This window comes from Rhizobiaceae bacterium, from assembly GCA_023953845.1.
Classification (GTDB): Bacteria; Pseudomonadota; Alphaproteobacteria; order Rhizobiales; family Rhizobiaceae; genus Arvimicrobium.
On record JAMLJC010000001.1, the window covers coordinates 3737281 to 3793317 of the forward strand.

At 63.2% G+C, this 56037-nt stretch carries 55 protein-coding genes (2 of these 55 cut by a window edge); 22 read left to right on the top strand and 33 right to left on the bottom strand.

Features of this window, described 5'->3' with window-relative positions; genetic code table 11:
- The 9 genes from M9955_18430 to M9955_18470 form a co-directional block, all read right to left on the bottom strand.
- A protein-coding gene (locus M9955_18430; GenBank protein ID MCO5083621.1) for a replicative DNA helicase crosses the window boundary here: on the bottom strand, positions 1-557 show its start. It extends 934 nt beyond the left edge of the window; the window shows 557 of its 1491 coding nt (coding positions 1-557); its start codon is at positions 555-557; its stop codon lies beyond the left edge, outside the window.
- A gap of 210 nt (positions 558-767) precedes the next feature.
- Positions 768-1739, bottom strand: coding sequence for a methyltransferase type 11 (locus M9955_18435; GenBank protein MCO5083622.1), 972 nt, complete (start codon positions 1737-1739; stop codon positions 768-770).
- 1 nt (position 1740) lies between these two features.
- Positions 1741-2064, bottom strand: coding sequence for a YnfA family protein (locus tag M9955_18440; GenBank protein MCO5083623.1), 324 nt, complete (start codon positions 2062-2064; stop codon positions 1741-1743).
- Positions 2065-2122: 58 nt separating this feature from the next.
- The gene (locus M9955_18445; protein ID MCO5083624.1) at positions 2123-3439 is read right to left on the bottom strand and encodes a cyclopropane-fatty-acyl-phospholipid synthase family protein; all 1317 of its coding nucleotides are present in this window, start codon (positions 3437-3439) and stop codon (positions 2123-2125) included.
- A 140-nt stretch (positions 3440-3579) separates the two neighbouring features.
- A complete protein-coding gene (rplI, locus tag M9955_18450) occupies positions 3580-4158 on the bottom strand; it encodes a 50S ribosomal protein L9 (protein ID MCO5083625.1) in 579 nt (192 codons plus the stop codon).
- A gap of 194 nt (positions 4159-4352) precedes the next feature.
- On the bottom strand, positions 4353-4601 hold the full coding sequence (rpsR, locus tag M9955_18455; GenBank protein MCO5083626.1) for a 30S ribosomal protein S18: 249 nt from the start codon (positions 4599-4601) through the stop codon (positions 4353-4355).
- Positions 4601-5062: a 30S ribosomal protein S6 gene (gene rpsF / locus M9955_18460; protein ID MCO5083627.1), complete on the bottom strand. Its 462-nt coding sequence runs from the start codon at positions 5060-5062 to the stop codon at positions 4601-4603. The genes rpsR and rpsF overlap by 1 nt, the downstream gene beginning before the upstream one ends.
- Positions 5063-5373: 311 nt before the next feature.
- Positions 5374-5679, bottom strand: coding sequence for a hypothetical protein (locus M9955_18465; GenBank protein MCO5083628.1), 306 nt, complete (start codon positions 5677-5679; stop codon positions 5374-5376).
- 87 nt (positions 5680-5766) lie between these two features.
- Positions 5767-7167, bottom strand: a complete 1401-nt coding sequence (locus M9955_18470; protein MCO5083629.1) for a DUF2778 domain-containing protein — start codon at positions 7165-7167, stop codon at positions 5767-5769.
- 1191 nt (positions 7168-8358) lie between these two features.
- Between M9955_18470 and M9955_18475 the strand changes: the two genes are divergently transcribed.
- From M9955_18475 to M9955_18485, 3 genes are all read left to right on the top strand, one after another.
- Positions 8359-9321, top strand: coding sequence for a GAF domain-containing protein (locus tag M9955_18475; protein ID MCO5083630.1), 963 nt, complete (start codon positions 8359-8361; stop codon positions 9319-9321).
- A 145-nt stretch (positions 9322-9466) separates the two neighbouring features.
- Complete coding sequence (locus tag M9955_18480) at positions 9467-10984, top strand: aldehyde dehydrogenase family protein (GenBank protein ID MCO5083631.1); 1518 nt, start codon at positions 9467-9469, stop codon at positions 10982-10984.
- 68 nt (positions 10985-11052) lie between these two features.
- Complete coding sequence (locus tag M9955_18485) at positions 11053-11406, top strand: DUF779 domain-containing protein (protein ID MCO5083632.1); 354 nt, start codon at positions 11053-11055, stop codon at positions 11404-11406.
- A gap of 113 nt (positions 11407-11519) precedes the next feature.
- On the opposite strand, the gene ilvD is transcribed toward M9955_18485, so the two are convergent.
- Complete coding sequence (gene ilvD, locus M9955_18490; GenBank protein ID MCO5083633.1) at positions 11520-13355, bottom strand: dihydroxy-acid dehydratase; 1836 nt, start codon at positions 13353-13355, stop codon at positions 11520-11522.
- A 181-nt stretch (positions 13356-13536) separates the two neighbouring features.
- On the opposite strand from ilvD, the gene fabD reads away from it, so the two are divergent.
- The 7 genes from fabD (at position 13537) to gmk (ending at position 19882) form a co-directional block, all read left to right on the top strand.
- Positions 13537-14466 carry an ACP S-malonyltransferase gene (gene fabD, locus M9955_18495; protein MCO5083634.1) on the top strand — a complete coding sequence of 310 codons (930 nt, stop codon included), beginning with the start codon at positions 13537-13539 and terminating at the stop codon, positions 14464-14466.
- Between the two features lie 52 nt (positions 14467-14518).
- Positions 14519-15256, top strand: a complete 738-nt coding sequence (gene fabG / locus M9955_18500; protein MCO5083635.1) for a 3-oxoacyl-[acyl-carrier-protein] reductase — start codon at positions 14519-14521, stop codon at positions 15254-15256.
- 221 nt (positions 15257-15477) lie between these two features.
- Entirely contained in the window at positions 15478-15714 is a 237-nt protein-coding gene (locus M9955_18505) for an acyl carrier protein (protein MCO5083636.1), read from the top strand.
- 37 nt (positions 15715-15751) lie between these two features.
- Positions 15752-17014, top strand: coding sequence for a beta-ketoacyl-ACP synthase II (gene fabF / locus M9955_18510; protein ID MCO5083637.1), 1263 nt, complete (start codon positions 15752-15754; stop codon positions 17012-17014).
- 92 nt (positions 17015-17106) lie between these two features.
- A complete protein-coding gene (gene mltG / locus M9955_18515; GenBank protein MCO5083638.1) occupies positions 17107-18285 on the top strand; it encodes an endolytic transglycosylase MltG in 1179 nt (392 codons plus the stop codon).
- A gap of 52 nt (positions 18286-18337) precedes the next feature.
- The gene (locus M9955_18520; GenBank protein ID MCO5083639.1) at positions 18338-19225 is read left to right on the top strand and encodes a YicC family protein; all 888 of its coding nucleotides are present in this window, start codon (positions 18338-18340) and stop codon (positions 19223-19225) included.
- A gap of 3 nt (positions 19226-19228) precedes the next feature.
- On the top strand, positions 19229-19882 hold the full coding sequence (gmk, locus tag M9955_18525) for a guanylate kinase (GenBank protein MCO5083640.1): 654 nt from the start codon (positions 19229-19231) through the stop codon (positions 19880-19882).
- Positions 19883-19884: 2 nt separating this feature from the next.
- Here gmk and M9955_18530 read toward each other — a convergent pair whose 3' ends face one another.
- The 8 genes from M9955_18530 to M9955_18565 all read right to left on the bottom strand — a co-directional run bounded on the left by M9955_18530 (position 19885) and on the right by M9955_18565 (position 29171).
- Positions 19885-20226 carry a hypothetical protein gene (locus M9955_18530; protein MCO5083641.1) on the bottom strand — a complete coding sequence of 114 codons (342 nt, stop codon included), beginning with the start codon at positions 20224-20226 and terminating at the stop codon, positions 19885-19887.
- 2 nt (positions 20227-20228) lie between these two features.
- A complete protein-coding gene (gene rsmA, locus M9955_18535; protein ID MCO5083642.1) occupies positions 20229-21053 on the bottom strand; it encodes a 16S rRNA (adenine(1518)-N(6)/adenine(1519)-N(6))-dimethyltransferase RsmA in 825 nt (274 codons plus the stop codon).
- Positions 21050-22072 carry a 4-hydroxythreonine-4-phosphate dehydrogenase PdxA gene (gene pdxA / locus M9955_18540; protein MCO5083643.1) on the bottom strand — a complete coding sequence of 341 codons (1023 nt, stop codon included), beginning with the start codon at positions 22070-22072 and terminating at the stop codon, positions 21050-21052. The genes rsmA and pdxA overlap by 4 nt, the downstream gene beginning before the upstream one ends.
- Positions 22073-22361: 289 nt before the next feature.
- Positions 22362-23297, bottom strand: coding sequence for a peptidylprolyl isomerase (locus tag M9955_18545; protein MCO5083644.1), 936 nt, complete (start codon positions 23295-23297; stop codon positions 22362-22364).
- A gap of 157 nt (positions 23298-23454) precedes the next feature.
- Positions 23455-25734 (bottom strand): LPS-assembly protein LptD, encoded by a 2280-nt coding sequence (locus tag M9955_18550; protein MCO5083645.1) that lies wholly within the window; start codon positions 25732-25734, stop codon positions 23455-23457.
- 65 nt (positions 25735-25799) lie between these two features.
- Positions 25800-26882 carry an LPS export ABC transporter permease LptG gene (gene lptG, locus M9955_18555; protein MCO5083646.1) on the bottom strand — a complete coding sequence of 361 codons (1083 nt, stop codon included), beginning with the start codon at positions 26880-26882 and terminating at the stop codon, positions 25800-25802.
- Entirely contained in the window at positions 26879-28081 is a 1203-nt protein-coding gene (gene lptF / locus M9955_18560; GenBank protein MCO5083647.1) for an LPS export ABC transporter permease LptF, read from the bottom strand. The genes lptG and lptF overlap by 4 nt, the downstream gene beginning before the upstream one ends.
- A 319-nt stretch (positions 28082-28400) precedes the next feature.
- A complete protein-coding gene (locus tag M9955_18565) occupies positions 28401-29171 on the bottom strand; it encodes a phosphatase PAP2 family protein (GenBank protein MCO5083648.1) in 771 nt (256 codons plus the stop codon).
- A 229-nt stretch (positions 29172-29400) separates the two neighbouring features.
- Between M9955_18565 and M9955_18570 the strand changes: the two genes are divergently transcribed.
- From M9955_18570 to M9955_18585, 4 genes are all read left to right on the top strand, one after another.
- A complete protein-coding gene (locus M9955_18570) occupies positions 29401-30888 on the top strand; it encodes a leucyl aminopeptidase (GenBank protein ID MCO5083649.1) in 1488 nt (495 codons plus the stop codon).
- Positions 30889-30913: 25 nt separating this feature from the next.
- On the top strand, positions 30914-31363 hold the full coding sequence (locus M9955_18575; protein MCO5083650.1) for a DNA polymerase III subunit chi: 450 nt from the start codon (positions 30914-30916) through the stop codon (positions 31361-31363).
- On the top strand, positions 31363-31983 hold the full coding sequence (locus tag M9955_18580; protein ID MCO5083651.1) for a hypothetical protein: 621 nt from the start codon (positions 31363-31365) through the stop codon (positions 31981-31983). The genes M9955_18575 and M9955_18580 overlap by 1 nt, the downstream gene beginning before the upstream one ends.
- Before the next feature lie 102 nt (positions 31984-32085).
- Complete coding sequence (locus M9955_18585; protein MCO5083652.1) at positions 32086-33594, top strand: peptidase S10; 1509 nt, start codon at positions 32086-32088, stop codon at positions 33592-33594.
- 8 nt (positions 33595-33602) lie between these two features.
- Here the strand turns inward: M9955_18585 and M9955_18590 are convergent, their stop codons facing one another.
- The gene (locus M9955_18590; GenBank protein MCO5083653.1) at positions 33603-35480 is read right to left on the bottom strand and encodes an ABC-F family ATP-binding cassette domain-containing protein; all 1878 of its coding nucleotides are present in this window, start codon (positions 35478-35480) and stop codon (positions 33603-33605) included.
- A 104-nt stretch (positions 35481-35584) separates the two neighbouring features.
- Between M9955_18590 and M9955_18595 the strand changes: the two genes are divergently transcribed.
- Positions 35585-36340 carry a hypothetical protein gene (locus M9955_18595; GenBank protein MCO5083654.1) on the top strand — a complete coding sequence of 252 codons (756 nt, stop codon included), beginning with the start codon at positions 35585-35587 and terminating at the stop codon, positions 36338-36340.
- A gap of 343 nt (positions 36341-36683) precedes the next feature.
- Here the strand turns inward: M9955_18595 and M9955_18600 are convergent, their stop codons facing one another.
- Positions 36684-37196: a DinB family protein gene (locus M9955_18600; GenBank protein ID MCO5083655.1), complete on the bottom strand. Its 513-nt coding sequence runs from the start codon at positions 37194-37196 to the stop codon at positions 36684-36686.
- Between the two features lie 65 nt (positions 37197-37261).
- On the opposite strand from M9955_18600, the gene M9955_18605 reads away from it, so the two are divergent.
- Both M9955_18605 and ndk read left to right on the top strand, forming a co-directional pair.
- Positions 37262-37957, top strand: coding sequence for a glutathione S-transferase family protein (locus M9955_18605; protein MCO5083656.1), 696 nt, complete (start codon positions 37262-37264; stop codon positions 37955-37957).
- Positions 37958-38046: 89 nt separating this feature from the next.
- On the top strand, positions 38047-38469 hold the full coding sequence (gene ndk / locus M9955_18610) for a nucleoside-diphosphate kinase (GenBank protein ID MCO5083657.1): 423 nt from the start codon (positions 38047-38049) through the stop codon (positions 38467-38469).
- A gap of 79 nt (positions 38470-38548) precedes the next feature.
- Here ndk and M9955_18615 read toward each other — a convergent pair whose 3' ends face one another.
- From M9955_18615 to M9955_18645, 7 genes are all read right to left on the bottom strand, one after another.
- Complete coding sequence (locus M9955_18615; GenBank protein MCO5083658.1) at positions 38549-40777, bottom strand: EAL domain-containing protein; 2229 nt, start codon at positions 40775-40777, stop codon at positions 38549-38551.
- Positions 40778-40912: 135 nt separating this feature from the next.
- Complete coding sequence (locus M9955_18620; protein MCO5083659.1) at positions 40913-41335, bottom strand: YbaY family lipoprotein; 423 nt, start codon at positions 41333-41335, stop codon at positions 40913-40915.
- An 85-nt stretch (positions 41336-41420) separates the two neighbouring features.
- Positions 41421-41894 (bottom strand): molybdenum cofactor biosynthesis protein MoaE, encoded by a 474-nt coding sequence (locus M9955_18625; GenBank protein MCO5083660.1) that lies wholly within the window; start codon positions 41892-41894, stop codon positions 41421-41423.
- A gap of 1 nt (position 41895) precedes the next feature.
- Positions 41896-42147, bottom strand: coding sequence for a molybdopterin converting factor subunit 1 (moaD, locus tag M9955_18630; protein MCO5083661.1), 252 nt, complete (start codon positions 42145-42147; stop codon positions 41896-41898).
- Between the two features lie 16 nt (positions 42148-42163).
- Complete coding sequence (gene pgsA, locus M9955_18635) at positions 42164-42754, bottom strand: CDP-diacylglycerol--glycerol-3-phosphate 3-phosphatidyltransferase (protein MCO5083662.1); 591 nt, start codon at positions 42752-42754, stop codon at positions 42164-42166.
- A 97-nt stretch (positions 42755-42851) separates the two neighbouring features.
- On the bottom strand, positions 42852-44927 hold the full coding sequence (uvrC, locus tag M9955_18640) for an excinuclease ABC subunit UvrC (protein ID MCO5083663.1): 2076 nt from the start codon (positions 44925-44927) through the stop codon (positions 42852-42854).
- The gene (locus tag M9955_18645; GenBank protein ID MCO5083664.1) at positions 44924-45682 is read right to left on the bottom strand and encodes an SDR family oxidoreductase; all 759 of its coding nucleotides are present in this window, start codon (positions 45680-45682) and stop codon (positions 44924-44926) included. The genes uvrC and M9955_18645 overlap by 4 nt, the downstream gene beginning before the upstream one ends.
- A gap of 386 nt (positions 45683-46068) precedes the next feature.
- Between M9955_18645 and M9955_18650 the strand changes: the two genes are divergently transcribed.
- Positions 46069-46728: a porin family protein gene (locus M9955_18650; protein MCO5083665.1), complete on the top strand. Its 660-nt coding sequence runs from the start codon at positions 46069-46071 to the stop codon at positions 46726-46728.
- A 49-nt stretch (positions 46729-46777) separates the two neighbouring features.
- Here the strand turns inward: M9955_18650 and M9955_18655 are convergent, their stop codons facing one another.
- From M9955_18655 to rlmJ, 4 genes are all read right to left on the bottom strand, one after another.
- Positions 46778-47377 carry a glutathione S-transferase N-terminal domain-containing protein gene (locus M9955_18655; protein ID MCO5083666.1) on the bottom strand — a complete coding sequence of 200 codons (600 nt, stop codon included), beginning with the start codon at positions 47375-47377 and terminating at the stop codon, positions 46778-46780.
- A gap of 67 nt (positions 47378-47444) precedes the next feature.
- Positions 47445-48086, bottom strand: coding sequence for a ribonuclease T2 (locus M9955_18660; protein MCO5083667.1), 642 nt, complete (start codon positions 48084-48086; stop codon positions 47445-47447).
- Between the two features lie 101 nt (positions 48087-48187).
- A complete protein-coding gene (locus tag M9955_18665; GenBank protein ID MCO5083668.1) occupies positions 48188-48604 on the bottom strand; it encodes a hypothetical protein in 417 nt (138 codons plus the stop codon).
- Between the two features lie 77 nt (positions 48605-48681).
- Entirely contained in the window at positions 48682-49542 is an 861-nt protein-coding gene (rlmJ, locus tag M9955_18670) for a 23S rRNA (adenine(2030)-N(6))-methyltransferase RlmJ (GenBank protein ID MCO5083669.1), read from the bottom strand.
- A gap of 63 nt (positions 49543-49605) precedes the next feature.
- On the opposite strand from rlmJ, the gene M9955_18675 reads away from it, so the two are divergent.
- Both M9955_18675 and M9955_18680 read left to right on the top strand, forming a co-directional pair.
- Positions 49606-51735: a molybdopterin oxidoreductase family protein gene (locus tag M9955_18675; protein MCO5083670.1), complete on the top strand. Its 2130-nt coding sequence runs from the start codon at positions 49606-49608 to the stop codon at positions 51733-51735.
- Positions 51736-52044: 309 nt separating this feature from the next.
- Complete coding sequence (locus M9955_18680) at positions 52045-52620, top strand: hypothetical protein (GenBank protein ID MCO5083671.1); 576 nt, start codon at positions 52045-52047, stop codon at positions 52618-52620.
- On the opposite strand, the gene purN is transcribed toward M9955_18680, so the two are convergent.
- Positions 52610-53320: a phosphoribosylglycinamide formyltransferase gene (purN, locus tag M9955_18685; protein ID MCO5083672.1), complete on the bottom strand. Its 711-nt coding sequence runs from the start codon at positions 53318-53320 to the stop codon at positions 52610-52612. The two genes, M9955_18680 and purN, sit on opposite strands and share 11 nt — an antisense overlap.
- 2 nt (positions 53321-53322) lie before the next feature.
- The gene (gene purM, locus M9955_18690; protein MCO5083673.1) at positions 53323-54387 is read right to left on the bottom strand and encodes a phosphoribosylformylglycinamidine cyclo-ligase; all 1065 of its coding nucleotides are present in this window, start codon (positions 54385-54387) and stop codon (positions 53323-53325) included.
- A 148-nt stretch (positions 54388-54535) separates the two neighbouring features.
- Between purM and M9955_18695 the strand changes: the two genes are divergently transcribed.
- A complete protein-coding gene (locus M9955_18695) occupies positions 54536-55093 on the top strand; it encodes a CDP-alcohol phosphatidyltransferase family protein (protein ID MCO5083674.1) in 558 nt (185 codons plus the stop codon).
- Positions 55065-56037: the 5' portion of an AI-2E family transporter gene (locus tag M9955_18700; GenBank protein MCO5083675.1), read on the top strand. It continues 218 nt past the right edge of the window; 973 of the gene's 1191 nt are visible here — the first part of the coding sequence; it begins with the start codon at positions 55065-55067; the stop codon falls past the right edge of the window. Before M9955_18695 ends, M9955_18700 begins: the two co-directional genes overlap by 29 nt.

Consider the following 56037-nt stretch of genomic DNA (forward strand, 5'->3'; position numbering starts at 1 on the left):
TTGGCCATGTCGACCGCGGTCTTCACCGCGTCGTTGAAGCTCTCGAAGCCACCATCGTAGCGGCCGGTCTCGGCGAGTTCGAAGAGCCGCCGCTCGGCGTCTTCGATCTGGTCGCGCGGCGACATGTCCACCGGCGCGTCATAGGCGATGTTGACCATGTCCTCGCCGACCGTGATCAGCGCCCGGCGCGTCGCCAGATCGTAGATGGCGCGGCCGTAATCCATCGCGTTGATGACGGTGACCGCCTCCGCCGCGAGCCGCACGAGATAATGCGCGACCGTGATGTCGCCCAGCTTCTCGTCGGCTGGCAGGAAGGTTTTCAGCGTGATCGGCGTGGCGATCTTGCCCATACGGATAAGTTCCGCCGCCACTTCGAAAATGCGGCGGTGCAGCGGCTCGTAGAAATGCGAAGGCTTGAGGAAGTCCGAGACGCGGTAGAATGCGTCGTTGTTGACGAGAATGGCGCCGAGAAGCGCCTGTTCCGCCTCGATGTTGTTCGGCGCCTCCCTGTGAAGCGGCGCCTCCGCGACATTGAATTTCCGCGCTGCGTCAGCCATCGTCTACCCGTTCATCCCGCCTTCCGGGCTAACAGACCAACCTGTGCGCCGGTTAATTTTCGGCCCGCATTGCCCGTGATTCACAGGCTGGGGGTTTCGTCCACAGCCTGCATCTCCCGTTGCGCGATTCCGTTTGACGGCGGCCTAAAACTCTAAGCGCGCATTGCGAACATAGCAAGAACAAACTGTCGATTCGGCGGCTGTGTTCCACTAGGGCGCGGCCGTAAGCGCGTCGCCCCAGTCGGCCCGGCGGGCATCCCTGAATAATTGTCCGTCACGTCTGGTGAAGAGACGGTCGCAGACGCTTCCGTCCGGCTGGCAGAGCTTGAGCCGTACCTGGCCGGAGCCGGCGCGCGGCGGCGCGATGACACGCGCCGGACGTCTCGCGGCTGGCGATCGGCTCGCCACCACATAGGTGAATTTCTCGTCCTCCCACGGCACGTCGGCTCGCTTCACCATTCGATGAAGCCGCGAGCGCGCGACCTTGCGCGAGAAATGACACCAGTCCGGCGCGGTCAGCGGGCAGGGCGCCTCGTGAGGGCATGGGGCGGCAAGATGTGCGCCCGCGGCGACCAACGTATCGCGAGCTGCCAGAATCCGCCTCCAGCCGGCCGGCGTGCCCGGTTCGATGACGACGAGGCATTCTCCGGCAAGTGCCCAGAGGCGCCGGATCAACGGCGACATGGCGTTTTCGGGAAGCTCGTCCAGTACATAAGCCATGGTGACCAGATCGGCCGCAACTGCCTGCGTAAGCGGCCCGGTCGCGTCGCCGTCGAACCATTGCGTTTCAACGCCAAGGCCGTCTGCCAGCTGTTGTCCGACGGAACGTGCGTTGGAGCTCGCCTCGACCATTGTCGCCCGCACGAGCGACGGCCAGCAATCCAGCGTTGCCCAGAGTGCGGTTCCCGGACCGGCGCCGATGTCGAGCAGGGTTCGCGGCGCGAAATCCGGCAAGGCCGTGCTGGCCATTTCGAAGCTCGTTCGTACGGCGGCGTAGGTCGCCGGCAAGCGCGTGGCGAGATACGCCTTGACCGCGAGATCGACGCCGAGATGCAGAGTGCCGTCGCGCGTTTCGGCGCGATACCGCGTCGACAGCCTGTCCGCCGCTGACTGGAGCGAGGCCAGCGGAATTCCGACCAGCATATCGTCTAGGCGGCCGCGCAGGAGTGAAGGCAGTTCCATTTCAGGAGCCGCGCGGTGCGGCGAAGATCACGCTCGCGCCGACAAGGCAGATCGCAGCGCCGACGAGGTCCCATCGGTCCGGCCGCAACCCTTCGACGCTCCAGAGCCATGCCAGCGATGCGACGATATAGATGCCGCCGTATGCCGCGTAGGCGCGTCCGGCCGCGTCAACCTGGACCTGCGTCAGCAACCAGGCGAACAGCATCAGCGAAAGCACGCCGGGAACGAGCCAGAGCATCGACTTGCCAAGCCGCCACCACGCCCAGAAGGCGAAACAGCCCGCGATTTCGGCCACGGCGGCCGCAATGAAAATGGCATATGTCATGGAAGCCCCGGCCTCTGGCGGAATTTCAGGCACCATCGCGCCGGATGCAAGTCCGCGATCAGTCCTTGCCGGAGACTTTTCTCCGGCGCGTCGGCTTCAGGGACTTGGCCGGCGGCGTTTCTTCGGCCTCCGGAATCGGCTTGCCATGCGCGATCTCATGCATGGCCAGCGACTTCTCCGTCTTTTCGATATAGCCGCGCGTGACCGGGAGAACGTCGTTTCTCTTGGTCAGCTGGATCTGGAAGACCATCATGTCCTGCCAGCGGAACGCCGCCTCCGAGCCGGACAGGTAGAATTCCCACATGCGACAGAAACGCTCGTCGTAGATCTGCTTGGCGCGGTCGCGGTTGGCGAGGAAGCGCTCGCGCCAGTGCTTCAGCGTATCGGCATAGTGCAGGCGCAGGATCTCGACGTCGGTCGTCATCAGACCGGCCTTCTCGATCGCCGGGAAGACTTCCGACAGCGCGGGGATATAGCCGCCCGGGAAGATGTATTTACGGATGAAGGCGGCGGTGGCGCAGGGCACCCCGAAGCGCCCGATGGAATGGAGCACCATCACGCCTTCCGGCTTCAGCAGCGTGGCGCACTTTTCGAAGAAGGTGCGGTAGTGATTCACGCCGACATGCTCGAACATGCCGACCGAAACGATCCGGTCGAACCGTTCGTTGAGATCGCGATAGTCGCGAATCTCGAAATGCACGCGGTCTTCCAGCCCTTCCGCCTGCACGCGCTGCGTCGAAACCGCATGCTGTTCCGTCGAAAGGGTGACGCCGAGGACGTCCGCGGCGAATGATCTGGCGATATAGAGCCCGAGCCCGCCCCAGCCCGAGCCGATATCGAGCACGGTTTGGCCGGGCTTTAGCTTCAGCTTCGACGCGATGTGGCGCTTCTTCGCCAGTTGCGCCTCTTCCAGCGTCATGTCCGGACGCTCGAAATAGGCGCAGGAGTACTGCATGTCCTCGTCGAGGAAGAGCTTGTAGATCTCGCCCGAGAGATCGTAGTGGCGCTGCACGTTGCGCTTCGACCGCGCATGGGTGTTGACCTGCTGCAGCCGGCGGAAAGCGATGCGAATCCCTTCGACCGCGCGCGTCCACACCGCATCGTAACCGGCCGGTCCCATGTTCTCGTAGACGAGACGGAGGAGCGCCAGCACGTCGCCTTCGAGAAAATCGAGTTCCTCGTCCATGAAGGCTTCCGGCAGGCCGAGATTGGGGTCGAGTGTGATCGCCCGCTCCGCATGTCTGGTTTTGATGTGGAGGTGAACCGGAGCGCCCGAACCGTCGCCGAAGGTCAGTGGCTTGCCGGTCGGACCGGTGATCTTGAGAGTTCCGGTCTTGACCAGACGGCGTACGACTCGTTCGAGGAACAGGTTCATGGCAGCGGCTGAACTCAAACTATGAAGGCGAAAACACGATATCCTGTGTCATAATAGCGCAAGAGAAAATATTCCAGAACAACAAAAAACCCGGACGCGAGGCCCGGGTTTTTGGTCCAGCAACGATGTATGCGTTTTGCTTACGCCGTTTCGTCGGCTTCTTCCGCGTTCGGGTCGAAAAAGTTCTCCGGACGGGCGTTCTCGTTGATGTCCTCGCCGTAGATGGCCTCGGCGGTCGTCAGCGTCTCACCCTTGGCCTGGCGCTCGGCTTCGTCGGCGGTGCGCGCCACGTTCAGCGTGATGGTCACCTCGACTTCCGGATGCAGGGCGATCGCCACATTGGTGAGGCCGATGGTCTTGATCGGATGGTTGAGCTCGACCTGGTTGCGTGCGACGGTGAAGCCTTCTGCGGTCAGCAGTTCCGCGATGTCGCGGGTCGACACCGAGCCGTAGAGCTGACCGGTCTCGCCGGCGGTGCGCACGACGATGAAGCTCTTGCCGTCGAGCTGTTCGGCGATCTTCGCGGCTTCCGACTTGCGTTCGAGGTTGCGGGCCTCGAGCTGCGCGCGCTGACCTTCGAAGCGCTTCTTGTTGGCTTCGTTGGCGCGCAACGCCTTCCCCTGCGGCAGCAGGAAGTTGCGGGCGAAGCCGTCGCGGACCTTCACGGTCTCGCCCATCTGGCCAAGCCTGGAGATGCGTTCGAGAAGAATGACTTCCATTGTTCTGTCCTTTCTGCGGCGCGAGCGCCGGATGATGATGGACAGGGAGGAAGCGTCGCGGCGGAGCCGCCTGTTTCGCTGTCCTGCCTGTCGCGGCAGTTAGGAGCCTCGGCTCCAGCTCGGATTTTAATGTCCGTTCCCCGGCGCCGACCGCCGGGGAAGGTCGCGGGCGGCAGCGGCCGCCCGCAAGGAACTTACTTCACCACGTAGGGCAGGAGGCCGAGGAAACGGGCGCGCTTGATCGCCTGGGCGAGCTCGCGCTGCTTCTTCTGGCTCACGGCCGTGATGCGGGACGGAACGATCTTGCCGCGCTCGGAAATGTAGCGCTGGAGCAGGCGGACGTCCTTGTAGTCGATCTTCGGAGCGTTGGCGCCGGAGAACGGGCAGGTCTTGCGGCGGCGATGGAACGGCCGGCGCGTCGGGATCTGATTGATGTCGACCATTATTCGGCAGCTCCTGCTTCACTACGCTCGCGGCGCGGGCCGCGATCCTCGCGCGGGCCACGGTCACGGTCGCCGAAGCCGCGGCTCGGACGGTCGCCCCGGTCGCCGAAGCCGCGATCGCCGCGGTCCGAGCGCTCCTCGCGCTTCTGCATCATGGCCGACGGGCCTTCCTCGTGCTTCTCGACCTTGATGGTCAGGAAACGGAGGACGTCTTCCGAGAGGCCCTGCTGGCGCTCCATTTCCTTCACGGCCGCTGCCGGCGCGTTGATGTCCATGAGCGTGTAGTAAGCCTTGCGGTTCTTCTTGACGCGATAGGTGAGGGACTTCAGTCCCCAGTTCTCGACCCGGCCGACCGAGCCGCCGCCTGCGGTGATGATGCCCTTGTAGGTCTCCACAAGCGCATCGACCTGCTGCTGCGACAGATCCTGGCGGGCAAGGAACACATGTTCGTAGAGAGCCATGCTCTTCTTTGCCTTTCTTCGTTTCGTTCCCTACCGGACCGACGGCTAAGCCTCTGCAACTTCTCTTTATCCCACAGCCCTTTGCGGCTACTGCGGGAGAAGAAAGGCGGCATGTCGAGACGGTCGAGAGCGGAGACACGGGAGGCAGGCGGGATTTTTCCCGCCGTCGCGTCGATCTGCCGGAACATGTCCAGCCAAACCTACGGCCCTCCGTTCAGCCCCCAGTCGGACCGGCAGATTGCGGCGGTCCATACAGCAGCAGGCTGTCGATGGCAACCCCGGAGGCGGAAGACTGGGACGCGGGCGAAATCTCAGATGCCGGAGCCGAAAAGCTCTTCGTCGTCGCCCTGCCAGGGCTCCGGTATGTCAGAAGCCTGGCCGGAGCCGGCGGCGGGCAGCGGCATCCAGCATTTCAGTTCGGTATCGGCGTAGGCGACGATCTGCCCGGGATGGGAATCGGCGGCCCGCCAGCCTTCCATGCCGAACTGGTCGGCGCGCCCCCAGTAGGCGACGTCCACCTCGGCCGGTCCCTGCTCGGAGGAGCGTACGGTGACGAGGACACGGCTGCCATCCTTCGGCGCGCTCTTCATGTGGCACCAGGGGTTGCTTTCGTCCATTGGCGATCTCCTCCGGATTCGGAGCCAGCATAGTGGCCCGACGGACGAGGGGCAACGCGGAGCGCTAACCCTTGGTCGAGAGGAGAATTATGCGTCGCGGCCCTTCTGGACGTTGCGGGCGATCGCCCTGCCTCCGCCGGGAACCACGACCAGTTGCCTGACCTTGCCCTGTTTGAAGGCGTTCAGGAACTTGTTGTAGTCCTTGAAGGCGACGCAGCCATGCGACTCGGCCCGGCCGCCACGCAGCAGGTAGCTGTGCGTGAGGAAGCCGTCGCGGCCATGCTTGTTCCTGCCGTCGACGGGCAGCATGCGGATCGCCTCCACGCCGTGGAAGCGCTTCTCGCGCATCCTGAGATTATAGGTATGGGGCGGCGTCGGCCCCTTCATCTTCACATGCACGTATTTCGGATTGTCGGCCATCTCGCCGATGCCCGAATGCGCTTCCAGCACCGAGCCGTCCGGCATGTAGACCTTCGCGGCGCTGATGTCGTAGACGGCGACGCCGTTGCCGACCTTCGGACGGTTGAAGAGATTCTTGAGGCTGTTGCCGATGCCGCGATCTTCAGCCGGATTGTCGGGTTTCGCAAAGGCAAGCTGCTGCAGCTTTTCGCGCTTCGGTTTCGCTGTCTGGCGCGGCGCTTCGTCCTCATCGGCCTTGGCCGGTTTTTCCGCCCTTTCGAAACGGGGCCGGATCAGCGGCAGCGGCGTCTCCTCCGGCGTATCTTCATAGTCGGGGAAAAGCGCGGTGCCGTCGGCGTCGTTCGCCTCGTCCTCCGGTGAGAGCACGCCCTCATCCTGCGGCGATACGGCCGAAAGCGCCGCGAGTGCGCCGCTTGGACCTGCGGGGGAGGGATCGGCGTAGGCGAGCACGAGATTGTCGGACGCCTGCGGAATGGTGGCGATGCCGAACCGCTCCGTCGACGGGACCGTGTCTTTGGCGATGGGCGCGGCCTTCGCCAGAACAGGTTCGTCGACGCCGAAGAGGCTCGCGAGCTTTGCCCGGTTCAGCGGATTGTGCGACGTCATCTGTGCGAACCGCGCCGCCCGGGCCGGGTCCGTCGCAAACGCCACGTCCTGCTTGCCGGCAAAGATATCGGACCAATGGCGCTTCATGTTCGCTATGTTCGCCGCGGGAGCCTTTGCGGCCGGTGCGGCGACGGCTATTACAGTTCCGGATGCCGCCGCGCGGCCGGACTTGCCGGTCGTGGCGGCGAGGGCGCGGTCCGTCTTCTGCGACGAACGCGCCTCCGCCGGCAGGGCGGCCTTCAGCAGTGCCGGGACGGCAACGCTCGCGGCACTGGCCGATACCGTGGGAATGGAATTTGCCGCGGCCGGCTTTTCGGTTGCGGCAAGACCGGTCATCACCGCCGCACCCCAGAGCGCGAAGCCGACACCCAGCGCCGGAACCCCGAAACGTCCGATGGTCCTTATGACCGAATGAAGTGAAGACGCTCCGCGCGAAGCGGATTTGAGGGATTTGTTACGCATCAACGCCACACCAACCAATTCGCTCGACGTCAGACAACCGAAAGGGCTTCCGGAGACGTCCGGCAGTGAAGTTCCGGCGAATTGCCGGTCGGTTAGAATGATCGCGAACTATGGTTAACAACCCCTTTTCATCGGCAATGTTCTGGTTTCCCTCTCCGAACGGAGCCGACTTCAAGTGAATTTGAAGCTGTATAATATTGGCGAGATTGTGTTTTTGCCAAGGCCACTATGTCGCACGGATGTGTCGCGGTTAACGGCCGGGCCGCCGTCTGTCGTCTAACGGCTCATCTTGGCGACCGGACGGAACGAAATTCTCTCGTCCTGCGCTGGTGGCTAGGTCCGTTCGGGAGCGCCGATTTTAATTTGAACGTACCTGCCGTGCGGGATAATCGATTCGGGTGAGATGCCGCGTCGCATCCGGTCGAATTGTCGATATGACCCGAAATACGCTCTCCGCCGTCCTGCTGCTTCTGCTTGCCCTGTTTGCGGGGCAGGTGGAACGCGTCGCGGCTTTCGGCACTGCGACAACTTCTCCTGCGCACAACGTCGCATCGTCGGCGGATTCCCGGGAAACCGCCCTCTATGCATGCGGCGCGAGCGGCGAAGCGGCATTTCTCGCAGAAGTCGGCGATCCGGAAGATGGACTGGCCCCGGCTGCGGTCTTTGAAGCATCGGCATGCCTGCGCGAGAACCCGCTCGCTATTGGCGCTACCTGTGCCGGCTTACCGCCGCCCCTCGGCTACTGGCCCACGGCCCCGCCGCGAGAGACATAGGCCCGCCTTTTCTAAGAGGCGCTGAAACCTTCCCTTTCGCCGTTTTGTTTTGGAGCCAGCCATGGGCTATCTCTTGGCCATGGGCCTGCTTGTCGGGTTCTTTCCGATCGTTTTCTGGATTCTGATCATGGTCTTCGACACTCTTACAGGCGGGTGATCGAGGACTCGCCCATCTCCTGCGTCACATGGTCAGGTGCTAGCCGTCGAGGTGACCGGTCGCTGCCGCTTCACTATCCAAAAGTGGAATTTGGCGTTCCGGGTTTGTCGCGCTATATTCGGCTTTGCCGAACGACGCGCTGCTCCTTCCGGCTTTTGCGGATAGGGGCAGGGCATTGTTTGGGCTGGAGGACGTCCCGAAAATGCCGGAAGGAGCAGGCCCTCAGTGGTGGGACCGCCGTCGGGACGCGCGAGGAGGAGCATGACCGACAACGTGCCTCATGCCGACCGCATTCATTCGGCGCTGAGTTCGAACAGGGCCGCGCATTCCGCGCTCGTTGCGTCCTGGCAGCGAAGCTCGTCTCTCCATCGTTTGGACCCCAGCGACCACGCCCCGCCTCGCAGGCTGACGGAGACGGAGCTTCGCGGAGCGCGAGAGCGAATGGAGCCGCTGGTCCGCGCCGCGCAGGCAAGTCTCGACCGCCTCTACCTGGCCGTTGGCGGCGTCGGCTGCTGCGTGCTGCTCGCGGACAGGGATGGCGTTCCTGTCGAGCGGCGCGGCTCGCCCGCCGACGACCGCACGTTTCGTGACTGGGGCCTTTGGACGGGAACCGTCTGGAGCGAGGATGCCGAGGGCACGAACGGGATTGGCACCTGCCTGATCGAACATCGGCCGGTCACCATCGACCGCGAGCAGCATTTCCTGTCGCGCAATACATTGCTCTCCTGCACCACCGCGCCGATCTACGATCACGAGGGACATCTTGCGGCGGCTCTCGACGTCTCGTCCTGCCGCGCCGACCTGACGCAAGGCTTCCTCAATCTGATCTCCATCGCGGTTGTCGACGCCGCCAGGCGCATCGAGGCTGACCATTTCCGGCTTGCGTTTCCCGATGCTCGTATCGCCCTGGCGCCAACGCCGGAGAATTCCGTCGGCGCGCTTGTCGCCTTGGACGGCAATGATGTGGTGATCGGAGCCACGCGCGCTGCGCGTCTGGCGCTTGGACTGACGCGGGAATCGCTGAACGGAAATCTCGCCGCAGCGGACATTCTCGGGCGCGAGGGAGAAGAAAAGCTCGACCTGCCGAGCGCCGAGCGCGCAATGCTCCAGCGGGTCCTCACGCGCCATCGCGGCAACGTATCGGCGGCGGCGCAGCAACTCGGCATTTCGCGTGCGACGCTGCATCGCAAGCTGAACCGCTTCGGCCTGCGCCGGCCGAACTGATTGACATCAATATCGCATCGCACAGTGTCGCAACCTTGCGACACTGTGCAGATCGCGCGCTCGCGGACGGGGTGACAGCCTCCGTGATTCACCGAAACTCCCGCTCCTAACCCCGCATTGTGCGGCTTCAACTCGGGAGGATGAGATGAACAAGGTAGAATTCCACCGCTCCGCGAAGGTCCCATTCGCCAAGCGTTACGGCAATTTCATCGGCGGAAAATGGGTTGAACCCAAGGCCGGCAAGTATTTCGAGAATACGTCGCCCGTAAACGGCCGGGTGCTTTGCGAAATCGCCCGCTCCGACGCGAGCGACGTGGAGGCGGCTCTCGACGCCGCCCACAAGGCGAAGGATGCCTGGGGGAAGACAAGCGCCGCTGAAAGGGCTCTGCTGCTCAATCGTATCGCCGACAAGATGGAGCAGGACCTCGGCACGCTGGCGCTCGCCGAGACCTGGGACAACGGCAAGCCGATCCGCGAGTCGACCGCGGCCGACGTTCCGCTCGCAATCGACCATTTCCGCTATTTCGCCAGCGCCATCCGCGCGCAGGAAGGCTCGATCTCCGAGGTGGATCACGACACGGTCGCCTATCATTTCCATGAGCCGCTGGGCGTCGTCGGTCAGATCATTCCGTGGAATTTCCCGATCCTCATGGCCGTATGGAAGCTTGCGCCCGCGCTCGCCGCCGGCAACTGCGTGGTGCTGAAGCCGGCCGAGCAGACCCCGGCCTCCATCCACGTGCTTCTGGAACTGATCGCCGACATTCTGCCGCCCGGCGTTCTCAACGTCGTCAACGGCTTCGGCCTCGAGGCCGGCAAGCCGCTAGCCTCCAACCCCCGCATCGCCAAGATCGCATTCACCGGCGAGACGACGACGGGGCGGCTCATCATGCAATATGCTTCCCAGAACCTGATTCCGGTGACGCTGGAACTCGGCGGCAAGAGCCCCAACATCTTCTTCTCCGACGTCGCGGCCGAAGACGACGACTTCTTCGACAAGGCGATCGAGGGCTTCGTCATGTTCGCGCTCAATCAGGGCGAGGTCTGCACCTGCCCGAGCCGCGCGCTCATCCACGAGAAGATCTACGACCGCTTCATGGAGAAGGCGCTGAAGCGCGTCGAGGCGATCGTGCAGGGCGATCCGCTCGATCCCGCGACCATGATCGGCGCGCAGGCTTCTTCCGAGCAGATGGAAAAAATCCTGTCCTATCTGGACATCGGCAAGAAGGAAGGCGCCGAGGTGCTGATCGGCGGCGAGCAGAACAGGCTGCCAGGAGACCTCGCCGGCGGCTACTATGTGAAGCCCACCGTGTTCAAGGGCAACAACAAGATGCGCATCTTCCAGGAGGAGATCTTCGGGCCAGTCGTGTCCGTCGCCACCTTCAAGGACGATGACGAGGCGCTGTCGATCGCCAATGATACGCTCTACGGTCTCGGCGCTGGCATCTGGACCCGCGACGGCACCCGCGCCTATCGCTTCGGCCGTGCGATCCAGGCCGGGCGCGTCTGGACCAACTGCTACCACGCCTATCCGGCGCACGCCGCCTTCGGCGGCTACAAGCAGTCCGGCATCGGACGCGAGACCCACAAGATGATGCTCGATCACTACCAGCAGACCAAGAACCTGCTGGTCAGCTACAGCCCGAAGAAGCTCGGCTTCTTCTGATCGTCTTGTTGACAGGGCAGGGTGGCCGGTTTGGCCGCCCTGTCCTATCTTTGATCGAGGAGGATCTCATGCCGGACAAGGTTTCCCTCGACAAGGTCACGGCCACGCCAGAAGCCGTGAAACTGCTTGACGAGATCATCGCCGATCACGGCCCCGTCCTGTTCCACCAGTCGGGCGGCTGCTGCGATGGCTCATCGCCGATGTGCTATCCGCGCGGCGATTTCATCGTCGGTGACCGTGACGTGCTTCTGGGCACGATCGGCGATACGCCAGTCTATATCAGCGAATCCCAATACGAGGTCTGGAAGCACACCGACCTGATACTGGACGTGGTGCCGGGCCGCGGCGGCATGTTCTCGCTCGACAATGGTCGCGAGAAGCGTTTCCTCACCCGCTCGACGGTTTGCGCCGTTCCCGGCTAGAGTATTTCCAGCAAAAGCGTGGAGCGTTTTGCGTCCGGAAATGCGGATAAAACAAAGAGCGGTTCCGCCGATTCAGTAAAACGGGAACCGCTCGAGGTTCGACGCATCACGCCTTATTCTGGGACGTAGCGCACCGCGCCCTTGTCCGCGGACAGCGCGAATGCCGCATAGGCGCGTAGCGCGGTGGTGACATTGCGCTTGCGCTTCTCCGCCGGTTTCCAGCCCTTCGCGTCCTGCTCCTTCCGCCGTGCCTCAAGCTCCTCGTTGGAGATCATGAGGTTGATCGTGCGGTTCGGGATGTCGATCTCGATGATGTCGCCCTGCCGCACCAGCCCGATGGCGCCGCCGGTCGCGGCTTCCGGGGAGGCGTGGCCGATGGAGAGGCCCGACGTTCCGCCCGAGAACCGGCCGTCCGTCAGCAGCGCGCAGCTTTTGCCCAGTCCCTTCGATTTCAGGTAGCTGGTCGGATAGAGCATTTCCTGCATGCCGGGGCCGCCCTTCGGGCCTTCGTAACGGATCACGACGACGTCGCCGGCCTTCACCTCGTTCGCCAGAATGCCCTTCACGGCGGCGTCCTGGCTTTCGTACACGACCGCCGGGCCGGTGAATTTCAGGATCGACTCGTCGACGCCGGCCGTCTTCACCACGCAGCCGTCGAGCGCGATGTTACCCTTGAGCACCGCGAGGCCGCCATCCTTGGAGAAGGGGTGGTCCGGCGAGCGGATGACGCCGTTGCGGCGGTCGAGATCAAGTTCCGTCCAGCGGTTCGACTGCGAGAAGGCCTGTGTCGTGCGCACGCCGCCCGGCGCGGCCATGAAGAAGTTCCGCACGGTTTCGGAATTCGTGCGCGTCACGTCCCACTGGTCGATGGCGTCGCCCATGGTGACGGCATGGACCGTCGGCTCCTTGCGGTTGATGAGCCCGGCGCGGTCGAGCTGCCCGAGGATGCCCATGATGCCGCCGGCGCGGTGCACGTCCTCGACATGCACGTCGCTCTTGGCAGGCGCGACCTTGCAGAGCACCGGCACGCGACGCGACAGGGCGTCGATGTCGTCCATGGTGAAATCCACGCCGCCCTCATAGGCGGCCGCCAGGATGTGCAGCACGGTGTTGGTCGAGCCGCCCATGGCGATGTCGAGCGCCATGGCGTTCTCGAACGCCTTCTTGGTGGCGATGCTGCGCGGCAGCGCCGACTCGTCGTCCTGTTCGTAATAGCGGCGTGCGAGATCGACAATCAGGTGGCCGGCCTCGACAAAGAGCCGCTTGCGATCGGAATGCGTGGCGAGCGTCGAGCCGTTGCCCGGCAGCGACAGGCCGAGAGCCTCCGTCAGGCAGTTCATCGAATTGGCCGTGAACATGCCCGAGCAGGAGCCGCAGGTCGGGCAGGCGTTCTGCTCGATCGTCTCGACCTCCTGATCCGTATAGGCGTCGTCGGCGGCCATCACCATGGCGTCGACAAGGTCAAGCGCCTGCAGCTTGCCCCTCACGATCGCCTTGCCGGCCTCCATCGGCCCGCCGGAAACAAAAACAGCCGGTATGTTGAGGCGCATGGCGGCATTCAGCATGCCGGGCGTGATCTTGTCGCAGTTGGAAATGCAGACCATGGCGTCGGCACAATGGCCGTTCACCATGTATTCGACCGCGTCAGCGATCACCTCGCGTGATGGTAGCGAGTAGAGCATGCCGTCGTGGCCCATGGCGATGCCGTCATCGACCGCGATCGTGTTGAATTCCTTGGCGACGCCGCCGGCGCTCTCGATCTCCCGCGCCACCAGCTGGCCCAGATCCTTCAGGTGAACGTGGCCCGGCACGAATTGCGTGAACGAGTTCACCACCGCGATGATCGGCTTGCCAAAATCGCCGTCCTTCATGCCTGTGGCGCGCCAGAGACCACGAGCGCCGGCCATGTTGCGGCCGTGGGTGGTTGTGCGAGAGCGATATGGGGGCATGGATTTTCCTCAGAATGCGGCGACTGGCGATATGGCTACGACCGATACCCCGTCCTTAATACCAAAGCACACTTTGGGCAATACATAACCGTACCGTACGTTACGGTACAGCATCGCGGAGCTTGACTCGCATGGCGGCTCGCGCAACACGCGAACGATACAGGCTGGAGAAAGCAAACCGATGGCGATCGCATTCACCTTTCCGGGGCAGGGAAGCCAGTCCGTTGGCATGGGCAAGGCGCTTGCGGATGCGTTTCCCGAGGCCCGCCGGGTGTTCGAGGAGGTGGACGAGGCGCTCGGCGAAAAACTGTCGCAGGTCATCTGGGAGGGGCCGGAGGATCGCTTGACCCTGACGGCCAATACCCAGCCGGCGTTGATGGCTGTGTCTCTCGCTGCGGTACGCGCGCTGGAGTCGCGCGGATTCTCCATCAAGGACAAGGTGACCTACGTCGCCGGCCATTCGCTTGGCGAATATTCTGCCCTGTGTGCAGCCGGCATGTTTTCGGTCGCCGATACGGCGCGGCTTCTGAGACTGCGCGGCAACGCCATGCAGGCGGCGGTGCCGGTGGGCGAGGGCGCCATGGCCGCCATCCTCGGCCTCGACCAGCAGGCGGTGGAAGATGCCTGCCGCGAGGCGGATTGCCAGATCGCCAACGACAATGGCACGGGACAACTCGTGATCTCCGGCGCCAAGGCCGCGGTGGAAGAAGCGGCGCGGCTCTGCACTGAAAAGGGCGCCAAGCGCGCGCTCATGTTGCAGGTGTCTGCCCCCTTTCACTCGGCGCTGATGGCTCCCGCCGCCGACACCATGCGCGACGCCCTGGCGAAGGTGGCGAAGAATGCGCCGGTCGTGCCGGTGGTGTCTAATGTGGTGGTCGCGCCGCTTTCCGATCCGGACGAAATCGCTCAAAGACTGGTCGAACAGGTGACGGGCCGCGTGCGCTGGCGCGAGACTGTCGAGTGGTTTGCCGCCAACGGCGTGACGACGCTCTACGAGATCGGCGCAGGGAAGGTGCTATCGGGTCTGGCGAAGCGCATCGCCAGGGACGTGGCGACGGTGAACGTCTCGGCCCCTGCCGATGTGGATGCCGCACTGCCGGCGCTTGGCTGAGCATAAATAATAATAGGCTCTGTGCATCGGAGCCTGGACAAAGGGACGCAACATGCTTGATCTGACCGGACGCAAGGCTCTCGTGACGGGCGCCACCGGAGGCATAGGCGAGGCCATTGCGCGGTTGCTGCATGCGCAGGGCGCCATTGTTGGCATTCATGGCACGCGCGTGGAAAGGCTGGAGGCGCTGGCCGCTGAGCTCGGCGACCGCGTAAAGCTTTTTCCGGCCAATCTTTCGGATCGCGACGAGGTCAAGGCGCTCGGCCAGAAGGCCGAGACGGAACTCGAAGGCGTCGATATTCTCGTGAACAACGCAGGCATCACCAAGGACGGCCTGTTCGTCCGCATGTCCGATGCCGATTGGGACGCGGTGCTGGAAGTGAACCTGACGGCCGTCTTCCGGCTCACCCGGGAACTGACGCACCCGATGATGCGCCGCCGTTTCGGCCGCATTGTCAACATCACCTCCGTGGTGGCCGTCACCGGCAATCCCGGGCAGGCGAACTACATCGCCTCGAAGGCCGGCATGATCGGCTTCACCAAATCTCTGGCGCAGGAGATCGCAAGTCGCAACGTGACGGTGAACTGCGTCGCGCCGGGCTTCATCGAATCGGCGATGACCGACAAGCTCAATGACAAGCAGAAGGAAGCGATCATGGGAGCGATTCCCATGAAGCGCATGGGAACCGGCACAGAAGTGGCCGCCGCCGTTGCCTTCCTCGCTTCCAACGAAGCCGCCTATGTCACGGGCCAGACGATCCATGTGAATGGCGGCATGGCGATGATCTGACGCTCCTGCGCACGATCCGTGCCGGGTGGCGCTCCAGGGCGGTCGGGTGTCGGGTTTTCGCCTTGGACAGCCGCCGAAATTCGTGTAATGCGCCTGCCAAGCGGTCGATTTGCCCGCTCCGAAGTCGGTCGACGGTCTGGTGGAATGAAGAATCTAGACCTTGATCGGCGACGGTCGGGCCGCTAACGAAGTGAACCAGTTCTTTTGACGAGGATGCCCATATGAGCGACACCGCAGAGCGCGTGAAGAAGATCGTTGTCGAACACCTCGGTGTCGACGCAGATAAGGTCACCGAGGCGGCGAGCTTCATCGACGATCTCGGCGCGGACAGCCTCGACACGGTCGAGCTCGTGATGGCGTTCGAGGAAGAGTTCGGCGTGGAAATTCCGGACGATGCCGCCGAGACGATCCTGACCGTCGGGGACGCGGTCAAGTACATCGACAAGGCTTCGGCCTGATCGCTTACCCGCAACCGTCACGTCGGGGAGGGCGGTCGTGAGGCGCGTCGTCGTTACTGGCATAGGGCTTCTCTCGCCCTTTGGTGTCGGTGCCGAGCATGGTTGGCGTGAACTGCTGACCGGCCGCAGCGCCTGTCGCCGCATCACCGAGTTCGAGGTCGAAGACCTCGCCTGCAAGATCGCGCACATCATCCCGCGTGGCGACGGATCGAACGGCACGTTCAATCCGGAAGCGTTCCTTGAGCCCAAGGAACTGCGCAAGATCGGCGATTTCATTCTCTACGGAATCGCCGCGGCGGACGAGGCTCTGGCCGATTCGGGCTGGAAGCCGGAGACCGAAGCCGACAGGAACGCCACCGGCGTGATGATCGGCTCGGGCATCGGCGGCATTTCCGGCATCGCCGAGAATGCGATCCTGCTGAAGGAACGCGGGCCGCGCCGGATCAGCCCTTTCTTCATTCCGGGCAACATCATCAATCTGGTTTCCGGCCAGGTTTCGATCCGTCATGGACTCAAGGGACCGAACCACGCGGTCGTCACCGCATGTTCGACTGGCGCGCATGCCATTGGCGACGCGTCGCGCCTGATCATGTTCGGCGATGCCGACGTCATGCTGGCTGGCGGCGCGGAATCGCCGATCGACCGGCTCTCGATGGCGGGCTTCGCGGCCTGCCGCGCCCTTTCAACCGAGTGCAACGACACGCCGGAGAAGGCGTCGCGTCCCTATGACCGTGACCGCGACGGTTTCGTCATGGGCGAGGGCGCGGGCGTCGTCGTGCTGGAAGAGCTTGAGCATGCAAAGGCGCGCGGTGCGAAGATCTATGCCGAGGTGACCGGCTACGGCTTGACCGGCGATGCCTATCACATCACGGCTCCGGCAGAGGATGGGGATGGCGCCTATCGTTGCATGAGCGCGGCCCTGAAGCGTGCGAAACTGACGCCGGCCGACATCGACTACATCAATGCCCATGGCACCTCGACCATGGCCGACACGATCGAACTCGGCGCGGTCGAACGCCTGGTCGGCAATGCCGCGTCGAAAATCTCGATGTCCTCGACCAAGTCGTCAATCGGGCACCTGCTTGGCGCGGCCGGCGCCGCCGAGGCGATCTTTTCGGTTCTGGCCATCCGCGACAACATCGCGCCGCCGACGATCAATCTCGACAATCCCTCCGTCGAGACGGCGATCGATCTGGTGCCGCACAAGCCTCGCGAGAGACAGATCGACGTTGCCCTGTCGAACTCCTTCGGATTCGGCGGCACCAACGCGTCGCTCGTGTTCCAGCGTTATAATGACTGAGTGGGCCGATCAGGCCTGCTTGCCGCGATTTTTGCCATATTCGACTTTAGTTTGTCGACCTCACCTGAGTCAGCTGAAAGTGCCGTCGACCGATGACAATCGAATCTGAGAATTCAGGGAGTGCCGGGCGACGGCCGGACGGGCCGCAGACGATCGTGCCGCGTTCTGCGAACGACGTGCTCCGTCCGGAGATCGGTACGCCGCCGCCGAAGCGTTCGCGCGGTTCGCGCAACCAGTTCGTGGTTTTCCTGAATTTCCTTGTCACCACCATCTTCTTCGTTGCCATCGCCGCGGTCGTCGCCGCTTACTTCGGCAAGCGCTCCTTCGAGGCGCCCGGGCCGGCCGCCACGGCATCGGTCGTCCAGATCAAGGAGGGAACCGGCACGCAGGAAATCGCCAACCAACTCGAGCGTCGCGGTCTGATTTCCGACGCGCGTGTCTTCCTGATCGGTACCCGGGCCTTTGGCGGCAAGGAATCGCTCAAGGCCGGCGAGTACGAGATCAAGGCGCATGCCTCGATGCGCGACATCATGAACGTCCTGCAAAGTGGCAGGTCGATCCTCTACTCGCTGACCATTCCGGAAGGGCTGACCGTCGAGCAGGCGCTGGAACGCATCCGGGACCATGAGGCGCTTTCCGGGGAGATGCCTGCTGAGATGCCCATGGAGGGCAGCCTCGCCGCCGACACCCAGCGCTTCACCCGCGGTACCTCGCGCGAGCAGATCGTCAAGAAATTGCTCGCCGACCAGAAAGCCCTGGTCGAGGAGATATGGGCACGGCGCACGAATGATCTGCCGCTTGCAAGCATCGACGAATTCGTGACGCTCGCCTCCATCGTGGAGAAGGAGACGGGTATCGCGGACGAACGCTCGCGCGTCGCCGCCGTCTTCATCAACCGGCTGAACAAGGGAATGCGGCTGCAATCCGACCCGACGATCCTCTACGGTCTCTATGGCGGCAAGGGAAAACCCGCAGACAAGCCGATCACGCAGTCGGACCTCAAGAAGCAGACGCCCTACAATACCTACCTCATCAACGGCTTGCCGCCCACGCCGATCGCCAATCCGGGTCGCGCGGCGCTGGAGGCGGTGGCCAATCCGTCGAAGACCGACGATCTCTACTTCGTTGCCGACGGCACCGGCGGGCACGTCTTCGCGAAAACGCTGGACGAGCACAACGAGAACGTCGCCCGCTGGCGCGAGATCGAAAAAAAGAAAGCCGAACAAGCCGGCGCGGACGGGGCGGAAGGCGCCGAGACCACCAGCCAGTAGGTTGCTCGTACACTGACGGCAGGGCTCGACGGCGGGCAAAGGGGGGCGGATAATGGTCTTGCAAAGCATGACAGGCTTCGCGCGCGCGTCGTCCGACGTCGCTGGCGCGCTGGTCGCCTGGGAAGTCAAGTCGGTCAACGGCAAGAGCGCCGAAGTCCGTTTCCGGCTTCCTCCCGGCTTCGAACGCCTGGAACCTGTCCTGCGGCAGATTCTGCAGAAGACCTTCGCGCGCGGCAGTTTTCAGGCGGCGCTTACGGTTTCCCGCCCGGCCTTGCCGGTCCAGCCCGTGGTCAATGAGCCGTTCCTGCGGGAACTCGCAGCTCTCGCGAAGCGGCTGGAGGAGCAGTTCGGGACAGCACCGGCAACGGCGGACGGCCTGCTGGCGGTTCGCGGCGTGCTCGACGTACCGGAGGCCGTGGAAAGTGAAGAAAGCCGCGCCATGCTCGACGAGGCGATCGCCGCCGTCTTCGGCAAGGTGCTTGGCGAGCTTGAGGTTGCAAGGCGCAATGAAGGGGCTGCGCTCGGCACGCTGCTGAGGTCGCATCTTGACCAGATGGAGGCGTTGACCCTGCGCGCGGAAGCAGATCCGTCGCGCGATCCGCGCATGATCAGGGAGCGGCTGGCGGAACAGGTGCGCCTTCTGATGGACACGGCGGCGGGTCTCGATGAGGCACGCCTCCACGCCGAGGCGGCGTTTCTGGCGACCAAGGCCGACATTCGCGAGGAGATCGACCGGCTCAGGACGCACGTCGCCTCCGGCCGCGTCCTGCTCGAGGAAGGCGGCCCGATTGGCAGGAAGCTCGACTTCCTTGCGCAGGAATTTAACCGCGAATCGAATACTTTGTGCTCAAAGTCGAACGCGGCCTCGGTGACGGCGATCGGGCTGGAGCTGAAATCGGTCGTCGACCAGTTTCGCGAGCAGGTTCAGAATCTGGAGTAGAGTATGACGCGAGGGACGTCAGGCGAGCGCATCGGCCGCAGGGGCCTGATGCTGGTGCTTTCCTCGCCGTCGGGCGCGGGAAAGTCGACGATCGCCCGCAACCTGCTGGAAAGCGACCATGGTTTTGAGCTTTCGGTAAGCGTCACGACGCGGCCGCGTCGCGGCAGCGAGATCGAGGGCGTGCACTACTATTTCCGCGACCTGCGCGAATTCGAGTTCATGCGGGACAATCAGGAACTGCTCGAATGGGCCGAGGTTCACGGGAATTATTACGCGACACCGCGCCGGCCGGCTGAGAAAGCGATGGCCGAAGGCCGCGACATGCTGTTCGACATAGACTGGCAGGGCGCCGTGCAGCTCAAGGAAAAGATGCGCGGCGACATCGTCTCCATCTTCATCCTGCCGCCGTCGATGGCGGAGCTGAAGACGCGGCTGCAACGGCGCGCCGAGGACGCCGCGGAAGCCATCGCGCGGCGGCTGCGGAACGCCAAGCTGGAAATCGAGCATTGGCGCGAATATGACTACGTGGTCATCAACGACGACCTAGACAGGGCCTTTTCCGAAGTCCGCGCCATCGTGACCGCCGAAAGGCTGCGCCGCGACCGGAGACCGGGCCTCTTCGAGTTCGTTTCGTCCCTGCTCGACGAGGAAATCTGAGATCACGTCGTTCGGGCGATGATTTCGGCCGTTTCGGCAGGGGAGAGGTGTTCGACCACGACGACCTCGTCGTCCCATTCGATCGCGGGGTAGTGCTCGCGCATACCCGAAAGCATCACATCCTTCGGCCATTCACGCTCACGGCCGACGAAAGCGGCCGCGTCGGAAAGAGGCATCGCCGTCACGCGCGTCACGAGCACCACGGCTGTCAGCGCCGGATTTTCGTCGCATCGATAGGTCACGAGCCCCGGTTGGATATCGCCTTCGCGCCAGCGGATCGAGGATTTCTTCTCTCCGCTGAGGACAAGCGGATAGAGCCGCGCGACAATTCCGAGTTCCTGCATGATCAGGCCTTGTTGGCGAGAGCCACGAATTCCGCGATGTCCAGCGTCTCGGCGCGGCGGGTGTCGTCTATGCCGACAGCCTCCAGCAAGGCCTTTCCCCCCAGCGATTTGAGGCTCTGGCGCAACATCTTGCGGCGTTGTCCGAAGGCGGCCTCGGTGACGCGGGCAAGCTTGCGCACATCGGCCGGCAAGGGCGTTTCGCGCGGCACCAGATGGACGACGGACGATATAACCTTCGGCGGCGGCACGAAAGCCTGCGGCGGCACATCGAACACGATCTTCGCTTCGGTTCGCCAGCCGGCCAGCACGCCGAGGCGGCCGTAGGAATCGCTGCCGGGCTTCGCCACAATGCGCTCGGCCACCTCGCGCTGGAACATGAGGGTCATGGATTGATAGAAAGGCGGCCATTTTTCGACCGTCAGCCAGCGGACAAGCAGTTCGGTGCCGATGTTGTAGGGCAGGTTCGCCACGATTTTCGCCGGTTCGCCGCCAGCAAGGACGCTGAAATCCGTCTTGAGCGCATCGCCCGAAATGACATCGAGACGGCCCGGATAATGCTCGGACACTTCGGCAAGAGCGGCGAGACAGCGTTCGTCACGTTCGACGGCAACCACCCTGCGGACGCCATGCAGCAGTAGCGCGCGTGTCAGACCCCCAGGCCCCGGTCCCACCTCGATGACCGTCGTTTGCGAGAGATCGCCCGCCGCACGCGCAATCTTGCCGGTCAGGTTGAGGTCGAGCAGAAAATTCTGGCCGAGCGCTTTTTTGGCGGCAAGTCCGTGGCGTTCGATCACGTCCCGGAGCGGCGGCAGGCCGTCTATGCTCATGCCGATGCCGTCGAGTGGTCGGCCAACTGCCGGGCAAGCTTCAACGCGGCGATGAAGCTGTCTGCTTTCGCCTGTCCCGTTCCCGCAAGGGCAAAAGCCGTTCCATGGTCCGGCGAGGTTCGGATGAACGGCAGGCCGAGCGTTACATTCACCGTGTCGTCGAAGCCGAGCGCCTTTGCCGGGATCAGCGCCTGATCGTGATACATGCACACCGCCGCGTCATAGGTCGCCCGCGCGGCGGCATGGAACATCGTATCCGCGGGGAGGGGACCAAACGCATCGATTCCCGCCATCCGGCATCGTTCGACGGCCGGTTCGATTGTTTCGATATCTTCCCGGCCCATTGCGCCGCCTTCGCCGGCATGCGGATTGAGGCCGCTGACGGCAATCCGCGGGCGGAGAATACCGAAGCGTTCGCGCAAATCCCGCGCGGTGATCTCGATCGTTCGCGCAACGACGTCCGTAGTGAGCAGTTGCGGAACGGCTGCGAGGGGGACATGGATCGTGACGGGCACGGCACGGAGGTCCGGGCCGGCCAGCATCATCACAGGCATGACACGCCGTCCGGTGTGCTGCTCGGCGAGATAGGCCAGATACTCCGTATGGCCGGGAAAACTGAAGCCGGTGTCGTAGAGAGATTTCTTCGCGATCGGTCCTGTCACCAGCGCGGCCGCTGCTCCCGCGAACGTGTCCTCGACGGCCTGATCGATCGCTTCGACGATTCCCGGCGAATCGGCGGGATCGGACAGGCCGGCCTTGCCGGTGAAGCGGTTCTTCAGCGGCATGACGGGCAAACCCGTATCGAATGCCTCCATGCTTTCCGCACGTTCGACACGCGCGATCGGGACATCGAGCCCGAGCCCGGCGGCGCGCTCAGCAAGAAAATCCGGATCGCAAACAACGTAGAAAGGCGGCAGCGCCAACGTGTGCCGCATCCTCCAGGCCGCGAGCAATATATCTGGACCGATCCCGGCAGGATCGCCCGCAGTCACGACAAGTGGCTTCTGCTGCCTGCCCAAGATGCTCCGAAATGTCGTAAGGCCTAGGGTCAGGATCTGTTGATTTGACTGGAATGGTCGGAGCGGATTTGTACGGATGCGCGAAGCAAGGCCGCAGGAAGGCTGAAGCCTTTCAAGGCGTTGCGACAAGCAAGCCCGTGCAAATCAGCCCGATCCGAAGGACGATCGATATGGCGTCGATCTGCTACGTCAAAGCCTTCGACCGGGGCAGTTACCCCGTTCCTCAGGCTTTTCCTTGCATCTCGTGCCATCTCGAACGCCATTCCAGTTAAATTAACAGGTCCTGACCCTAGCGCTTGACGATCTTGGCTTTCTCGCGCAGCTCCTGCGTATAGGTGCTGCTGAGTTCGTCCGCGCTGCTGTTTTTGCCGGACTCGGCCTGGAACGTCAGCTGCGCCACACGATCGTCCGATACTTCGCGCGCGCTGCAGATGCCGATGAATTCCACGCCGCGCTCGGTTTCGCGAACCTGCGTCGCGGCGCCGGCCTTCGTCGCCTTGATCGGCTCCGCCCAGTCGGACGGAAGCTGCGGTTCGAGCACGCGACCCAGGTCACGCACGGTGACGTCGATCAGACCCTTTGCAAAGGAGCGCGTCGTATCGCAGCTACGGAAACGCATGCGCATGGCCTCGGCTTCACGCTTGCGCTTCGCGATCAGGCTGCGCTGGCCCGCCGGCACGACGAAAATCACCTGCTGCAGCATGTACTCCGTCGCCTTGGGCTTGGAGCCGCCCTGCTGCATCATCTTGCGGACCGCTTCCTGCTCGCTGGTGCCGCTGCCCTTGCCCACGGCGCGGCTGCGCGCGCCGAGCGCCTGATTCCAGCCCATCTGCGAGCGGATATAATCCTTGAAGTGCGATTTGGTCACGCCGGACTGGGCGAGAATCTGGTCGAGCGCCTTGAGCGGCATCTTGTTGTTGGAGGCAAAGCGCGCATAGGCATCATCGACCTGTTGATCGGTGACCTTGATGCCGAGGCGTGCGACCTCGGCGTTGCGCAGCGTCTGGTCGATCATCGCATCGGCCGCGCTGTCCTTGCCACGCTGCAGCTTGATGAAGGCGGCGCGTCGCTGAATGTCATAGCTGGTGATCGGAATGTTGTTGACGATATACTTGATCTCGCTCGCCTGAGCGGCAGTTACCAGTGAAGGCATGGACGGCAGGGCAGGCGCAGTGAAAACCGCCGCCAACGCTGCTGCAAAACCAATCATCCGCGGTGAGAACATCGCGATCTTCCCCATTCCCGATCGACCTGAAGACTCGCCTTGCCTAGTACTCCTATGCGGCGAAACCATGTCGTTTGCTACGGTGCCTCCCACCGCGAAAGCAAGGATAATACGCCAGAACTCCGCAAGATTTGATTGTTTTCCCGCTGGCGCTGGATCACGTGCCGCTGCCGATGTCGCCCAGCGTACGGAATGAAAGATTGAAGCCGATGCTTGTCGACGTTTCCTGATCGAAGCGGCTGGTCGCCTGCGAGAAGGTCATCATGTAGGTGAAGCACTCGTCGCTATAGGAGAAACCGACCCCTCGATTGAGCAGCGTGTCGCTTTCGAGGTCGTAGGTTCCCGAAGCGAATACCCTCCAGGTATCGGTCAGTTTGGCGGAGGCGCCGCCCGACACTTCGGCCCGGTCGACATCGAAGCCATAAAGCGGCTGCTTCTGGATATAGGCGTACTTGGCGCTGACGGTGAACCGTGCCGTCGCATAGGCTGCCCGCAGTTCGCCGCGGCGCATATCCAGCGTGTCCTTGTCGAGGCGCGTGCTGACCGATGCGGAAAGGCCGAAGGGCGCGGCGAAGCCGACGAGACCGACATAGTCCGACGTATCCGTGTCCAGCCCGGAATAAGCTCCGGCATTGACGACGTCCGGCGATGCGAAGGAATTGTGTCCCGCAAGGTGATAGGACTGCCCGAAGATGGCGTTGGTCGCCCAGCCATTGCCGTATGTGCCGGCATAGCGGAAACCGAGATTGGCGCGCGTGCCGCCCTCGATCCGGTCGTAGCCGGAGAACTTGTCACGCTCGAACAACGTCGTGGCGTCGAAGACGAAGCTCTGCGCGTCCTCGTTCAGCACTGTCAGTTCGTCGCTGTAGGGCTCGTCGGGCCGCGCGAAGATCTGCGCGACCGGCTCAAGGACGTGGGTGGAACTCGTGGTTGAGAAGAGCACCGGCCACCGCACGTCGAGCCCCGCCGTCGCCATGTAGCGGTAGAGCGCCGAGCGGATATCCGCCTCGACATTGAGCTGCGCCGCCATCGCGTCGATGCTCGCCTGCGAAGCGCTGGCGATGTCGGCATAAAGGGCGTCGCCCTGCACATGCAGCGAGGGCGTGACGACAAGGCCGCCGCCGGTCACGACCGATCGCCGCCACTCGGCTTCCGCTGTGACTCGGGAGTTCAGGCCGTCCGCGCCGCGCACGACCGGCGTCGTCAGCGTCACGTCCTGCTCGTCCCGGGATATGACGCGGGAATTGACGTCGATGTTCAGTTCGCCGCCCGCGATCGGCTCGTCGGGCGTGTAGGAATAGTCGAAGGAAGGCAGCGCCCACGCCTGCTTCTCGTCACGCCCGTCGAAGACATCTTCCTGCACGTCGAACTTCATGGCCCGAAGGTCGAAATAATTCCGGTCGTTGAGGCCAGTCAGATAAACTTCGTTGCGGATGACGTAGTCGCTAAAGCCGTCGATATCGTAGGTGTAGGAAAAGTTCTTGTCGGTCTGGGCCATGACGTCCCAGCCGAAATTCCAACGGGAATTGAGCGCAAAATCACCTTTGCTGCCGACCATGCCGCGGAAACGGTTGGGGTCGATGTCGGTGCCCCGATCGACTGTGTTGACGTTGAAAGCGGCCGGATCGGACTGGTAAATGCCGGCCATTTTCAGCGTATACTGGCCGCTCTCGAAACGCTGCCGCCACTCGGCCTCGCCGAGGAATCCCTGTCTCGAAAGACCCGTGCCGGTCACCGTCAGGTCGTAGGTAGGCGAGAGCGCGAAATAGTAGGGGATTGACAAGCCGTACCCCAGTTCGGACTTGTACGAGACGCCGGGGAACAGGAAGCCGGACTTGCGCTTGACGGTCGGATCGGGGATCTCGAAGGCTGGCAGGAACGCGATCGGCAATCCGAACATCTCGAAGCGCGGCTTCTCGAACCGCACGATCTTGGTCTTGCCGTTCCAGATGATCTTCTGCGATTTGATCCGCCACACCGGCGCCCTGTCGGGATTGTCCTGGCAGGGTTCGCATGCCGTATAAATACCGTTGTTGAACGTCGTCAGCACGCCGCTGCGGCGCTCCGCGCTCTCGGCCCCGAAGTAGGTCTTGTCGCTTGTGACGACCTGCAGGGCATTGACGAAACCGTCCCCGAAATCGTCGGTGATATCGATTTCGTCAGCGTAGAACTTGGTGCCGTCCTGATCGACGATCTCAACCTTGCCGACAGCCAGCAGCCGGCCCGTCTGGCGGTTGTAGATAACACGCTCGGCAACGAGATTGTTGCCGCCATATTCGATCTGCACTCCGCCGACCGCGGTAACAGTCGACATGTCCTGATCATAGACCAGCGTGTCGGCTTCCAGCAGCATCTGCGAGCCCGACGGCACGGCCTGATCGACATTGAGGCTTTGGGCATGCAGCGGGACTGCCGCATAGGCGACGACGCAAACCATCGCCGTGGCTCCGAGCAGGCGGGCCAAGCGGCGCGGCTTTGATCCGAGGGCCAACGGCGAGCCCACTAACCGTCCTCCCTGTACAGCAGAAAAGTTACCCCGAAGAACATCGCAACCAAGACTGGAAACCAGGCCGCGACGACGGGGGGTACGATTCCCGACGACCCGAATGCCTTGACCAAAACAGATACGACATAAAGCAGAAAGCCGGCCACGATGCCACTCAAAATCAGGGGCACGGAGATGCCGAGCCGGGTGAACCGCAACGACACGGTTGCGGCGATGATCGTCATTGCGACCAGGAGCGGCGGCAATGCCAGCAGATAATGGAATTGCATGGCGAAAGCGTTCGCCCGCAAGCCGAACGACTGCGCGACCTTGATGGTCGACGGCAAACCGTAGAGCGAGACCGTTTCCGGGGTCGCCAGCCGCTCCTGCACGAATTCCGGCCTCAGATTCGTCGGCACGCGGAGGTTCGCAACCTTCGATTCGTGCGTGCCGTCCGTATAGCGCTCGACATTGGCCAGTTCCCAGTAGCCGTCCCTCAGATAGGCGCGGGCCGCATCGAGCCGCTCGGAAATGGTGCCTTGCTTGTCGAGAACGAAGAAACTAGCGTCGGCAAGTTCCGTGCCCTGGTTGAGCGACGCGCGCGCGCCGATGATGGTATCAGCTTCCTCGGTCTTCTGCCTGAGCCATGGCACCACGTCGCCGCTTGCCGCGCTCGAGGCGCGCATGTCCGCCTCGTAGAGCTGCGAGTGGGCGAGGCCGGCCGCAGCCACGGGATTGAAGACAAGGATGACGAACAGGCCGAAAAGGAAGGCGCCCGCGCCGAGCGGCAGTAGGAATTGCCAGACCGACACGCCGGCCGCTCTCGTAATGACGAGTTCGGAGCGACGGTTCAGATTGACGAGCAGGACCATCGTTGCCAGCAGCGCCACGAACGGCACCGTCTGCTGCATGAACATCGGCACCCGCATGCCTATGATGGCCAGCGAAAGCGGCAGGGTGAACGACGGCAAGGACGAGGTTCGGCTGGAAAACTCCGCGAAATCAATGATGAAGACGAGCGCGAAGGTGCCGACGAACAGCCACATCACGATCGACATGTAGCGCTGGAAAAGATAGCGGCCGAGCGTCCATCCCATCAGGCGTCGCCCTCCGCTATGCGGGGGCCGCCGCCGAGGCGTCTGCGCAGCGTCATGAGTCGCGCCCGGGCCCTCTCGAAGAAGGCCGCGACGGCATCGCTGAAAGCCTGGGGCGGAGCCAGCGGGCGATTCGTGGCGATGCAGAACACGCAGACTGCGGCGGTCGCCAACGGCAGGGCGTACATTGCCAGTACATAGGCGGGCTCCTGGCGCGCTTCGTTGGCGAAGAAGAACGCCATCCATCGGATCAGCAGGCCCAGTCCGAGCGCGACCAGAATGGGATGTATCCGCGCCTGGCGGTGAGACGTGGCGTCACCGGCGACGGCAAAGGCGAGCAGCGAAAAGACGAGCGGATAGAGCCATTCCGCAAAACGCCGGTGCAGCTCTGCGCTGAATTGCTGCGGGTTGCGCTGGAAATGCCAGTCGTTCGGGTCGGGATTCATCAGATAGGGAATGCTCCGATCCTTGGGATAGAGGACAATGCCTTCATCCTGCGAAGCGAATAGCGAGAGATCGAAAGCATAGGTATCGAAGCGGATGATGGAAAGATCGCCGTCGGCAGGCTTGCGGTGGACGACGCCGTTCTCCATCAGGAGCGCGTTCTGGTTTGCCGCGCGCACGATGCGTCCATTTCTCGCGTAATAGACGAGCTCTGTCTTGGTATCCCTTGAATCGGCGACGAAAATCTCGCCAAGCGTGCCGTCGGCACGTCTTTCGCCGACTTGCAGGTACAGGCCGTCCTCGACCTTGCGGAATGTGCCTTCCTGGATGATCGCCGTCACCAGATTGGCGCGGGCGTCCGCGACGAGCTCGCGCACCCGCTGGCGTGCGTAGGGGTCCACCGTGTTGGCGATGAGGAAAGACGCGATGCTGACGCCGAGGCCGAGCAGCAGGAGCGGGCGCAGCACGGTAAGGCGCGAACTGCCGGCCGCGTTGATCACCGCGAGCTCGGAATCGTTGTTCATCGCCGTGAGCGTCTGCGTGATGCCGATGATAATGGCGAGCGGCAGCACCTCCGGCGTGACGCTGGGCAGAATGAGCGTCGCCAACTGGAGAAAGGCAAGCACCGACTGGCCGTTCGTGGTGACCAGATCGATCTGCTCGAGCACCTGCGTCGTCCACACGATCGCCAGCGTCCAGGCAAGCGCCGTCGCGAAGATGATGAACGCGCGCCGGAATATGTAGCGTTCGATGACATTCATCGAATGGGCGGCCTCAAAATTGTATCGACAAGACACGCCAGCTCGAAGCGCCGTGCCTCATCGCGTGAATGAGCCCACCGTGAAGGCCAAATTCGGGCAGCAGCGTCAGACTGCTTCATACGCCGCATTCCCTCGTCAGGGCGATTGCGCTCATGGTGGCGCAGTGCCCGCGAACGTAGCCACAAGGCCGCTCCGTTTCAACGCGCACATCGATTGCCCGGTCCCGAGCGTCTGTCCCACGCTCAGCGGCGATGTTGTCCGCGCTCGGCTAACAAAGCCGAAACGAACGTGGTTAAGCGTTTCTTGCCGCGTCGAAATGTCATGCCTGCGAGCGGTCTGCTACGGCATGCCGGGACCGGTTCGCGATTTGTGCGAGCGCCATTCCGGATGCCAGGAAGATAAATCCGGTCAGAAGCCAGGAGACGAGGACATCCGACAGGAAATGCATGCCGAACGCGATGCGGAGCGTGCTCGTCAGGACGGCGGTCACGAGCGCGAGAAGCATGCCCGCCATGCGCCAGCGGCGCGGCAACAGCATTGCGAGGCACACCAGCCAGAAGCCGCCCGCAGCTTCGCCCGACGCGAAGGAGCAGTTGGTCTGGCAGTAGGACGAGATTTCTCCGGCCGGCACGAACGGCCACTGGCCCCCGAAAAGGTCTGTCTGGAAGGGACGAGGACGTCCCCAGTGTTCTTTGAGAACGAGGTTGATCAACAGGCCGAGACAGACCGCATAGGTCGTGAGCGCGGCCAGTGCGGGCGCAAAACCCGGTGTCGCCAGCCGCGCGCCGCCTGCATACCGGCGAACGACCCAGACCGCGAGGATCACCGCTGCCGACAAGTGGAGATACTGAAGCCCGAAACGAAGCTTTTCGAGCGCCTTCGATTCATATGCGGGAAAATACGTGCAGGGCAGGCCGCCCGCGTCGGCGCAGCCGAGCGGATCGAAAAACAGCCGGCTGACTGCGATGTCGAGATAGGCGAACTGATGGAAAAGAGCGATGGCGGCCGCAGTCGACAGACCCGCGAAGAGCAGCCTCCGGAGGTCGGCGCGACGTGTCGGAACAACGGCGGTATCGGCGGTCAGGGTCATTTCCCGGCCATAAGGGGCGGCGACTTGTGCTTGAAGTGTTCGGCTCAGCTTCCGCGGGGCCGAATCTGCAGAGCGCATACGTTGTGGTTTGACGCGTAGGCAGTCTCTTGACAAGCACATGGCGGATTGGCGCATAACGCTCGATCCGACACTGCGCCGCCGCAATTTCCATCATATCGGGCGGATCTCCCCGATCGCCCCTGTCGCATCGCGCGAAAGAACAGCAAGCATGTCCAGCCTCCCGACGATCGCCTTCACCAAATTCGCCGAACCGAAGCGCGGCAGCGTCGTGGTTCTCGCAGGCGACGGGCGGAGCATAGGCGATCGCGCCGCCTCGTCGGACCCGCAGCAGGTTCTGGCCCGGGCGTTCGGGATTTCCGATTTCAATGCCGGACTGGCCACGTTGGTGGACGTTCTGGCGCCGGCCGGAGGCAAGCTGGATCGCATCGTGGCCCTTGGCGTCGGCAAGCCGGCCGAACTCGACGAATATGCGTGGTTCAGGCTGGGCGGCACGATCGGCAGTCAGTTTCGCAAGGCGACCGACGTAACCGTCATCGTTGACGTGAGGGACAGGGATATCAGCGCGGAGGAGGCGGCGAGCCTGGCCGGCGGTATCCTTTTGCGCGCCTACAGCTTCGACAAGTACAAGACGAAGAAAGGCACGGACGGCAAGGACGATTCTGCGCCGCGCTTCACGATGATGGTGGCGAAGCCGGCGGCGGTGAAAAAGGCCTTCGCGTCGATCGAAACGACCATTGCCGGCGTCGCGCTGGCCCGCGATCTCGTCAACGAGCCCGCCAACATGCTGGGACCGCGCGAGTTCGGCGAAAAGGCGAAGGAACTTGAGAAGCTCGGCGTCGAGGTCAGGATCCTTGACGAGAAGGCGATGCGCAAGCTCGGCATGGGCGCGCTGCTCGGCGTGGCACAGGGGTCCGTGAGACCGCCCTGCATGGCCGTCATGCAATGGCGCGGCGGCAGGAAGGGCGAGGCGCCCGTCGCCTTTGTCGGCAAGGGAGTCGTCTTCGACACTGGCGGCAACTCGATCAAACCCGCCTCCGGCATGGAGGACATGCGCGGCGATGTGGGCGGCGCGGCCGCGGTGGTCGGCGCCATGCACGCGCTGGCCGCGCGCAAGGCGAGGGCGAATGTCGTCGGCATCATCGGCTGCGTGGAGAACATGGTAGACGGCAACGCACAGCGGCCGGGCGACATCGTCACCTCCATGTCGGGTCAGACGATCGAGGTGCTCAACACCGACGCCGAGGGACGCCTCGTGCTTGCCGATGCCATGTGGTACTGCCAGCAGGAGTTCAAGCCGAAGGTCATGATCGACCTCGCCACGCTGACCGGAGCGATCATCGTGGCGCTGGGCCAGCATTACGCCGGCCTGTTCTCGAACGATGACGGATTGGCCGATCAGCTCATCGCCGCCGGCCGTGCCACCCGTGAGCGGGTGTGGCGAATGCCGCTCGGTCCCGAATACGACAAGCTGATCGACAGCAAGAACGCCGATATGAAGAATATAGGCGGCCGTTATGGCGGCGCGATTTCGGCCGCGCAGTTCCTGCAGCGTTTCGTGAAGGAAACGCCCTGGGCGCATCTCGACATCGCCGGCACCGCGATGGGAGCGCCGTCGACCGAGATCAGCCCCTCCTGGGCAACCGGTTTCGGCGTGCGGCTGCTCGATCGTTTCGTGCGCGATAATTTCGAGGCCTGACCGGAATCGGTACTATATTGGACCTATGGCCGAGGCGCTTTTCTACCATCTGACCGAATCGACGCTGGAGCAGGCGCTTCCGCCGCTGCTCGAAAAAAGTCTGCAACGCGGCTGGGCTGTCGTCGTGCAGACAGGCACCGAGGAGCGTCGCGATGCGCTGGACGGGCATCTGTGGACTTTTCGCGACGATTCATTCCTGGCTCACGGAACCGACCGTGATCCGCACCCGGCCGAGCAGCCCGTCTTGCTGACCACCGGCGCCGGAAACGGCAATGGCGCGCGGATTCGCTTCATTGTCGATGGCGCGGCGCCGCCGGATCTTTCCTCCTATGAACGGGCGGTATTCATGTTCGATGGTCACGACGCCGTGCAACTGGAGGCTGCCCGCGCCCAGTGGAAAGATGTGAAGGCCGCCGGCCATTCGGTCACCTACTGGCAGCAAACCCCCGATCGCCGCTGGGAGCGCAAGGCCTGATGCGTTTCATCTTTCTGCTCCTGTTGCTTGCCGGCGCCGTGCTCGGCGTCGGCTACCCCTGGTATGTCAGCAACTTCTCCGGCGCCGAGATCGGCACGTGGCGCGTGTATGACGCAGCTTCAGGCTTCCGCAGCGTCGATGTGACGCTCGCCGCCGTGGATGCGCCGCTACGCGTTCTCGTCGACATGACGACGCTCGGCTCGCCGACATTCGACGATACGAAAACGGTCCTCACCATCACTGCCGCAAGTGCCGGTAGGACGGTGCTGGCCGACACGCTCACGTTTCACAACGCTGTCCGGCGCGAAGTCAGCCCGCAGGGCAGGGACACCATCTTTCGGGCGGAAGCGGGTGTGATTCAGGCGGTGCCGCCCGGTTCCTACACCTTCACGGTGGGTCAGGGAGATGCGGATGGCATCGACATGCGCTACGTTGATATCGTCCTTCGGTCCGATGCCGCGCTGCTGGATTCGCGTGCACAGCCTTTGGGTTTCGCGCTCATCGGCGTCGGCTTTCTGGGCCTGATCGCCTCGCGGCGGCGGAAGCGTGGCGATCCGCCGTCGAACCCCAATTCGCAGCCGCCTCCACCGCGCTGGGGCCGCGAGGCGGGGAAGCGCTGACGATTGCGGCCGGCCGCAGGCCTCGCTGGGCACACATTCCTTTGACTTCGGGTGAGCGGCTCACGTGATACGGTCGCGCCTCGTTTCAGGATTGGAGTGCCGATGATTTTCACGTTCAAGGTCGCAGCCGTTTTTCTGTCGTTGTTCCTGGCGGGCGGGAGCGTGTCGCGCGCCGAAATGCCGGAACGGCCGGCACCGAGCGGCGGCTTGCTGTCCCTGCTGCCCGCGCCGCAGACGACCGAACATTCGATCACGGTTGCCGGGAGAACCCTCGATTATCGTGCGCAGGCAGGCACGCTTTCGCTGCTGGGCGGCGACGGAGCCGTTACGGCCGAGATATTCTACGTCGCCTATACCTTGCCGTCCGACGCGGAGGGCGCGCGGCGTCCGATCACCTTCGTCTTCAACGGCGGGCCGGGCGCGGCGTCCGCCTATCTGCATCTCGGAGCGCTGGGCCCGCGTATCGTCGCGACCGCCCCGGACGGCAACTTTTTGCCCGCACCGCAGAAGCTTGTCGACAATCCCGATACCTGGCTTGACATGACCGACCTCGTCTTCGTCGACCCGGTGGGCACCGGCTACAGCCGCGCTGCGCCGGGAAAGGACGCCTCCGATTTCTGGGGCGTCCAGCAGGACGCCAGCGCCATCGGCGCCTTCATCCGCCTCTACCTTTCTCATTCCGGCCGGATGGCATCGCCCGTCTATCTGGCTGGCGAGAGCTATGGCGGTTTCCGCGCGGCGACGCTCGCGCGGACCTTGCAGGAGGATGTCGGCATCGCGCCGGCCGGCGTGGTGCTGATCTCGCCAGCGTTGGAATTCATGCTCGTCCGCCCCGACGAGTTCGAGCCGCTGCAATGGGCGCTCGACCTGCCGTCCTTCGCCGCCGTCAAGCTTGCCAGTGAAGGCGTAACGGGGCCGCAATTGCGCGAAAGACTGGCCGAGGTCGAGCGCTACGCGCTGGGCGACTACATGACCGCGCTGCTCAGTGGGCTGGAGGAGGGCGGCCGCAGGGCCAGCGGGCGCGTCGCCGAAATCACCGGCCTGCCGCTCGATCTCGTCCGGCAGAACTTCGCCCGTATCCCGATCACCATGTTCGCTAGGGAATTTTCCCGCGCCAATGGCAAAACGCTCAGTCTCTATGACGGCGTCATCGGCACGGCCGACATCGCGCCGCAGAATTCGCGGCTGGAGACGCCGGACCCGGTGCTCGACCGCAGCGTCCCGGTGCTGACCTCGGCTTTCGTCAGCTATGCGCGCGACGAGCTCAATTTCCGCACCGATATGAGCTACTGGCTCCTCAACCGGGAGATTTCCGGCAAGTGGGACTACGGCACATCGCAGGCCCGGCAGGGTTATGCGGGAGCGATGAGCGGCCTGCAGCGGGCGCGGTCGCTCAACCCGCAACTCGGCGTGCTCATCGTTCACGGCTATACCGATCTGGTGACGCCCTACATGGCCTCGCGCTACCTTGTCGGACAGTTGCCTTCGCTGCCGGGCGCCGCACCCATACGCCTCGAAGAGCTGGAAGGCGGTCACATGATGTATCTGCGCCCGGACAGCCGGAAGGCGTTGAAAGCCGCCGCCGCCGGCCTCTACGAAGTGACGCAGTAGACAGAAGCCTACTGCGCCATCGCCTCTTCATACTGTGTCGACAGATCGAGCCAGGTCTCCTCGTGCCCGGTGAGTGCCGTCGCCAGCTCGGAACGTTCCCTCGAAAGCTGCGTGACGGCCTTCGGGTCCTTCTCGTAGAGGGCCGGATCGGCGAGCCGGTCCTCTATGCCGTCGAGCCGCTTGCGGATGCGCTCGATCAACCCTTCGGTCGCCTTGATCTGCTTGGCGAGCGGTTCCAGCGCCGCCCGTTTCTGTGCGGCCTCGCGGCGCTTGTCGGCCTTCGACGCCTTGTCGCTCTCGCGCCGCTCGTGACGGTCTGCAGCGTCGCCCACGACGTCGCGCCGGTAGTCGGCCATGTCGCCGTCATAGGGTTTGACGGAACCATCCTTCACCAGCCAAAGCCTGTCGGCGGTCGCCTCGATCAGATGCCGGTCGTGCGAAATGAGGATCACCGCACTCGGAAAGTCGTTGAGTGCGTGGATGAGCGATTCCCGCGAATCGATATCCAGATGGTTGGTCGGCTCGTCGAGGATGAAGAGGTTCGGTCCCTCAAAGGCCGAAAGGCCCATCAGGAGCCGCGCCTTCTCGCCGCCGGAAAGGTCTTTTGCGGCGGTGTTCATCTTTTCGGTCGCCAGACCGAACTGCGCGACGCGCGCGCGCACCTTGGCCTCCGGCGCGTCCGGCATCAGCCTGCGCACATGCTCGTAGGCGTTTTCCTCAGGCCGCAAGTCATCCAGTTGGTGCTGCGCGAACATGCCGACCTTCAGGCCCGGCGCGATGGTCATGGTACCGCCGTCTGCCTTGAGCCGTCCGGACAGCAGCTTCGCGAAGGTTGACTTGCCGTTGCCGTTGGCGCCGAGCAGGGCGATGCGATCGTCGGCGTCGATGCGCAGGTTGAGCCGCTTCAGGATGGGCTTGCCGGGCTGGTAGCCGACATTGACGCCGTCGATGGCGATGATCGGCGAGGCGACCGTCTTCACCGGCTCCGGAAAGCTGAACGGCCGCACCGAATCGGTGATCACCGCGGCGATGGGCTTCATCTTCTCCAGCGCCTTGATGCGCGACTGCGCCTGTCGAGCCTTGGAGGCCTTGGCGCGGAAGCGATCCACGAAGGATTGCAGGTGCTTGCGCTGCGCCTCCTGCTTGATGCGGCTTTTTTCCTGCAGTTCGAGCTGCTCGCTGCGCTGCCGCTCGAACTGGTCGTAGCCGCCGCGCCAGAAGGTCAGCTTCTGCTGGTCGAGATGGACGATTGAACTGACAGCGCGGTTGAGAAGATCGCGGTCGTGGCTGATAAGAAGCACAGTGTGCGGATAGCGGGAGAGATAGTTCTCCAGCCACAGGGTGCCTTCGAGATCGAGATAATTGGTCGGCTCGTCCAGCAGCAGCAGGTCGGGTTCGGCGAAGAGCACGGAGGCAAGCGCCACGCGCATCCGCCAGCCGCCCGAGAAAGAGGAGGCCGGGCGCGCCTGAGCCGCCTCGTCGAAGCCGAGACCCGCAAGAATGGTCGCCGCCCGCGCTTCGGCCGAATGCGCATCTATGTCGGCGAGCCGCATCTGGATTTCGGCGATACGATGCGGGTCCGTCGCAGTCTCCGCTTCGGCAAGCAGTGACGCGCGCTCCTTGTCCGCCTGCAGCACGATCTCGATCAGGGATTCCTCGGTGCCGGGCGCTTCCTGTGCCACTTGACCGATACGCATGTTCTTCGGCAGCGTGATCGAGCCCGTCTCCGCTGACACGTCGCCGGTGATGGCGCGGAAAAGCGTCGTCTTGCCAGTGCCGTTGCGGCCGACGAGGCCTGCCTTGGTGCCTGTCGGCAGGAAAAGCGATGCGTGGTCGAGAAGAAGACGCCCGGCGATACGCAGCGAAAGATTGGTTATGGTCAGCATGCGCGGCTTTTGCACTGCCGCACCCACAATCGCAAGCGTAAGGCGCCTGTCGTTTGGGGACCTTGGGCTCGACAAGAAACGGCCCGCGCGATGCGGGCCGTCTTATGAAGCAAGGCAAGGCGAAAATATTATCGCCGCAGAAGCCGGCACAACTGGATGAGTTGTGCGTCGAAGGCATCCGCATTGTTGAGGATCGCCGAACAGCGCACCTTCAGTCGGGCGACCTGCTGGTCGGACATGCCGGCCATGGACACGGACCTGCTGATGTCGTTCCCATTGCCGGAACCGCTGCCGGCATTGCTGCCGCCGCCGCCCGAACCGCTGCCTCCGGAGCCATTGCCCCCGCCGGAACCGCCGCCGCCAGCGCCGCCGCCGCCGGTGCCTCCACCACCAGAGCTACCTCCGCCGGTGCCACCGCCAATCCCGACATCGACGTCGATATCGACGCCGCTGCCGCCGCCGCCGGATGCGCCGACGCCAGCTGTGACACCTCCGCTGCCACCGATCGACGCACTTACTCCGGCATCGATGCCGCTATTTCCGCCAATCGATGCGTCAACTCCCGCATTCACGCCGCTTGGGCCTCCGACACCGATATCGACGTTGGCGCCAAGACCGCCGCTGCTGCCACCGGCTCCGCCGACATTGGCGGTGGCATTCACGCCACTGGAACCGCCTACGCTGGCGTCCACTCCGAGACCGCCGCCGCTCCTGCCGCCGACACTGGCGTTGACGCCGCCCGGTCCGCCGACGGAAACGCCGAGCCCACGGCTGGTGTCGACGTCAACGAGCCCGCCAAGCGCGCCACCGCCGCCTCCCAGTCCGCCAAGCCCTCCACTTGTTTCCTGCGCGGATGCTGACATGACCAGTCCCAACGCGAAAACGCCGGATGCAAGCGTTGCCGAAAATTTCCTGACAGTTGTCGTCATGGGATACTCCTTGTGATGTAGTCAGCGACACAAGGAAAAAATGCCGCCTGCATGACTACGAAATCAGGAGATAATTGTTTCGCGGCGATGATTACAAATATTCTGATTAATTATCAGAAGTTAAACAGATTAATCGCAATTATATTTAAATGTGCGAGAGATGTCTCGGGATTTTGTACGCCTGAGGCGCATTCGGGAGCCGGCGAGGTTTCCTGGCGAGGTCTGCCGTCAGATCCACGGCCGTCCCGATGGCCACGCAAGTTCCCGGGGTTTTCTAGGCGAACTGGAGCCCTTCCGGAGCGCGCAGGAACAGAATGAGGTCTAGCGCCACGCTTGGCTTTCCAAGTGTCGTCAGGATCGCGTGAGCCTGACCGCGATGGTGCGTCTGGTGGTTGAACAGATGCGAAAGCGCCGGCGCGATGCGCTGCGAGACGGTGCGCAGCTCCGATATGGTCAGATAGCTGAAACGGCCGCGCAGATCGGTTTCGCTGAGCGCATCCAGCCATTCGACGATGCGCTGGTCTTCGGCCTGGCGCGCAGCCCGAAGCCGGTCGAAGTCCTTGTGTATGATGGCGTCGAGACTGTTCGGCGCATCGCCGCTGCCTGTCATGCGCTTCAGCCATATGCGGTCGGTGGCAAGCAGATGATTGAGCGTTCCCATGAGCGATTTGAAGAAGACGCCGGTCTCCCGTTGCCACTCTTCCGGCGAAAGCGTCGCTGCGGCATCATAAATTCGCGTGTTGGCCCATGCGTTGTAGCCTGCGAACATCATGAAATGCCGCTTCAAATCAGCCTCCCGAAAGCGCGTCCCGAGCGCGTTTTAGCAGAGGGTCGCGAAAAAAGGAGAGTGCAATGCGCATTTTGCTCTATGAACTCGTCGGCGCTGACGCGAGCCGTCCGTTCAGCCCGCACTGCTGGAAGGCAGCGCTGGCCCTGGCGCACAAGGAACTCGATTTCCGCAGCGTTCCCACCTGCTTCACGGCGGTGCCTGCTGTCGAAGGCGGCGCATTTCCCACGGTTCCGGTTATCCGCGACGGGGATCGCATCGTCGGGGATTCCTTCGACATCGCGCTGTATCTCGAAAATACCTATCCCGACCGCCCCTCGCTCTTCGGGGGCGAGGGTGGGCGTGCATTGGCCCGCTTCGTCGAGCGCTGGTGCCAGACCATGGTCAACCCCTACCTCGGCGCGGCCGCCATGCTCGATATCCACGATTGCCTTGCGCCCGCCGACCAGGCCTATTTTCGGGAAAGCCGCGAGAAGCGCAACAATGGCCGCAGTCTCGAAAGCGTTGCCTCGGAGCGGGATGCGCGGCATGCGGAATTCCTGAAAAAGCTCGAACCCGTGCGCAGCATGTTGACTTTTCAGCCGTTCATAGGCGGCTCGTCGCCACTCTTCGCGGACTATATCGTCTTCGGTTCATTCCAATGGGTGCGGATCACGTCGCGCTATCCATTTCTGCCGGCGGACGATCCGATCAGCGACTGGTTAGCCCGTTGCCTCGATCTGCATGGCGGGTTCGCGCGCCGGGTACCCGCGCTCGCGTGAATGAGGAAAACCGTGCCTCTTGGCAAGGCGGATGGGGCCGCGTATAGAGCGCGCCACTTCAAAATTTGCCCCTGAGACAAGGATTTCACATGGCGATCGAACGCACTTTCTCGATGATCAAGCCTGACGCAACCCGCCGCAACCTGACGGGCGCCATCACCAAGATGCTTGAGGATGCAGGCCTGCGCGTCGTGGCTTCCCGCCGCGTCTGGATGAGCCGCCGCGATGCCGAGGGATTCTATGCCGTCCACAAGGATCGTCCCTTCTTCGGCGAACTGGTCGAGTTCATGTCCTCCGGCCCGACGGTGGTGCAGGTCCTGGAAGGCGAGAACGCTATCGCCAAGAATCGTGACGTGATGGGCGCGACCAACCCCGCCAACGCCGCTGAAGGCACCATCCGCAAGGTGCATGCGCTGTCGATTGGCGAGAATTCGGTGCACGGCTCGGATGCGCCCGAGACCGCCGCACAGGAAATCCGCTACTGGTTCTCGGACACCGAGATCGTAGGCTGAAGAAATCGCCTCCGCCAATCGGCAGGAAATGACGAAGCCGGGCTATGGAGCCCGGCTTTTTCTTTGCGGAAACGCGCCGCTAGGCCGATTGCCGTCCGGCAATGGAGGACGAGCGTTCGGCGCGCACGAACTTGAGGAATTCCTGTTCCGGCAGAGGTTTCGCGTAAAGAAAGCCTTGGAAGAGATCGCAGCCGAAGGCCCTCAGATAGGCTTCCTGCCGGACGTTCTCGACATGCTCGGCGACCACGATGAGGCCGAGATTGCTGGCCATGGAGAGCATGGTCTTGATAAGAGCACGGTCGGTGTCCCCCTTCTCGATGTCCGCCACGAAGCTGCCGTCTATCTTCACTTCGTCGAAAGGCAGGTTCTTGAGGAAGGTGAGGGATGAATAGCCCGTGCCGAAATCGTCCAGCGACAGGCGGATGCCCAGTTCCTTGAGCTTGCGCATATGCGCCAAGGTGCGTTGCTGATCCCGGGTGTTGACGTGCTCTATCAGTTCGAAAGTCAGCTTTCTAGGGTCGATATTGTGTTCGACCACACTCCGGGCGAATGAGACGAGAAAACCCTCACTGCCGATGGTTTCAAGGCTCATGTTGAGCGCGAGGCGGAGATTGGCGCTGATCGGATCGCGTTGCCAGGCGGCGAGCGCGTTCAGGCCATTCTCCAGAACGAATGCCGACAGTTCCGCGGTCAGACCGAACTGGCTGACCAGCGACACGACCACCTCGGGTCCGATCAGGCCTCGCGTTGGATGGCGCCAGCGCACGAGCGCCTCGGCGCCGACCAGCGCCCGGTTGTGATCGAATTGCGGCTGGTAGTGAAGCTCAAGCTGCCGCTCGGCAAAGGCGACGCGCAGTTCTCCGAGAAGCTGGTAGCGTTCCTGTTCGCGCTCGAGCGTTGCCGGATCGAAGAGGGCCATGCCGTTCCGGCCCGCGCTCTTCGCCTGATACATGGCGATGTCCGCGCGCTTCAGAACCTGCTCGACCCGCGGTTCCGAGCCGTCGAAAACCACGATGCCGACGCTGGCCGATCCGGTATGCGTCAGTTCGCCGAGCTGAAAGTCGCAGCGCAGCGCAGACAGGATGCGACCTGCCACGATGATGGCGCCGCGGGTCATCTGGGCGGCGGCCGCGCCCGGCTGTTCCAGAACGATCACGAACTCGTCGCCGCCGATGCGCGCCACGAGATCACGCGCGCTGACGCATCGCAGCAGCCTCTCGGCGATCTCGACGAGGTAACGGTCGCCGATGTCGTGTCCCTGCGTATCGTTCAACGTCTTGAAGTTATCGAGATCGATGAAAAGCAGCGCTCCATGGTCGCCTCGCGCGGCGCAATCGGCAATCGAGCGGGACATGCGCCGGAAGAATGTGCGCCGGTTGGGCAGCCGCGTCAGCGGATCGAAGAAGGCCAGTTCCTCGATCTCCAGTTCCTGACGCTTGCGCATGGAGATGTCGGCGAGATAGCCGTGCCACTTTATGCCGTCACTCAGTCGCTCCGGATAGGCGAGCAGATGCACCCACTTCTCGGTTCCGTCTTTCGCACGGATGCGGAATTCGTGGTCCCAGGCTTCGAGCTTCTCCGCCGCCGCCTGTAGCGAATGCCGATAGTCGTCCTTGTCGGCATTCACCACCATGCGGGTGAACAGTTCCGGATTTGCCATCATCTCCTTGATGGGAACGCCGGTGATCTGCGCCGAACCGGCGCTGAGATAATGAACTGCGCTGTGGCCGTCGGAATAGGTCGTGAACTGGAACAGCGCACCTGGAAGCTGGCTGCTCAGTCTCTGCAACTGGTCCTCGGCCGACAGTCTGCGGACGGTATCGGTGATTTCCCGGACTGAGCCTTCGTAGAACATCGGAACACCGTCCTCGTTGCGCACCAGACGCGCGGATTCGGAAATCCAGATCCGTTCGCGCGTCTTGTGGCGGTAAACTTCGGAAACGAAGTCCTCAACCCGCCCGTCGCGCTGCAGCAATTCGTGGAATTCCTGCCGGCGATGCGGTTGAACATAGCAGTCGCTGCCGAGATTCCGGACGGCCTCCAGCCATTCCGCTTCGCTCGAATAGCCGTTGAGCCTGACCATAGCCCTGTTGGCGCTGATCTGGCGGCCGTCCGGCAGCGCCCGGTAGATACCTTCTGACAGATTCTCGACGAGGGTCGCGTAATTCTGCTCGTTTCGCAGCGTCCGCTGGTAGAGCCGGCGGTAGCGCAGCAGGCTGACGGCGCTGGCGAGGACGATGGCTATCCCGGCTGCGAGCAACCAGTGGAACTGTGCAGCTGCAAGGAAAGGATAGACGAGGTCTGACATTCGATCGGCGGCATGACGATGCTGATCGAAGCTTCTAGCAGCCGTAAATTGCGAAAACGCTAATTAGCAGAAACAGTTGATACGGAATTTGACGCCCGCCACGCTCTGTCTCGCTGCCTCCTCATGTGGTTGGCCTTACTGGTTCTGGCGGGAGGATTTCAGGACAAGCGTCGCCGGCTGTGGCGACAGCGGGTCTACCGCATAGCGCGTATCGTTGATGAACCACAGCTGGTTGTCCACGGTAATCCTGGCCTGCACGGCATAGGCCATCTTCGGCTGGATGACGCCGGCGTCGTAGCTGATCGCGAATTTGATCGGCACCTGTCCCGGATTCTTGATTTCCTGACGCCCGATCACGCTCGCGGGCGCGTCTGCCAGCGACACATCAGCAAGTTCGACCGTGACCACGGCATTCGGGGGCAGGGCGATGCGCTCGCGATAGGTGATCTCGCCCTGGATGATCCGTTCTTCTGCGTCGGCTGTGCCGGACATCATCAGGCCGAGGGCGAGCGGCGCAAAGCCGAAGACCAGCAGTTCCGCAAGCTTGCTGACGACCATCGCGACGATCCTCCTTCACCGCAAGGAGTCATCGAAATGCGGTCGTTCCAAGGCGAGCGCGAACGCGTCGCGGCGATCGGGCCGATCAACCGGATCGCCATCGATCCGCGGCAGCGCCGTCGCTCTCCTTCGCCTCGACCCAGTTTCCGGCGGAACCGTCTACGCGGTGCTCCTTTTTCCAGAAGGGCGCGCGGGATTTCAGATAATCCATCATGAAGGAGGCTGCATCGAACGCTGCCTGACGGTGCGCCGATGCCGAAACCACCAGAACGATATTTTCTCCGGGCAGAATCTTACCGAAGCGATGGATGATGGTCAGCCCCTGAAGCGGCCAGCGCGCCGTGGCCTCTCCGGCGATGCGGGAGATTTCCGCTTCCGCCATGCCGGGGTAGTGTTCCAGTTCGAGTGCGGCGAGGCGGCCTGCCTCGCCACGGCAGAGGCCGGTAAAAGTCACCACGGCGCCGATGTCGGCGCGGCCGGCGGTCAAGGCGCCCACTTCGCCGGCAAGATCGAAATCGTCCGCCTGCACCCTCACGACCGGCACGATCGCGGCAGGCATCTCAGCCGCCCGTCATCGGCGGAAAGAGAGCGATTTCACGCGCTCCAGCCACGGGCTCGCGGTGATCGACATGCTCCTGATTGATGGCTACGCGGATGACTTCTGGATGCTGCAAGGCCTGCTCGTAGCCGTCGCCGCGCGCTTTCAGGAAGAGCAGGAGATCCCTTACGGTTTTCACCTCGACCGGCAGATCGACGTCTTCGCCGGCCTTTCCGATCCGTTCCCGCACCCAGGCGAAATAGACCAGCTTCATCGCGTCACCTGACCGGCTACTCGTCGACGATGTGTTTCACGCCGGCGCGGAAATAATCGTAACCGGTATAAAGCGTCACGATGGCAGAGATCCAAAGCAGCGCGATGCCGGTTTCGGTAGCGTAGGGGACGATCTTGTCCAGAGCGGGACCGGCCAGCAGCACGGCGATGGACACCATCTGGATCGCCGTCTTCCACTTGGCGAGTTGCGTCACGGGCACGCTGACCTTCAGCGCCGCAAGGTACTCGCGCAGGCCGGACACGAGGATTTCGCGGCAAAGGATGATGATCGCCGCCCAGAGCGACCACCCAGCGATGGTGCGATCGGTATCGGCGGCCAGCAGCAGAAGACAGGTAGCGACCAGCAGCTTGTCCGCGATCGGGTCGAGCATCCGGCCGATATTGGATGTCTGCTGCCATGCCCGTGCGAGATAGCCGTCGAAATAATCGGTGATGCTGGCGATCACGAAGATCGCAAGCGCGGACCAGCGTGCGAAGTCGCTCGATTGCAGCCTGCCTTCGAGGAAAAAACACAGGACGATGAGCGGAACCGCGAGAATTCGCCCATACGTCAGCAGATTCGGGAGATTGAACGCGCGTCTTGCCATGGGTTCCAACAAATCCGGATATATTCAAATCAGAGCGGCGGTGTCTCGGTCAATTGCGCCACGCCCCGTTGCGGTTGGCGAGGGTAGGTCCAAGTCGTTATTTCTCATGAAAATGGTTGTAGACCAGTTGCGCGACGGCTTCCGAAATGCCGTCGACAGCCACCAGATCGGACACGGCGGCGCGACTCACGGCTTTGGCCGTTCCGAAATGCAGCAGCAAGGCGCGTTTCCGGGTCGGGCCGATGCCGGCGATCTCGTCGAGCGGGTTCTTCGTCATTTCCTTCTTGCGCCGCGCCCGGTGCGATCCGATGGCGAAACGGTGCGCCTCGTCGCGCAGCCTTTGCACGAAATAGAGGACGGGGTCGCGCACGGGTAGGGTGAACGAGCCCCGGCCCTCGCAGAAAAAGCGCTCGCGCCCGGCCTCGCGATCCTGACCCTTGGCGACGCCGATGGCGACGACGCGATCGGCAACGCCGAGATTGTCGAGAATGCCGCGCACGGCCGACATCTGGCCCTGGCCGCCGTCGATCAGGATGACGTCCGGCCAGGCAGGAAAAGCGCCGTCGTCCCGACCTGGGTCCGTTCTCGCTTCGTCAGCGTTCTCCTTCAGAAGCCGCGAGAAGCGGCGTTCCATCACCTCGCGCATCATGCCGAAATCGTCACCGGGCGTGATGTCGGTCGAGCGTATGTTGAACTTGCGATACTGGTTCTTCACGAAACCTTCCGGCCCGGCGACGATCATCGCGCCCACCGCGTTCGTGCCCATGATATGCGAATTGTCGTAGACCTCGATCCGCGTCGGCGCGCCCGGAAGCCCGAAAGTCTCGGCGAAGCCCGCGAGAAGCCGAGCCTGCGTCGACGTTTCGGCGAGCCGTCTTCCAAGCGCCTCGCGGGCGTTCTGCAGCGCATGTTCGGTCAGGTCCTTTTTTTCGCCGCGCTGCGGTACGCTTACCGTCACCTTGTGGCCTGATCGCGTCGACAGCGCCTCCGCCAGAAGCTCCTGCTCCTCGATGCCGCTGGCGAGCAGGATCTGACGCGGGCAGGGTTTGTCGTCGTAAAACTGCGCCAGAAACGAGCCCAGAATTTCCGCAGATTCGATCGAGGCATCGGCCTTCGGAAAATAGGCGCGGTTGCCCCAGTTCTGACCGGTGCGGAAGAAGAACACCTGTATGCAGCTCTGGCCGCCCTCGGTGTGGATGGCGAAAACGTCCGCCTCGTCCACCGACTGCGGATTGATGCCCTGATGCGCCTGCACGTGCGAAAGGGCCGCGAGGCGGTCGCGGAACACGGCCGCCTGTTCGAAATCCAGGTTTTCGGCCGCCTGCTGCATGGCGGAAGAGATCTCCGCCTTCACCTTCTGACTGCGGCCGGAAAGGAAGTCTTTCGCTTCGGCCACCAACTCCGCATAGTCCGATACTGAGATCTCGCCGGTGCAAGGGCCGGAGCAGCGCTTGATCTGGTAAAGCAGGCAGGGCCTCGTCCGGCTTTCGAAGACGGAATCGGTGCAGGTGCGCAGCAGAAACGCGCGCTGCAACGAATTGATCGTGCGGCCGACCGCCCCGGCCGAAGCGAACGGCCCGAAATAGTCGCCCTTTCGCGAGCGCGCCCCGCGATGCTTGAAGATGCCGGGCGAGGGATGATCGCCCGTCAGCACGATATAGGGAAACGATTTGTCGTCCCGCAGCAGGACGTTAAAGCGCGGCCGCAACCGCTTGATCAGGTTGGCTTCCAGCAGAAGCGCTTCGGTCTCGGTGCGCGTGACGACGAACTCCATCGTCGTCGTCTCGCGAACCATCCGGCCGATGCGGTTGGTGTGGAAGCGTCCCTGCGCGTAGTTGGTGACGCGTTTCTTCAGGCTGCGCGCCTTGCCGACATAAAGCACGTCGCCGGCGGCGTTCATCATGCGATAGACGCCCGGCCGGTTGGGCAACCGTCTTGCAAGCGTGTGGATCACCTCCGCGCCTGCCTTGCCCTCGGCATCGCCCCTGTAAGGGTCCCATTCTATAGTGGTGAAGTCGACCGCAGGCGCATTGTTTTCAACTTCCGGTGCGGGAGCATCGTCATCGTCTATGTCGTCGCCCGGCAGATAGCCGGCAACGTCGTCCGCCACGCCCGTCGCCGCTTTCGCGGGCCGTGGCGGCGCGGGCGGGATTGCGTTTCTCTGCGAATTCATTCGTTTCCTGTCACGTCCGGCGTCTGCCAGGCCAGATGCTGGCCGCCGTCTATCGCGATCATCTGGCCGGTGACCGACCGCGCTTCCCATAGATAGCGGATCGTTGCCCCGAATTCACCCAGTGACGGTCCGCGGCCGAGCAGGATGCTGTCCGTCTGCGCCCGGAAATCGGCATCGCTCTGCCTGATATTCGCCAGCGTCGGGCCGGGTCCGATGGCGTTGACGCGTATGCGCGGAGCGTAGCTTTGCGCCATGGTGCGCGTGGCGTCCCACAGAGCAGCCTTCGACAGGGCATAGGAAAAATAGCGTGGAGTGGGCCTCCAGACACGCTGGTCGATCAGGTTGACCACAAGCCCCTCGCGACCGTCAGGGAGCGCTTCGGCGAAGCGGCGTGTGAGCAGCACGGGAGCCTTCACATGGATCGCGAAATGGCGGTCCCATCGATCCCATTCGAAATCCTCGGCGGTATCCGGCTCGAAAGCCGAGGCATTGTTGACGAGAAGGTCGACGGGACCGCAAACGGCACTGGCGCGCCGCACAAGTCCGTCAGCCGCCTCCAGGTCGGTCAGGTCGGCGCTGACCACGCCGGCCGTATCGCCTTTTTCGCGGATACCGGCGGCGAGAGCCTCAGCCTCGGCCGTGGAGCGGTTGCAGTGGATGACGACGGAAAATCCGCTCGCTGCCAGGTCCTCCACGATGGCGCGGCCGATGCGCCTTGCGCCTCCGGTGACGAGTGCCGTTCCGGCGTTTCTCACGCGACGTTCCTCTACGAAGTGATTGGACCGAATGTGGCGGCCTCGGCAACGAAGCCTTCATTCATGGGGCACATTTGTGGCGCGGCTAAAGGTGACGCTGCGGCGCAATCGGCGCAGGCCTCGACCGCAGCGATGAATATAGGCACCCCAACCCTCTGATCCAAGTGAGTTTTTCCGACAGTCTCACATCTGCTGACATCCTCATGTTGCGACATGGCAACATCATGCTTCGGCCGTATTCTCGCCCGGCAATCACCCTGATTGCGGAACGCTTCAGCCGCATTTGAACACGAAATTGGAACCGTGAGCCCCGCAGGCCGTTTGGCGGGAACGGTGTGGGACGGAATTCGCAGGAGGCCCGCGAGTTGGGGCCAAGGAGTATGGAAATGAAGACTGTTTCTAAGTTCGCGCGTTCATCGCTTGCCGCGGCAGGCATCGTCGCGCTTCTGGGCGCTGTGCCCGTTTTCGCGGCTGACGCTGTCATGGAAGAGCCGCCGGCCCCGGCTCCCATCGAGGAGCTTCCGGTGGCCAGTTGGGCCGGTCCCTATATCGGTCTTTCCGCCGGCTACGGCTTCGCCGGAACCACTGACGACAACGGCAATGACATCGACACCGACGGCTTCATCGGCGGCGGTTTCGCCGGCATGCAGTGGCAGAACGGCAACTTCGTCTACGGTGTCGAAGGCGACGTGAACTACAACGGCATGGACGGCGCCAATGCCGGCGTCGAATCGGAGTCGCGTGTCGACGGATCGCTGCGCGGTCGCCTCGGCTATTCCGTAACGCCTGACGTGCTGCTCTACGGCACCGCCGGTGGTGCCGCGCAGAGCCTGAAAATCCGAGACGCTGTCGGTTCCGACACCAATTCGATGGTCGGCTGGACGGCAGGCGTCGGCGCCGACATAAAGGTCACCGAGCAGGTCTTCGGCCGCGTCGAGTATCGCTACTCGGACTATGGCAGCGCCGACTTCAACACCGGTGCGGGTGATCGCAGCATCGACTCGACCGACAACCGGATTACCTTCGGCGTCGGTATGAAATTCTGATCCACCAGCGATCGGATGCGAAGGAGCCGGGCTTGTCCCGGCTCTTTTTCTATGCGGTAGGAACCAGTCTGGCGAGTTCGGGGAACTTCTGGTCGAAGCGTGCTGCCCAGCGCTTCAGCTTTGTGTGGCCGCGCTCCCACTTCCCGGCAAAGCGCAGGTCGAGATAGCCGATGGCGGCGCGCAGGGCGATGTGCCCCGCATGAATCTTCTGCGGCAGCTTGGGCATGTCGGCGCAGAGCGCATCGAGGGCGCGCACGGCCTTGCTCCATTGACGTTCGAGCCATTCCTCATGCACCTTTTCCGCCGGCCGCATGCGGCGTTCGTAGACATGCGCGAGCAGCACGTCGCAGATGCCGTCGGCTACCGCCTCCAGTTGTTCGGCGTCCAGTCGCTTGGCCGGATTGCGCGGAAAGAGTTTTCCGCCGGATTCCCTGTTGAGGTACTGCGTGATGACCCGGCTGTCGAAGATCGCGCGGCCTTCGTCGGTGATCCACACCGGGATCTTGCCCAAGGGATTCAGCGCGGTGAGCGATTCGGGTTGCGACCCGGTGTCGGTCGTCGCCTCGACGAACGGAAGGCCGGCATAGGCGGCCGCAATCCGCACCTTCGCGCTATAGGGCGAGGCGGGCGAACAAAGCACTTTCGGCATGTTTTCCTCCAGAATCCGCGCGCACGCTATGCTTTCGGACCAAGCGCGGCAATGGGCCTGCGGCGTTCTATCCACCGCGCACGGGCGGCATGACGGCTTTCGACGAGCGGCAGGCGCGGCGGTCGACCTCCTCGCAGGCGCGGAAGGAAAGCTGGCGGGTGAGGCAGATAAGCACCTCGCGCAGATACCGCTTGTCGCAGGTCACCGCGATGGCATTCGCCGGCAGGGAAGGATTGGATCGGAGGAAACTGCGCTCGACATCCTGCGGCGAGACGGTCCGGTAATTGTCCAGCCGCGCGAATTCGCCGGGCACGGCAATGACGTTGCGAGCCTTGCGCACCACCTTGAAATAGTCGCTTTGCGACAGCCCTGCGCAACTGCCATGCTTGCGCCACTGATGGCGGATCAGTCCGGCGGAAGGCATGATGTCGTAGAGGCTGTGCAGGGCATCGTTCGGCACGTCGCGTTTGCCCGTGGCGCAGTCCTGCGGATAGCCGCGCTCATACTGAGGCCAAAGCCCGTGGACCACGAAGGCATAGGGGCGGCCGCCCGAACACTGCTGTCGATTGGCCTCAGCCCCTTCCGCCTCGCAATAGCTCGGCGACCAGGACAGCGAGAGGACATAGAAATCGAAGCCGGAGCCGACCGGCACCGCGTCGCCGTCGTGCTTCGCCGCCGGCTGGATCTGGACGACCGGCGTGTTCGGCACAGTCCGGTATCGCTGGAAGAATCGCAGCCGGAGACCAGCGCGAGAGCGGGGATGCAGATCGGAATAAGGCGGCGCAGCGACCTCACTTGCCCGCGAAAGACCTACCACAGCACGCGGCAGCGGCCGTTATAGACCATCCAGCGATCGAAGCCGGCAACGCAGAATTCGACGTTCTGCCCAATTCCGGCAAGGCCCATCCCGTCCTCGATCAGATACCATACGTCCTTCTTGCGGCCGTCCGACAGCAGCGCGGTAGCGCCGCAGTAACGTCGCGCGATCGGATGGTCCTCGGCATAAGGCAGGTAGCGATGCTGATGGATTCTGCGGAACTCCTCGATCGAGACATCCGGGAGATTCGGCACGTTGCGCACCTGGTAGCGGAATTTGGCGCTGATGCGCGAAAGGATGCCGCTGTCCTCGCATTCGCGCGGAATACGGTCGCCAGCACTCGCGGCGGTGGCTCCGGCCATGATGGTTCCGAGCAGCGCGGCGGCGATCAGCGAGAAGCTGCGTCTCATGAAAATGCTCCCAAAGCGCCGCGGCTGCGGCCCGAGTCGTTGCGCGACCATTACTGTGCTGGCTTGCGCGAAGCCGGTCAAGCGCCGCCGTTCTCGCCGGTCAGCACGTTGATGGCGAAGCGGCCGGCTCCATTCTCGCCAAGCAGAGGCTTCAGGGCGGCGAGAATGGTGTGCAGTTCCTTTGCCAAACCATAGGGCAGATTGACTACCGCGATGCCGCAGCCGTCCAGCCGCGGTTCGGAGGAGGCCGCGCGGATCTCGAATACGATGTCGGTGATCTTCGGGATTCCGCTGTCCTTGAGCGCGCTGCGGAATGCGTTGACCGCGCGCCGGTCCTTGATCGGATACCAGAACGCGTAGACCCCGCCCGGCCAGCGTCGATGGGCTTTTGCAAGGCCGTCCGCCATCCTGTCGAACTCGCCGGCTTCCTCGAAGGGCGGGTCCACCAGCACGAGGCCGCGCTTTTCCTTGGGCGGCAGATGCGCGCCGAGCGCCAGCCAGCCGTTCAGTACGATGACACGCGTCTGCACGTCACCCTCGAACTGCGCGGCGAGCGATTCGGCGTCTTCGGGGTGCAACTCGATTGCCGAGAGCCTGTCCTGCTTGCGCAGCAGAGCACGGGTAATGAGCGGCGATCCGGGGTACTGCCGAAGCCCGCCTTCGGGATTGAAAGCGGCGACGGCGTCGAGATAGGGCTTGAGTAGCAGTGCGGCCTCGCGCGGCAGTTTCGCTTCCATGACCCTGCCGATTCCATCGCGCCATTCCCCTGTCTTCTGCGCTTCGGCCGAGGAAAGATCGTAGAGTCCGCGTCCCGCATGAGTGTCGATCACACGGAAGGAAGCCTCCTTCTTCTTCAGGTATTCCACGATCCGCGTCAGAGCCGCGTGCTTGACGACATCGGCGAAGTTCCCGGCATGGTAGACGTGGCGATAGTTCATAGATTGCAACCCGGTGTTCGTCTGGCTCTACACGCGGCGGCGCAAAGCCGCTAGATTGGGACGATGAACCAGCACGCCAAGATCGCCGAAAAGCCATCCAGGGTCCGCATCGGTCATTCCGCATGTCCGCATGACTGTCCGTCGACCTGCGCGCTCGACGTCGAGTTGCTGGACGAGCGCACCATCGGCCGCGTCCACGGCGCGAAAGGGAATACCTACACGGCAGGCGTCATCTGCGCCAAGGTCGCGCGATATGCGGAGCGCGTCCACCACCCCGATCGTCTGATGAAGCCGCTGGTGCGGGCGGGGGCCAAGGGCAATGGGGTCTGGAAGGAAGCCAGCTGGGAGGCCGCGCTCGACCTCGTCGCCGAAAAGTTCACCGCGGCGGAGGAGAAATACGGAAGCGAGACGGTCTGGCCCTATTTTTACGCCGGCACGATGGGGCTGGTGCAGCGCGACGGTATCGAGCGCCTGCGTCATGCCAAGAAATATTCCGGCTTCTTCGGCTCGATCTGCACAAATCTCGCCTGGACCGGCTGGATGGTGGGTGCAGGGCGCCTGTCGGGAGCCGATCCGCGAGAGATGGCGAAGTCTGATTGCGTGGTGATCTGGGGCACCAATGCGGTGGTCACGCAGGTCAACGTCATGACCCATGCGGTGAAAGCGCGGAAGGAGCGCGGCGCGAAGATCATCGTCATCGACATCTACGACAACGCCACCATGAAGCAGGCCGATATGGGCCTGATCCTGAAGCCGGGCACGGATGGCGCGCTGGCCTGCGCCGTCATGCACTTTCTGTTTCGGGAAAACCTCGCCGACCGGGCCTATCTGGAAAAGTATTCCGACGATCCGCAGGGGCTGGAGGAACATCTCAAAACGCGCACGCCCGAATGGGCCTCGGCGATCACCGGCCTTTCGGTCGCCGAGATCGAAGCCTTTGCGCGGCTCATCGGCACGACGAAACGGACCTTCTTCCGCCTCGGCTACGGTTTTGCCCGCCAGCGCAACGGCTCGGTCAACATGCACGCCGCCCTGTCGGTCGCGGCGGTCACTGGCTGCTGGCAATATGAGGGGGGCGGAGCCTTCCATTCCAATTCAGGCATCCTGAAGCTCAATACGGAACTGCTGGAAGGTGCGAAATTGCGCGATCCGCGCGTGCGCTATCTCGATCATTCGCGCATCGGGCCTGTGCTGATGGGCCACGAGGATGCGCTGTTCGGCGGCCCGCCCGTGACGGCAATGCTGATCCAGAACACCAATCCGGCAAACGTCGCCCCGGACCAGCGGCTCGTGAAGCAGGGATTTTTGCGCGACGACCTGTTCACCTGCGTCCACGAGCAGTTCATGACCGACACGGCGAAGCTCGCCGACGTGGTGCTGCCCGCCACGATGTTTCTGGAGCATGACGACATCTACAAGGGCGGCGGCAACCAGCACGTCACCCTCGGGCCGAAGCTCATCGACCCGCCCGCCGGGCCGCGCACGAATCACTACGTCATCGAGGAACTGGCGAAGCGCCTTGGCGTCGCCGACCGGCCCGGTTTCGGCATGTCCGAACGCGAGCATATCGACATCATGCTGGAGAAGAAGGGGCTCGGAACGTTCGATACCTTCAGGGAACAGCGCTGGGCAGATCTGCAGCCGGAGTTCGAGACGGCGCACTTCCTGAACGGCTTCGGCCATCCCGATGGAAAATTCCGCTTCCGGCCGGACTGGGCCGGCCAGCCGGCGCCGAACCGTCCGCCGAAAAGCATGGGTCTGTTCGGACCGGTCGAGCGGCTGCCGGAATTTCCCGACCATGTCGACCTGATCGAGGTAGCCGATACCGAGCATCCATTCCGGCTGGCGACCTCTCCGGCCAGATCCTACCTGAATTCCTCCTTTGCCGAGACCCCGTCGTCGCGCGCACGCGAAGGCAGGCCCGAACTGCTGATCCACCCCGACGACGCGGCGGCGCTATCCATAGGCGAGGGTGCGCGCGTCGAAGTCGGCAACCGGCGCGGGGAGGTGGTTCTGCATGCAAAGTTTTTCGACGGCATCAAGCGCGGTGTCGTCATCGCCGAGGGCATATGGCCGAACAGCGCGCATGAACGCGGCGAGGGGATCAACGTTCTGACCGGCGCCGATGCGCCTGCGCCTTATGGCGGCGCCGCTGTTCACGACAACAAGGTCTGGGTGCGTCCCGCAGCCTGAGCGGGGTCGGCCCGACGCCGTTCAGTTTCCCGATATCTGAATGCGGATAATCCCGGCTTAACGGAGCCGGACGCGCCTCCCGCATGCGACTATCGCCGCTTGCCGCCATGTGGTGCGGCTCCTTGTCGGAGCATGCCGCGGATAACGCGAAATCTCAGGTGCAGACTACACGCAAAGTCTATTAATATGCCTCGGAAAAAGTGAGGCAGGTTGTAGAGCGCATGCCATATCGAATCCAGGTGACAGACAGTTTCCGGTCGCGAAGCCGGAGGATTTGCCGTGTTTGAGCGAAGCTATTCTCTCGGATCGGTGAGCCGTGCCCTCGAGAGCGATATTCCGGCGCTGGCGCGGGACATGCGCGAGATCGATGTCATCGAGATCAGGAAATTCGCGGGCATCGGGCCGGAGGAAGCCCTCCAGATGTCGATCAGAGGCGCCAAGCTTGCCTACTGCCTGCGCGAGAAGGACGGCAATCCCATCTCGATCATCGGTGTAGGCTGGCTGCCCAATCCGCGCGCCGGAATCGCCTGGTTCCTGTCTTCGGACAAGATCGACAAGATCGGCCTGCTGTTTCTGCAGGAGACGCGGGCCGCGCTCGATGACTTCATGCAAGGGCACGACGTCATCTCCAACTACATCTACAGCCGCAACGAAAAAACCATCAAATGGCTGAAATGGATGGGGTTCGAGATTCTGTCCGAGACGACGACACCCCACAGCGACGGCGAATTGTTCTACGAGATGGCGCGTTTTCGCGATCCCGTCATCCGGGATCTCTATGTGAACCGGGATTGGAACAAGTACGCGCGGGCTCTCGGCTTTTCCTACGCCTCCGAACTGGTGGATCGGGACGAAGCGTCGGCCGACGCGGCCGCTACGGCGTGAATCGGGCCAGCCGCTCTATATCTTCCGGTTCGGGTGCACGCGGCGGCGAGACGATCATCGTCGCGTCGTGCTGGCCGGCCGGCCAGCGGCCGCTGAACACGGAGCGGTCGCTTTCCATGCGCACCCTGCCTTCTGCCAGCATGCGCAGCGCCATCGGGTAGATCTCATGCTCGGCCTTGAGCACCCGCGCGGCCAGCGTGTCCTCCGTGTCGTCGGGCAGCACGGGCACGGCGGCCTGAACGATTGACGGTCCGCAATCGGTCTCCGGGGTGACGAAATGTACGGTCGCGCCATGCAGGCGGACGCCCGCCTCGATGGCGCGGCGGTGGGTAGCGAGGCCCTTGAACAATGGCAGCAGGGCAGGGTGGATGTTGATCATGCGTCCGCGCCATTTCTCCACGAAAGGCGTGGTGAGCAGGCGCATATAGCCGGCAAGACAGACGATGTCGGCGTGAACGGCCGCAAGCACGGCGTCGATTGCCGCGTCGTGGGCCTCCTTGCTCGCGAAATCCTTGCGTTCGACGACATGGGTGGGAACGCTCCGCGCCCTGGCGATCGCCAGCCCCTGCACGTCCGGCCTGTCCGAAATGACCGCAACGATCTCTGCCGGAAAATCCCGTTCCGCAACGGCGTCTATCAGCCGGGCCATATTCGAGCCGCGACCGGAAATCAGGATAGCTGTGCGTTTGCGCTCTACCATGACTAAAGTCCCAGCCTGCCGCGATAGATGACTCCCGCGTCGCGTCGCGGTACGATACGGCCGATGGGCATCACCGTCTCGCCCGCCTCCTGAAGGACGGCGGCGACTTGCGCGGCCTGTCCTCCTGCCACGACGATCACCATGCCGATGCCGCAGTTGAAGGTGCGCATCATCTCGTTCGGCGCGACACCTCCGGTTTGCGCCAGCCATGAGAAGACGGGTGGAACCTCGATCGCGTCGAGGTCGATCTCGGCGGCGAAATCCTTCGGCAACACGCGCGGAATATTCTCCGGAAAGCCGCCGCCCGTGATGTGGGCAAGCGCCTTGATGCCGTGCGTGTTGCGGATCGCCTTGAGGACCGACTTCACATAGATGCGGGTCGGTTCGAGCAGCGCCTCGGCCAGCGTCAGGCCCGAAGCGAAAGGAGCCTTGTCTGACCAGCCAAGACCGGAAACCTCCACGATCTTGCGCACGAGCGAAAAGCCGTTGGAGTGCACGCCCGACGACGACAGGCCGAGCAGGACGTCACCTTCCGTGATGTCGTCCGTCGGCAGCAACTGGCCACGCTCCGCGGCGCCGACCGCGAAACCCGCGAGATCGTAGTCGCCTTCCCGATAAAGTCCCGGCATTTCGGCCGTCTCGCCGCCGATCAGTGCGCAGCCGGCCTGCCGGCAGCCTTCGGCGATGCCCTTGACGATCGCAACTCCCTGAACTGGATCGAGCTTGCCGGTGGCGAAATAGTCGAGGAAGAGCAGCGGCTCCGCGCCCTGAACGACAAGATCGTTTACGCACATGGCGACGAGGTCGATGCCGATCGTGTCGTGCCTGCCGGATTCGATGGCGATCACCAGTTTCGTGCCGACGCCGTCATTGGCCGCGACGAGGATAGGATCGAAAAAACCCGCCGCCTTGAGATCGAACAGGCCGCCGAAGCCGCCGATTTCGCCATCCGCGCCGGGGCGGCGCGTGGCGCGCACCAGCGGCTTGATCTGCTCGACCATCTGGTTGCCGGCGTCGATGTCGACGCCTGCCTTGGCGTAGGTCAGCCCGTTCTCGCGATCCTGCATGTCATCCGCCTCGATATCGGCCTTCGGCGCTATTCGCATGATAGCCGAAACGCCGCAAGGCGATCGGCGCGCCAAAGCCCCGGCCCCTTGCATGAACGCGGCGCGGCGACCATCTACCGGAAGCTGCTGCCGGGAGGAACTCGACGATTTGACGGTCGCGACACTGATCACGCTGCTGCGATTCCTGCTGGTGCCGGCCGTGGTGCTCGCGCTCCTGTCGAACCGCGTCGATCTCGCGCTGATCTGCTTCGTCGTCGCCGGCGTGTCGGATGCCGTCGACGGCATCGTTGCGAGGCGCTTCAACCAGCAATCGGAGCTAGGCGCCTATCTCGATCCGATGGCCGACAAGCTGTTGCTTGTATCGGTGTTCGTGGTTCTTGGCGCCATGCGCGAACTGCCGCTGTGGCTGGTGGTCATGGCCGTGGCTCGGGACGGTCTGATCATCGCCGGAGTGCTGCTGTCGAGCGTTATGTCGAAGCCCGTGGCCATGCAGCCGCTTTTCGTGTCGAAGGCCAACACCGCCGTGCAGATCGTTCTCGTCGCGCTCGTCCTTGCCGAATTGGCGCTTTCGATCAGCCTCGGTCCGGCCCGTATCATCCTGATATTCGGCTCCGGCCTCTTGACCGTCGCTTCGGCTGGCGCCTATCTCGTCGGCTGGCTGAGGCATATGAGCGGAAATGGCGACGACGCGACCTCCAACGCATGAAGCGGCCGAAGCCGCGACTGCCGCGACCTTTCGCCAGCAAATCCGCTTCTGGCTGATCGCGGCGGTCATACTTGGCCTTTTCCTCTACGTTTTCAGCGAGGTGCTGCTGCCTTTCGTGGCCGGCATGGTGCTCGCCTATTTCCTCGACCCCGTCGCCGACAGGCTTCAGGCACTCGGCCTTTCGCGAACGCTCGCGACGGTTATCATCGTGGTCGGCTTCGTTCTCTTTTTCCTCGTCGCGTTGATGATCGTCGTGCCGGTCCTGGCGTCTCAGCTCGCCGATTTCCTGGCACGCATGCCGGAATATCTCGGCCGCCTGCAGCATCTGATCACCAGCTTCAATCCCGATTGGCTTGAACGCCGCTTTGGCGTGAAGCCGGACGACCTCCGTGAGGGGATGAATTCGCTGCTGAGTTCGGGGGTCGGCTTCATCACCACCATCTTCCAGTCCATCTGGAGTTCGGGCGTGGCGCTGTTCAGCTTCGCCGGCCTCTTCGTGGTGACGCCGGTCGTCGCTTTCTACATGCTGCTCGACTGGGACAGAATGATCGCGGTGGTGGACAGCTGGGTGCCGCGCGACCACGTGCTGACCGTCCGCCAGATCGCCACCGACATCAATGCGGCGACCGCCGGATTCGTGCGCGGGCAGGGCACGCTCTGCCTCGTGCTCGGCATCATCTATGCCGTAGGCCTTACCGCGGTCGGCCTGAATTTCGGCATCCTGATAGGACTGTTCGCCGGCTTCATCAGCTTCATACCCTATGTCGGGTCGCTGGTCGGTCTTCTCCTGTCGGTGGGCGTAGCTTTTGTCCAGTTCTGGCCGGAATGGCAGTGGATCGTCGCCGTCGCATGCGTATTCTTCCTTGGCCAGTTCCTGGAAGGCAATATCCTTCAGCCGCGCCTCGTCGGCAAAAGCGTCGGCCTTCATCCGGTCTGGCTTATGT

What these genes read in the sequence shown, in the direction of transcription:
- M9955_18590 (MCO5083653.1), bottom strand. Translation starts at nt 35,480, where the DNA reads ATGCTGACCATAACCAATCTTTCGCTGCGTATCGCCGGGCGTCTTCTT.
- purN (MCO5083672.1), bottom strand. Translation starts at nt 53,320, where the DNA reads ATGGTAGAGCGCAAACGCACAGCTATCCTGATTTCCGGTCGCGGCTCG.
- M9955_18550 (MCO5083645.1), bottom strand. Translation starts at nt 25,734, where the DNA reads ATGGTTTGCGTCGTCGCCTATGCGGCAGTCCCGCTGCATGCCCAAAGC.
- M9955_18655 (MCO5083666.1), bottom strand. Translation starts at nt 47,377, where the DNA reads ATGCCGAAAGTGCTTTGTTCGCCCGCCTCGCCCTATAGCGCGAAGGTG.
- M9955_18585 (MCO5083652.1), top strand. Translation starts at nt 32,086, where the DNA reads ATGATTTTCACGTTCAAGGTCGCAGCCGTTTTTCTGTCGTTGTTCCTG.
- M9955_18615 (MCO5083658.1), bottom strand. Translation starts at nt 40,777, where the DNA reads ATGTCAGACCTCGTCTATCCTTTCCTTGCAGCTGCACAGTTCCACTGG.
- M9955_18665 (MCO5083668.1), bottom strand. Translation starts at nt 48,604, where the DNA reads ATGAGACGCAGCTTCTCGCTGATCGCCGCCGCGCTGCTCGGAACCATC.
- rplI (MCO5083625.1), bottom strand. Translation starts at nt 4,158, where the DNA reads ATGGAAGTCATTCTTCTCGAACGCATCTCCAGGCTTGGCCAGATGGGC.
- gmk (MCO5083640.1), top strand. Translation starts at nt 19,229, where the DNA reads ATGACGCGAGGGACGTCAGGCGAGCGCATCGGCCGCAGGGGCCTGATG.
- M9955_18625 (MCO5083660.1), bottom strand. Translation starts at nt 41,894, where the DNA reads ATGCCTGCCGCGATCGTGCCGGTCGTGAGGGTGCAGGCGGACGATTTC.
- M9955_18440 (MCO5083623.1), bottom strand. Translation starts at nt 2,064, where the DNA reads ATGACATATGCCATTTTCATTGCGGCCGCCGTGGCCGAAATCGCGGGC.
- M9955_18620 (MCO5083659.1), bottom strand. Translation starts at nt 41,335, where the DNA reads ATGGTCGTCAGCAAGCTTGCGGAACTGCTGGTCTTCGGCTTTGCGCCG.
- M9955_18470 (MCO5083629.1), bottom strand. Translation starts at nt 7,167, where the DNA reads ATGCGTAACAAATCCCTCAAATCCGCTTCGCGCGGAGCGTCTTCACTT.
- rpsR (MCO5083626.1), bottom strand. Translation starts at nt 4,601, where the DNA reads ATGGTCGACATCAATCAGATCCCGACGCGCCGGCCGTTCCATCGCCGC.
- M9955_18570 (MCO5083649.1), top strand. Translation starts at nt 29,401, where the DNA reads ATGTCCAGCCTCCCGACGATCGCCTTCACCAAATTCGCCGAACCGAAG.
- M9955_18445 (MCO5083624.1), bottom strand. Translation starts at nt 3,439, where the DNA reads ATGAACCTGTTCCTCGAACGAGTCGTACGCCGTCTGGTCAAGACCGGA.
- pgsA (MCO5083662.1), bottom strand. Translation starts at nt 42,754, where the DNA reads ATGGCAAGACGCGCGTTCAATCTCCCGAATCTGCTGACGTATGGGCGA.
- fabD (MCO5083634.1), top strand. Translation starts at nt 13,537, where the DNA reads ATGGCGATCGCATTCACCTTTCCGGGGCAGGGAAGCCAGTCCGTTGGC.
- M9955_18465 (MCO5083628.1), bottom strand. Translation starts at nt 5,679, where the DNA reads ATGGACGAAAGCAACCCCTGGTGCCACATGAAGAGCGCGCCGAAGGAT.
- M9955_18485 (MCO5083632.1), top strand. Translation starts at nt 11,053, where the DNA reads ATGCCGGACAAGGTTTCCCTCGACAAGGTCACGGCCACGCCAGAAGCC.
- rlmJ (MCO5083669.1), bottom strand. Translation starts at nt 49,542, where the DNA reads ATGAACTATCGCCACGTCTACCATGCCGGGAACTTCGCCGATGTCGTC.
- M9955_18545 (MCO5083644.1), bottom strand. Translation starts at nt 23,297, where the DNA reads ATGTTCTCACCGCGGATGATTGGTTTTGCAGCAGCGTTGGCGGCGGTT.
- rsmA (MCO5083642.1), bottom strand. Translation starts at nt 21,053, where the DNA reads ATGAGCATAGACGGCCTGCCGCCGCTCCGGGACGTGATCGAACGCCAC.
- M9955_18435 (MCO5083622.1), bottom strand. Translation starts at nt 1,739, where the DNA reads ATGGAACTGCCTTCACTCCTGCGCGGCCGCCTAGACGATATGCTGGTC.
- uvrC (MCO5083663.1), bottom strand. Translation starts at nt 44,927, where the DNA reads ATGAATTCGCAGAGAAACGCAATCCCGCCCGCGCCGCCACGGCCCGCG.
- M9955_18530 (MCO5083641.1), bottom strand. Translation starts at nt 20,226, where the DNA reads ATGCAGGAACTCGGAATTGTCGCGCGGCTCTATCCGCTTGTCCTCAGC.
- M9955_18475 (MCO5083630.1), top strand. Translation starts at nt 8,359, where the DNA reads ATGACCGACAACGTGCCTCATGCCGACCGCATTCATTCGGCGCTGAGT.
- M9955_18480 (MCO5083631.1), top strand. Translation starts at nt 9,467, where the DNA reads ATGAACAAGGTAGAATTCCACCGCTCCGCGAAGGTCCCATTCGCCAAG.
- fabG (MCO5083635.1), top strand. Translation starts at nt 14,519, where the DNA reads ATGCTTGATCTGACCGGACGCAAGGCTCTCGTGACGGGCGCCACCGGA.
- moaD (MCO5083661.1), bottom strand. Translation starts at nt 42,147, where the DNA reads ATGAAGCTGGTCTATTTCGCCTGGGTGCGGGAACGGATCGGAAAGGCC.
- M9955_18575 (MCO5083650.1), top strand. Translation starts at nt 30,914, where the DNA reads ATGGCCGAGGCGCTTTTCTACCATCTGACCGAATCGACGCTGGAGCAG.
- M9955_18520 (MCO5083639.1), top strand. Translation starts at nt 18,338, where the DNA reads ATGGTCTTGCAAAGCATGACAGGCTTCGCGCGCGCGTCGTCCGACGTC.
- lptF (MCO5083647.1), bottom strand. Translation starts at nt 28,081, where the DNA reads ATGAATGTCATCGAACGCTACATATTCCGGCGCGCGTTCATCATCTTC.
- rpsF (MCO5083627.1), bottom strand. Translation starts at nt 5,062, where the DNA reads ATGGCTCTCTACGAACATGTGTTCCTTGCCCGCCAGGATCTGTCGCAG.
- purM (MCO5083673.1), bottom strand. Translation starts at nt 54,387, where the DNA reads ATGCAGGATCGCGAGAACGGGCTGACCTACGCCAAGGCAGGCGTCGAC.
- ilvD (MCO5083633.1), bottom strand. Translation starts at nt 13,355, where the DNA reads ATGCCCCCATATCGCTCTCGCACAACCACCCACGGCCGCAACATGGCC.
- M9955_18505 (MCO5083636.1), top strand. Translation starts at nt 15,478, where the DNA reads ATGAGCGACACCGCAGAGCGCGTGAAGAAGATCGTTGTCGAACACCTC.
- mltG (MCO5083638.1), top strand. Translation starts at nt 17,107, where the DNA reads ATGACAATCGAATCTGAGAATTCAGGGAGTGCCGGGCGACGGCCGGAC.
- M9955_18675 (MCO5083670.1), top strand. Translation starts at nt 49,606, where the DNA reads ATGAACCAGCACGCCAAGATCGCCGAAAAGCCATCCAGGGTCCGCATC.
- ndk (MCO5083657.1), top strand. Translation starts at nt 38,047, where the DNA reads ATGGCGATCGAACGCACTTTCTCGATGATCAAGCCTGACGCAACCCGC.
- M9955_18650 (MCO5083665.1), top strand. Translation starts at nt 46,069, where the DNA reads ATGAAGACTGTTTCTAAGTTCGCGCGTTCATCGCTTGCCGCGGCAGGC.
- M9955_18580 (MCO5083651.1), top strand. Translation starts at nt 31,363, where the DNA reads ATGCGTTTCATCTTTCTGCTCCTGTTGCTTGCCGGCGCCGTGCTCGGC.
- M9955_18605 (MCO5083656.1), top strand. Translation starts at nt 37,262, where the DNA reads ATGCGCATTTTGCTCTATGAACTCGTCGGCGCTGACGCGAGCCGTCCG.
- M9955_18595 (MCO5083654.1), top strand. Translation starts at nt 35,585, where the DNA reads ATGAAGCAAGGCAAGGCGAAAATATTATCGCCGCAGAAGCCGGCACAA.
- M9955_18565 (MCO5083648.1), bottom strand. Translation starts at nt 29,171, where the DNA reads ATGACCCTGACCGCCGATACCGCCGTTGTTCCGACACGTCGCGCCGAC.